The organism is Alteromonas gilva, assembly GCF_028595265.1.
Taxonomy (GTDB): domain Bacteria; phylum Pseudomonadota; class Gammaproteobacteria; order Enterobacterales; family Alteromonadaceae; genus Alteromonas; species Alteromonas gilva.
In genome coordinates, this window is sequence record NZ_JAQQXP010000003.1 from 1 (window position 1) to 57,671 (window position 57,671).

The window sequence follows — 57,671 nt, forward strand, 5'->3', positions numbered from 1 at the left end:
TTTGTCTGGCGGCCATAGCGATACGGCACCACCTGATCCCATTCCGAACTCAGTAGTGAAACGTATTAGCGGCGATGGTAGTGTGGGGTCTCCCCATGTGAGAGTAGCACACCGCCAGGCTCCAATTAAGAAGAAGGCCCACTCAAATGAGTGGGCCTTTTTTGTTTCTGCCCGAAAATAGCAATAACGCCAACATGCCTGGTATATCAGGCGACGATCGTCGCCCGTATGGATACCTACGCTAATGGCGTTGCTCTGAACCAACCTGTGACGGCATATCGCGGCATCAGCGCAAAAGGTGTGACATAAGTCACACTGTGAACATGTGTCACATCAAAAAGACTTAACGCGTTAAAGCCGGGCGCCCAGGCATCTCTTGGGGTGCCATCCTGCTGATAAAACTGCAGTAAGCCGCCCCAGTCAGGATGCCAGTTTTTAGTAAAATTCAACACATAAGCAACCCGTCTTTGTTCACTTTCATGAGTGTCTATATGGCGGGTAAGAAACTGTCCTGGCGTAAACCGCGTTGCCTGGGCGCTGGCGGCAATAATATCCTGATGTCCACTTAACTTACGCACCCAGGATAGTACTGTGTCGCTGTTAAGCCACTGGTGCAAAGCCCGTAAATTGGTAATTGACTCCTGCTCACTAGATAACTGATATCTGCCATAAATAAAGCCAACGCCTCTGGAGGCATTCTGCATTGTTTCCCGATGTATCTTTTGTCTCTCCGGCCCACTGAGACTCCGCCACTGGCTATCTGTCAATTGACATGGCACGTTGTCTTTCACTAATGCAATATCATAAGATGTCTGCTCTGATAAACTGGTATAGATATCTGCAGCATGCTCTGGTTGTAGAATGCGGCCGGCGCGAACGCGCTTATCATTGGCATATTCATTCGTTAATTGATCAAGGCTGATATTCTGATTAAAACTTAACTGCACTTGCGTTCCTATCACAGAGTTAATTATTTAGCGTGTCAGTAAATTATTGCTGTTATAGCGGTAAATCTGACTGAACCGGATTAGTTATAATCCTACCATGCCCGATGCGACTGATTTATACAAAATAGACCAATAGTCAGTATACCCATTAAGCAGGTTAAGCATTATCGGTGATACTGCCAGTAAGAGGTTCGTGCGCCAGGCTAACCCTTACATCCGGTGCATAGCGATTATCACCAACACAAACCGGGCCTAAAACAATCCTAATTGCTGATTAACCAGTGTCTCGAAATGTTTGCCTATGGCAGGCAGAATACTGTCTGCGATAGGGCGGATCTGTTTATCGATGTAATGGTCGTAGTCGAGTGGATGACTGCGATATTCCGGTACCTGTGGTCCGATAGTCGTCATCACATAGTGAATGCTGGTACGCTTCTGATATTGCAGTGGTTTGCCATACTTGCGGTTTTGTTCATCGGCGTGGCGCGCAGCTTTAACGTGGGGCGGCGCTGTTTTAGTGTACTCCCGTAATGGTTTGCGTATTTGTTTGGTGTAGATTAACTGATGATCGAATTGTCCTGATTTTATACCGGTGATGATCTGGGTGACATAGTCGTTGACCGGCGTATCGCTGAAAATTTTCTCATATAACGCTTGCTGAAAATCCTTGGCGAGGGTGGTCCAGTCTGAGCGCACATTTTCTAATCCTTTAAATACAATCTCTGTGCTATCACCTTGTCGTATCAAGCCAGCATAACGTTTTTTGCTGCCGGCTTCCGAACCACGAATAGTTGGCATAAAGAAACGCTCATAATGGGTTTCAAATTCAATCTCGAGATCGCATTGTACACCGTAATCTTTTTGCGTTTTATGCTGCCAGCGCTGATTGATATCCTGCTCCAACTGACGGCCAATGCGCTGGATCGCGTCAGCGTCGATATCCTGATCAATGTGGACAAACGTTGAGTCGGTGTCGCCGTAGATAACGTCGTAACCCGCCTGAGTTATCCAGTCGGCGGTGATTTGCATAATTTCATGACCGCGCATGGTGATTGAGCTTGCCAGGCGGGTATCGTAAAACGGACACCCACCGCTACCCAGCACACCGTAAAATGAGTTCATCAAAATTTTAATGGCCTGCGAGCGTGGTTTATCCTGCTGCTGTTTTGCTTCATCACGCTGCTGCCACAGACTGGTAATTATGTCGGGTAAAAAGTGCTTATCGCGGCTAAACAAGGCGCCCTTAAAACCGGGGATAGCATGTGTTGGTTGTTTTAAACCTTCTACCAGACCCAGTGGATCAATCTTAAAGGTACGAATAATAGACGGATACAGGCTTTTAAAGTCCAGCACCAGGACATTGCGATAAAGACCCGGTTTTGAACTCATCACATAGCCTCCCGGGCTGGCCAGGCCGCCATCGTTCGGCCTGTTTGGGGAGATATACCCGGCGCGATGCAGCCTGGGAAGATAGAGATTAATAAACGATGCAACCGAACCGCCTGGGCGACCAAGTCTCAAACCGGTCAGCTCACTGCGCAGCATAAGAAAATCGGTAAGTCTTACCTTATCGGCAATATCATTGACTAACACGCAATCCTGGTAGTTGTATGCCGCCAGTGCGCGCTTGTCGTGGTGAAACAAGTGCTTTATTGCGCTCAGTTTGTCAGGTTCGTCAATAAGCTTATTTTTACCGAGGAGGTGGTTAGCGACATTATCCAGGGCAAAAGAATCAAATTGAAAAGTCATGCTCTTGAGCCCTTCAATACCGTCTATTACGGCTCTCCCTGGTACTTCAACTATCGCCCGGTTGTCGTCAAACACCCTGATCTCCACGGCAGCATGCTGACGCCCGAGACTGAGCTTAATACCACATCGTTTGGCGGCATCTGCCAGCACGGGTAGATCAAACTGTTTAACATTCCAGCCCAGCAGAATGTCGGGGTCGTGATGCTGAACTAACTGCATAAACGCCGCTAACAGGGCCTTTTCGTTGTCACACCATGTAATACTAAATGGCTGTGCGGCATCCTCGTCAGCTAACGCTCCTGGCGTTGAGTTGCTGTTGTCGCCAATCATTAATACGTTATTGAGTACGGGTGAGGCAATCCCAATTGAAAACAACTCGCCCTTTTCATTACACTCAATATCAAAAGAAAACGTCAGTAACCGGGTACGAAAATCAGCTGGCTTGAGGCGCGCGTTGTTAATGGTTTGACCATCCGCGCCGGGCTGCCCCCTGTAAGTGACACCACTGGTAATAAAGCGCTCCATAAAAAAGCGTTCAGTGGTTTTTATATCCGCTTCGTAAAGTGTAATAGCGTGCTCGGCGCACAATCTTCTAAGTCTGTACAGGAGTTTATCCTGCTGTAACTTGACCACGCTGACCGCTTCGTGGGTAAAAGTGGTAAGCGACAAGGGAGTAACTGACGCTGTAATCCCCTGCTCTTTGCACAGACGTTTCAGTGCAGCGGTCTCTTGCTGGCTAACAAAACAGATGGCTGGCTCTGGTGGCGTAAGCAGGCGTTTGGGGCCGTCTGCACCAGCTAACCATATCTCTATTTGCTGGGCTGAACCTCGGGGAATCATCCTGGCGGTTAACACCATGCCGTGTCCGGCTACAGTCTTTGTCATGATTTCACGGCAACCATTTATTTAATACAGGGTGGCGGCGACAACGTAGGAGTAATGGTATAGTGCACGCTCAATTGAATCGTAAAGTAGGTCGAATGATAACGCCAAGTAGCCACCCGATACCAGCGCCGGGCGAACTTTGTGAAGTCGCCAGTGGTATCTATTGGCTGCGGATGCCGCTGCCTTTTGCGCTGGATCATATTAATCTTTATGTACTTGAAGATGAAAAGGGGCTGTATCTGCTCGACACCGGAGTGCAGAGCTCCCGCAGTAAAGCGGTATGGCTGCATTGTCTGGCTGCACTGCATAAACCGGTGGTAGGTGTCATAGTGACCCACATGCATCCTGATCATTGTGGCTTAGCGGGGTGGTTATGCACAGAGTTCAAGGTGCCGCTGTGGATGAGTGCCCTGGAATATTACGCCGCCAATACCACCTTTGCGCCCAACCCGGATGCTGATACTTCGGTAGAAATGGACTACTTTATTCAGGCCGGTCTCACACCTGAACATGCACAGCAATATGTCAGTGACCGTTCTGAGTATACTCAGGCTGTGGCCCCTTTGCCGCTGGCTTATCACCGGCTTATACAGGATGATACCTTATCGATCGGTGGACGCGACTGGCAGGTACTCACGTTTGGTGGACACTCGCCCGAACATGTTTGTTTATACTGCGCCGCCGACCAGCTCCTGATTGGCGGAGATCAAGTCTTACCGTATATTTCACCCAATATAGGCGTTTACAGCCGCGAGCCCGACGCCAACCCTTTGGTTGACTATTTTGCCAGTCTGGATACGCTGGCTAAGCTTCCTGATGAGACCCTGGTATTACCCTCCCACAATGTGCCCTATAAGGGGCTGGGCTTTCGTTGTCAGGCGTTACATGAGCATCATAACGCCATGCTCAACCAGTTGACCGAATTTTGTCAGGCGCCACGAACGTTGCTCCAGTGCATGCCCGAGTTGTATGCCCGTGAACTCAGCGGTCAACTGTTGTTTTTTGCCCTGGCTGAAGGGCTCGCTCACCTGAATTATTTATACTACAACGGCTCTATGGCGCGGCAAAAAGATGCGGACGGTTGCTATCGTTATCACACCATCGGCCAACAGGACACGCCGGGCGGCGCTGAATAGTCAGCATTTATGACTGCTCTGCCTGCATGCGTTCAATAGTAGTCAACAGTAACTTGTCGTTCAGCGACTTCGCTTGTTGCCAGTTAATTTTTGCCCACCGCAGTGCCTGTGCCGGACGCTGCGCTATCTGCCAGTAGTACTGGGCCATTTCTGCAGCGTGAGTGGTTTCTTCATGTTGCTCACGGGTGTCAACGCGTTGGGTCATTTTGGCTACCCAGCGCTCGGCATCGCCGGCTTGCAGCTCCGCAAGAGCCAGGTAAAGCAACATGCTGTCGTTTGGAACAGGGTTGAACGCAACATAAGGCGCCAGTTCATTTAAAATATCCTGTCCTTCCCCTACTGCCAGCTTGGCCTTCGACCAGGCAACCCAGCTACTCACCGGCCAGTCACTGAAAGGTTGTGCTTCAAGATGACTGATGGCCTGGCGAGGTTGATCATTGTATAGCGCCATATCGGCCAATACCTCATTCACCCATACTTTTACGGCGCTTGAGTCAGCTGCGAATTGCCCGGTTATTTTGAGCAGTTGGTTATAGTAACGGGGCGAGGGAGCCAGCTGCATTTTTGCTTCCAGCACGCAGGTGCCGATGACCACCGAAGACACCTTACCAAATAATTTTAAGCACTGTTTGACGGCAAGCTCAGGCTGGCCCTGATTTAAGGCTACATTGGCTTTGAGCAACAATGCATTGGCTGAAATCGGCGATTGGCTTAGTAATATATCTAACTGTTGGTTGGCACCATCAAAGTCATGTTCATGTTGTAATAAGCGGGCATAAGCCAGGCGTTCGCGGGGCGTCATAGTGCCATTTACTGCCACCTCAACCAGCGTGCTCATGATGGGTGGTAACACCCGTTCATCAAATTCCGGACGCGTGCTTTCGTTTATCCAGTATTCTATTTTTTCAATTGACATGTTGGTCACAGTGACGCGTTCATTATTGAAATGGCCGCTGTGAGCTTGCGCTGGTTTGATCAGTATAAGCACCGCGCCAATAAAGGTTATTAATGCTGCGGTGAGTAATCCGGTCAGTGTCAGTTTAATTTGGAAGGTACGTTTCATTGTCGTCACTCCTAAGGGTCTGTTGATGTTTGGTGTACAAATTTGGGTCTAAATGAAAGCGTTTTAATCGCGAAACAGTCCTGCCGACCTAGTGGTTCTAAGTCAAAGGGCTGTGACAAAGAGTAAAATGCTTTCATGACGACCCCTTCGGGCAGCGCCCGGTAACCGGCTAGTGTGGGCCACTTATACTGCGTTGACTGTTTTTGATTTAGACTCACTAGACCTGCAAACAGTTATCTGGTCTAAATGGCCCACACTTGCCAGCTATGGACCGCTGCCAAAATGCACAGCAAACGTCAATAGACCCTAGCAGCCGTCCCTGGCTTGTTGTTTTAGTCTACGAGTAAGTCATCGAATTCAGCAGGATTGGTCGCATCCTGAACATAAATCCGGCCGTTCAGCTTGATAGGTTCAGCAGTGGGAGCCTGACTAAAGGCGTCACGAATAGCCGCGGTTACCGAAACCTCCAGCGCCTCAATAGTAATGCTTACACTGCCGGTGACCGCATGCGCCTGCCCGTCAGAGACCGTAAAGGTAAAGCTATCGGTTCCCGTGATCTCGTCGAAAGGCGTATAAGTGAAATCGCCATTGGCACTCACTGTTACTGCGCCTAACTCCGGCTCGGCAGAAAGGGCGAAGGTCAGACCATCACCGTCTGCATCCGTGGCAGAGAGACTTTCTACGATCGGCGTTTCGGTTTGTGTGGTGAGCATCAAATCAGAAGCCACCGGCGCCCTGTTGATGTCTTGGTAGTCGTCTTTGCTATCACTGTCCAAACAGCCGGCTAACACCAGACTGGATGCACATAATGTGAGTATTTTACGCATAATATATCTCCTTACTCAGAGCCTGGCAGAGGCGTGGCAAGATAAGGGAAGCTGGTGTTGATCATCGACGCATCAAGCGGCGCGCCGTCGGTAAACGGAACATTGCCGACACTGGCATCGCTTTGTTCACACAGTCCCAGATTGGTTTCCACGCCATTCACCGGAATGGGATAGCACAAGCGACCCATCACAACACGCAGGGCGATGTCGACCACGTCATCGCCGGGGCGGCGACCGTTGGGAAAGCCGGCTAAATCGTCACCAGCAACGCCAGCCCAGGACTGCTCTGCGGCAGGCGTGGCGGCAATCGCCGTATTTAAGCGCAGCATTTCTGATGGTGTAACGGTAGCAAGTTGGTTAACACCTTCGAAACCGGTTAGAAAAGCGGTAACTAAATCCATGCGGGGAAAGTTAGTGGGTGCCAGGGTTTCAATGTTGGCTCCCAGTGTTGAATTCACTGCATCGCGGAACAAAATGTTAAGTAATTCCGGTAAGGCCGGGTGGGTCACGTAGTCAGCAAACTGACCATCTTGCGATGGGTGCGACGTTGAGAACTTGTCTTTATCGCCAATACCGATGACCAGTTCATTGACCAGCGGGTTACCTAAACGAGACACCTGTGTCATGGCGCCAGCCTGTACGTCGGGTTTAGCAAAGGTGGCATTGGGGTTTAAAATACGGGCCTGTGGCAGACTCGCAGTTGTCCATGCGCCGATGGTGCCATTGCCATCGCCGGTAATACAGTTGGCGGGGACTTCCAGGGCAATACTGGTGACATTTTTATCTGCCAGGTCGTCGTTGCTGGTGTCCTGGGTAATACCGCCCGGGAAACCGGCACCATCACCTGCACCCGGCGCGCTATCGCCCTCTACCGGCACATAATTAACCAGGTCAAATGTCTTACCCAAATTAACCACGAAGGGGTCTTTACGTTGGCCAACAAACACACGGGCCGGCATATCACAACCGGGCAGCATCACGTCATACACAAACTGATCGGCATAACGTTGGTATTCTGCTTCGCTGGTAAAGGTTTTATTGCCGATGTAATCAAGCGGCTTGGCAAAATCTGACCCTCCCATGGCGGTTAACTCAGTGCGCGCTCCGCTACGCATACTGCCCTCGACGAGCATCACTGAGTAGCTTTCCGAAAAGTTAACAGCGCTGCGGTCTTCTGCACTCACCGGGCCAATGTTTTTTAATGGCACTTTAACGGAGCGCTTATCGCCATCGGGGCCAATACTTAAGGCTACTCCCTGATTGTCGGCGGCCAGCATTGCGTTAAAGTTAAGCGCAAAGCTGATGTCTTCCATGGCATCACCGTCATTGTCGATATGAATGGCATATTCGGCATCGGGGTCCATGGCAAAGTAGTTAGGACCGCCGTAGGCATCCTGTAGCGGGATATAGTTTGCAATCAGGGTGACATAACCTTCGCGGCCACTTTCGTAACTGTTAAAGGCGTAAAAGTCGGTACTGTCCAGAGCCGGTGCGCGAGCGATATTTGGGGCTTCGCGGTGGCTGGATGCATACACGGCAGGTGCTGCCAGAGCAGCACTAATGACGGTTGAGAGTATTAATCGTTGCATAATGTTACCTGTTTGTCGTTGAGTTGTTACTAAACCAAACGCGCAGGGTAGTCAGGTGGATGCAACAAAATTTAAAAAAATAAATAAAAGTTGTTTTTGAATTGAATTAACTCAAATGAAGTGGCCCTAAAAAGCAGGTAGGGCCTGCAATGGCAGGCCCGTGTCGGGTTTAAATTAAGGACGCTATGTTACGTCACTAAACGGCACTGATGGGGGCAATGTAGAGTATTTCGGTGGGGGAACCGTCAGGTGAGCCGCCGTTAGGTTCAAGGCTTACCGCCAATGCCGCAATATCGCTTAGGTTAAACCAGCCCGGTCGGTTAAGCGCAAGTTGTCCACCTTCCGGTAGCAAACCTAATGAAATCGGCGCGCTGCCATCGGCGGGCACCATCCACAGCTCAAAGTCTTTGTCAGTGCGGGCAGTTAAGTTCGCGGTTGAGCGCACCGCCAGTGACGACTGACTGATCTCAATGAGCCACAATGGTCTGGCTTCGTCATCGGCAACCACGGCTATGTCGGTGACCGGTGTCACTTCAGGCGCAGTGCCTGGCATCATCACGACAGCAATCACTATTGCCGCTGCAGTTGCCAGGCCCGCAATGGCTTGCCATAGCACCGGGCGCGGCGTTGGTGATGTACCAATAGGCACCACATTATCCTGCTGTTCAGCGCTCAAACCCAGTTTTTGTTCAATGGCTTGCCATACTCGCACCGGCGGTTCAACCGGCGGTATTTGTTGCCCCAGGCCGTTTAAATACTGCTCCCATAACCAGGTTGTTTCGGTAATAAGCTGGCTTTGCATCATCAGTTGTTGATAGCGTCGGCGGGCGCCACCGCGTAATGTGCCCAGCACATATTCGGCCGCCAGTGCATTGCGTAAACTTTCTTTTCTGTAATTCATACCGATAAGCACCTTTGCAGGCTCTGCAGGCCGCGTCTGATCCAGCTTTTAATGGTGCCCAAAGGAGACGCCAGGTGCGTAACCACTTCCTGATGGGAGAGGCCATTAAAGTAGGCAAGATGGATGGCCTGACGCTGATGGTTGTCGAGCTCCTCCATGCACTCACCAAGCTTTGGGTGATCAAGCTCTGCCCCTGGCGTGTTGTCGTAACCACCGAGGTGGTCAGGATTGTCTTCACTCAACGAAGACTCTTTCCGGACTTTGTTATGGCGCAGTAAATCCAGCGCCCGATAGCGGGCGATACTAATAAGCCAGGTTAATACGGTGCCTTTACCAAGCTGGTAACTGCCCGCGTTGTGCCATACCCTGATATAGGCTTCCTGGGTTGCCTCCTCGGCCAGTGCCTGGTTTTGCAGCATTTTTAACACCACGGCGTAAACCTGCGAACTGGTTATCTTATACAGTTGCGCAAAGTCTTTTTTGCTGCCCTGGGCGGTAGCACACAATAGCGGTAATAACGTTTCCTGTTCCATCATATCCTCAGTCAATTAGTCATAACTGTCGTTATAACGATTCAGTTTGTGCATTGGATGCAGTGCTGGTTGTTTTTTGTTGTGTATCGTTGTCTTGCAGTTGTGGAAGGTACACTTCCATGACGGTCCCCTTGCCCGGCCGGCTGTTAACCCGTAACTTCCCTTTGTGACGTTCGATCACGCTGTACACCACCGACAGACCAAGTCCTTGCCCTTTACCCTCCGCACGCGTGGAGAAGAAAGGCTCAAAAATTCGTGGTAAGTCAGACTCGTTAATACCACAGCCCGTATCGACAATCTTGATCACGATAGCGCTGTCGGCGTGTTTAATGTCGATGAGCACCAGTCCTGTGTCCGTGATTGATTGCGCGGCGTTTATCACCAGGTTTGTCAGTGCTTGTTTGATACTGGCCGACTCACAATACCAGCGCAGGTTATCTGGCGTGCAGGTGGCTTTAAACCGGGCATGCTTAAACTGGGTGGAAACGAGTTTTATCAGCTGCTCTACGGTTTCATTTAAGTTCAGGTGGCCCCAGGCATGTTGTGGTTCCTGAGCAAAAGTGCGTAAGGTCGAGACGATGTCTTTGACCCGTTCAAGGCCGTCTTTTGACTCCTGAATGAGAGGCTCAATGTCTTCCTCAACTAACTCAAGATGACGGGCGGCAAAAAGTGCTGTGACATCGTCCAGGCAGTCCGGTGCCTTTGCGGCAATAAGCTGTTCACAATCATGGCAGGCCTCCAGCAGGTTGCGTCCGTACTGCTCCAGCGTATTGAGGTTAGCCGTAATAAAACCCATCGGATTATTGATTTCGTGGGCAATACCGGCAGCGAGCTGGCCCGTCGAGGCGAGCTTTTCAGCCTGGATCAGTTGTGACTGCGCCCGGTCGAGCTTGCGAATAAGTTTGCGCTGCGCTTCGTGTTCAGCTTTGAGTTCGTCGGCCAGTGCTGCCTGCGCTTTAAAGTAGCTCGCCTGGGCAGTGACATCCTGAATTAAAATGCAGCCAAAAAGCTCCCCGGATGCCTGATCTTTGTGCGGCACAATCTCCATATTCTGCACCATTTGTGTTTCTTCATCGGTGATGGGGCGACTGCTCTTAAACGGGAATATATGCGGGCGTTGTTCCCAATAACTAAAGCTGGGGTGTTTTAGCACAAATACCGATTTTAAGCGTCGTTTTAAGAACCGGATCTGTTCAGGAAAAACCTCAGCCAGGGGTTTGCCGATGGCTGCATCAGCCGTGTCTGGCGGCATACGGTCAATAAAAAACGCGTTTAAGTAGGTGATTTCGTAGGCCTGGTTGACTAAACAAATACCCACCGGAAGCTTGTCTAACAATGGGTTGTTCATCACTGTTAACCTAATAGTTTGTCGATGGTTGCTGTAAGCCGGGACAGCGAACTATCGTCAAGACAAAACACCACTCGCATGTTGAATGAGGTGTCGTGAATATCAAACTGCACCTCCATAATCAGACTGTGCTGCCAGCTAAATTTCGAAAAATCATTTAATTGTGGTTCGAATAACGTTGGCATTTGTAGGTTGGTTGTTAGTGCAAGTTGCTCTGACAAACCCGCTAAACACGCGCCGGCAAGAATATTTGAGAGCTCCAGAATCGTTTCTTTTACTTCGGCTTCTGACAGTGGTTGCTCATATTCGAGTAGTTCAGCGACTTCGGCCAGTCCGTGTTCGGTAAGCACCGACATGACTTCGCCATGGATATCGCCAAGGAAAGACTGCCGGGTATAATGAGCTTGTTGGTTGTGCCTGACCAAATCGTACAGTCCGGACGGCGTAACGGCGGTAATGTTAGGTATGGAAATGCCAATTTTTGTTTCGATCAAATGAGCGAGGCTGTTGGCGGCCTGGCCCATCGAAATATTCATCAGTTCTTGTAATGCATCCTGTTGATCTTCTGACAGGGTCATTATTGAACTCATAGGTAACCCAGTTCAAATAAAGTCATCGCTAATTCTTCCTGATCAAGCGGTTTACGTAAAAACCGCTTTGCCCCTAAGGACATCACAATGCGTTGTTTTTCAGGCTGGAAGTCGGCGCTGATAACAATGACGTCCGGGGCCGTCGGTTGCTCTGATAAATACTCCAATACCCCAACACCGTCTATTTCGGGCATGGTTAAGTCCAACAGGAGCAACTGAATGCCAGCATCGCCGAGTAACGCGATGGCTTCTTTACCGTTGCTTGCTTCTAAGACTGTCACGTCGAGCTCTGGTGGGATTGCTCGCACCACACTGCGTCTGGAGAGCTTTGAATCATCGGCTACCAGTACTGTTAAACTCATATATAACTCCGACTTCCGTATTAGTTTAAGTATTTGCTATTTTTGCGATCCTGCAAGTTTGCGGGGGCATTTCTTTAGTGCATAAAATGAATCTAAGCCGTTGTATGCATAGCAGAACATTTCGCATCAGCGACTATGTTATGGGTTAAGCGCAAGAAATTAACCAGAAATGACCACGCGTGGCTTATGCCCGGCAATACATAGGTATAGTTTTGAAGTGAAAAATAATAAAACAAAGGCTGATGAACATGACGATGCCGCAGACACTGTTACCTTGCCTGCGGCAGCGGATACCGCGCGGTGGCTTTAGCGATAGGCCCGAATAAACGCGGCCAGCTTATTGCCATTGATGAGTTTAAAGTTTTGTGGCGCTGAGGGCAGCACGTTGCGACCATCCTGAACCACCATCAAGCCGGCCGGATAGGTATCGCCCATTGGCATTGAGGTGACCTCCAGCCCATCGGTTTCTGATACACCATCAATAGCCGCTTGCCGGTTCAGGCCAATCTTAAACGTACCCAGCAGACGATTGTGGTTATCCAGTGCGTACACCGCGAAACGATTATTGCCCTGACTGGAAGCTACCAGATAACGCTGATTGTCGAGTTCATAAATACCCATTCCTTCAATGTCGGGCGCAACGTCACCGCCAACTTGCGCAATTAACTGCGGTGCCACACCTGGCGCGGTTAAGTCTTTGCGCCAGATACCACGGGCCTCTTCGCCCATATAAATCTCGTTTTTATTGTCATCAACAACGCAGCCCTCGGGCTGACTGGGCAAACTAAATTCATCCACCAGTTCAGCGCTTGGTGTGTTGCGATCAAAGCTCAGAACATAACGCTGGTAGCGCCCGTCCGTGTCATTAATGAACACATTGAGCTGCTTATCGATGATGCCGGTGCATAACCCATAGACATCGTTCAGTGTCGTAGGTAACTCTGCGATATGGCTGAGTTTGCCCGAATTCGCAATACTAAATACCGACAGCGTTTGTGATGAACGGTTACTCGCCACGGCAATATCCTGTTTGCCCTGCGCAGTACTAAGTTGATAGCGCACATCTACATTGTTGACCCGCCCCACGGGCAGTGACTGCTGCAGCTGACCATCCAGAGAATACACATTCAGGCCGAACTTTTTATCGGTGCCTAAAACTAAACTGGCTTCAGGTGCATCATGGTTTACCCAAATTGCCGGGTCGTCGGCGGCATCGCCGTAGCGGTTGACCGGCGTGGTTTGCACATCGGCGGTGATGGTGTCAATGCGGGGCAATGCTGCCGTGGGCTGCGGCGACGGTGTGTTCTCTGAACCAGATGCCAGCCGGGCAGTTAAAAGTTGTCCTGCGGCCTCGTCAAATACACCCAGGTAAATATAAGCGTTATTCGCTGCAACTCTGACTGATTTGAGTTCGGCTTGCTTTGCCATCGGCCAGTCTGTGTGAGCATACTGATTCAGGTCAGTGGTTCGTTGGCGGATTACCGGCTCATCGGTGGCAACGGTAAAGTAATGGCCAGCACTGAGTGCCGCGACAGACTCAATTTCTGGCGCGCTGGCATAGTAATCCAGTGTGCGGGTATTTTCGCCTTCGGGATCTGCGCTGTAGTGCCATATTCCCACTTCTTCCTCAGCGATCAATAAGGTTTGATTAGCGTCGATAACAGCACACGACGAGATGTTCGGGCCCACCATAAACTGGCGTACGGGTAACAATTGCCAGCGATTTTCTGTGTCGCTGACAAGATATTGTGACATCAACCCTCTGGCGTCAGAACTAAACACATACAGCGCGTCCTGTTGTTGGCTCAGACATACCGATTCACGATCAGCAATGTCGGAGGGCACACTCAATACCGTGTTGAACTCGCCAGTGTGGGGGGTGAGTGTCACCACATGAAGCGCCGAGGTATTGTTATCGATAGCGGCAATCATACTAAGCCCGCTGGCATGGCTAAGTACCCGCATGTCGGCCTGAGCAATATGACCTGGCAGCTGGCTTATCGCATTTCCCCCGGCATTCAGCCAATGCAGGCCGGTGCTTTCACTGGTGATAAGCCAACCCTGTAGTGCATTGTTAACTACCAGCGGCTGAATGCTCTCACCTGCTGTGCTAATCGGAGTTAACTGCGTAGTGTCTGCAGGCGCGGAGACGGGCGCACTCGCGGAGCAGGCCAGCATATTCAGACCGGCGATCAGTATTAGCGTGACTTTCATTGGATTCATGCTCACGGCTCCTGTGTTGTGGCGATGATGTACTGATATAACACCTCGCCTTGTTCATTAATAAACTCAAGGGCTATCTGCCGGGTATTGACCCGCACCAGTGCAAAGCCTGCTGAAGACTGAGCAAAGCGGGTAAACTCCCTTATTGCAGTAGCACGAACTTCGGAACCACCGCCTGATACAAAGTGCTCTACAGTGCGCGCTGCGGGCTGGTTGTGTTGTAAGTCATGTTCGTGGCCGGCAATGTATGCGTCAACATGATATTGCTCCAGGATGGGTTCGATCACACTGCGCACCGCGGCGTTTTTGCCAAAGCGTTTTCCGCTCGAGTAAAGAGGATGGTGACCAATGACAATGGTCCAGTCGGCGTCCTGATTGGTCTCAAGCGTACGTTTAAACCAGGTTAATTGCGCGTTTGCATCCTGCGCCTGGGTTTCACGGTACTTTTCTTCGTGCTGGTAGTCAGGGTTTAGCGGGCTGGTGTCGATAAACACCAGGTGCAAACTGGCACCGTCCGGGATGGTAATTCGCTTATCAAAATACTGCGCCGGCATATTCCAGCGCCGGCTGATGTTGCTGTAGTCAATTTGTGCCTGCCAGTTACCGCGGTAGTCATGGTTGCCCAGTACCACATACCAATCCAAAAACAGATGGGGGCCGTGGTATACCGACTCGAAGGAACTCTGCCAGTAAGGATCGTTTACCGAGGCAACGCCATTATCGTAAAAATTATCACCGGTTGAGATGATGGCTTCAGCGTCGAACTGATAAGCCGCAATGTCCATCCATTTGGCCACGTCACGCTGGGCGAAGTGGCCGTTCCGGCCCCAGTCACCGACGACCAGAAACGTCCAGTCATTATCATTGGTGGGGAGTTCAGACGCTATGCTGTGTTTAGCATAATATGCATCGTCGTAAGTTTCTGTATTGGCGTTTACGGTACTGGAAATAAGTAGCGCTAACGCCAGAATAAATTTCATGTTCATTATAAGCCTTAAATTGGCGGGCAGTTTTGCCGCCCGCCGGATAGTGCGTCTTGGTCTGATTGCCTGGCGTTACAGCTGCCAGTTAAAGCCGATCTCAAAGGTGCGTCCGTACTCTTCGTACTGGGCATTTTGATTGCGCCGGTCAAAGTAGTGGTAGTAGGGCTCATCGTTAATATTGATGGCGTTGAAGTACACGGTGAAATCATTGCTGATGTAGTATTTGCCCATAAAGTCGAACTGCTGGTGGGCGTCTTCCATACGCAGCATGTCACCGTCGATCTCCTCCAGGTTCTTGCTCTTGTAGGTCATAGCCAGGCGCAGACTCCAGGCGTTATCTTCGTAACCTACTGCAAGATTACCCACCGTATCGGATTGATTGGGTAAGCTGGTTTGGTATTCCTCACCGTCTAGCAGGGTGGTGGCTTCTGAGTCGGAGAAAGTACCATTGGCTGACAATAACAGGCCGTTTTCGAAGGTTTTAACCCACGACAGCTCAAGCCCTGTGAGGTCGGCAGTTTCGCCGTTTAAAGGTTGAATAACTTCATCAAAACCTTCCCAGCCTGCGGTGCCGGCTACATCAGCGTAAATCACAAAATTATCGATTTGCTTATAAAATAAGCCCGCGGAAATGACCCCAACCTGGCCCGGGTAATACTCTACGGATAAGTCGAAGTTATCCGACTCGTAAGAGAGTAACTCAGGATTACCCACCTCGGCTTCACGCTCGGTGACAAATTGACCGTCGTCTTCTTCGGTTTTACTTTCAATAATCTGAAATGCAGCCGATTGCTCAAAGCCGGGGCGTGAAAGGGTTTGTGTATAGGCAGCGCGCACAATGAGCTTATCGGAGACATTGTATTTCACGTTCACACTGGGCAACAGGTAGTCATAACTGCGTTGTGACGACCAGGCGGTATTGACCACCTCTTCGATGTCGTTTTGTTCATCTTCGACTAGTTCCACACGCATGCCGCTGGTATCAAAATCGGTTTTTTCATAGCGGACACCCGCCACAATGTGCAGTTTGTCGATGTCGAAGGTGCCCATTAAGTAGGCAGCAAAGATATCTTCATTGGTTTGGTAAGATGCTCCATTTGACTCTAACTCAGAATCGAGTTCAGCCAGTTCCAGTGCTGCAGCGTTTTGGTTGTAATAGTCACGCATGCCCGCACGGTGTAACCCCGGCCCAAAATTACCAATGCCGTAATCGACCTCATTGGTTGCAAACTGGCTCGGGTCGAGATCATCAAAGTCGCCGTCATAGATAAAAATATTGCTGTCGACTGATTTAGTACGACTCCGATACTTAACCCCGGTTTTCAGCTCGCTCAAATAGGGCGACTCAGCAAAAGACTTACTGAGGTTGGCCTTAATGCTATTTTCCGTATCTTCAGCGTAGTTGTCTTCAAAGCTGATTTCGTCAACTTCGTAATTGCTAAAATCATTAACTGAGTCAGCGTAAGTAACGGTAGGAATACGGCGCTGCATATCACCTACTATGCTGCTATCTTCGGCAACGAAGGTGTAATACAGGGCGTCGGGCTCGCTTTCGTCGGATTTCGCATAGCCGACCTGATAATCGAGCAGCCACTCGCCGCGCATGTGTTCAGCGCCGGCCGCCAAGGTGAGAATAGACTGTTCCTCAAAGCGATCCTTGGACTCGCGTTCAACTTCTGAGTCTTCACCATCGAGCACAAAAATATTGGCCTGACGGTACTCGTCGTCAGAAAACGCGCTGTAAAGGGTGCGTAAATAATACTGGTTATTAAAATCCGGGCGGTAATCAAGGTTAACGGCGGCACCAAGGCGTTCCCGGGTGATAGTGTATTGCCGTTGCTCAATTTCATCATCCGCGTTTGACTCAATATTATCAGAGCCAAAACTGCGCTCAAAGTACGACAATGCCGCGGCAATACCAAAGCTGTCATTCCAGGTGTTGGTGTAGGTACCCGAAAGCTTGGGGCTTAGCTCATCGCGCAGTTGGTTGTGACTTAACTGACCGCTCAGAGTGGCCGTTTGGCCCTTGCGGTCGAAGGCGCTGACACTTTTTACTTCTATTGAGCCGCCGATGGCATCGGCGTCCATGTCAGAGGTAACCGACTTAGATACTTCGAGCGTCTGAATCAGCTCTGAGGGAATAACATCCAGCGCTACGGAGCGCACACCGCCCTCGGGAGACGGCACATTTAAGCCGTTAATGGTAACGTTGTTGAGGTTCGGATCGATGCCGCGAATACCCACAAAGCGGCCTTCACCCTGGTCGCGCTCAATAGATAAACCAGGCAGGCGCTGCAAAGACTCGGCGGCGTTTTGATCGGGAAACTGACCAATTGCGTCGGCCGATACAATCGACTTGATATTGTCCGCCATTCGCTGCTGGTTGATGGCACTGGCCTGACCGCTTCGCTGCCCGCGCACCATGACCTCTTCAAGGGATTCGCTGGCGGCTTCGATAGTGATCACCGGTGTCAGGTTTTCGCCTGCCGACAAGCTGACCTGACGGGTAACCGGCGCAGCGCCAATATAGGTGACGACCAGCGTAAATTCACCCTCTGGAAGGTTAACAAAGCGGAACGTTCCGTCACGGCGGGAAAAGGTAACTTTATCCAGTTCAGTAATTTCGATTTTTGCGCCGGCAAAAACACGATTCCCGGCATCGTTGGTGAGCTGGCCTATTAACCCGGCGGAGTTTTCTGCGGCCGCCGCAACAGCAGTTACTGAGCAGCAGGCGGTACCGACAGCAAGTGCGAGACTGGTAAGGTGGTTTTTCATAGTGTTCTCTTAAGTAAAGTGAGTGTGCAACATGGCGGCTAAGGTAGAAAGCTAAAATGACAAATCGATGACGGTACAACGCGGCAGTGGCTAAATAATCAGCAAAAATGGCTCGTTTATATGCTTGAGAGAACTCGGTGAGCTAAAAAGACCCCCGGCTAAGTTATTGTTAAAAGGGAATAAAAGTTGAATGATCAGACGCTGCAAAGGGTAGCTATCATCACAATGTCATATTGCTGAGCCAGAATGACCTCTGTATACCCGTGCACGGATGATTACAGTGTTCGGGATGATTTACCCGCCAGGGGTTTTAGGAAATCGACATGAATTTTAGTTTATTAACCCGCCATCAGGGGTTGCTGGCCTTTGTGCTTAGCATTATTGGTAGTGCAATAGCACTGAGCGTTATTAATGGTGAACTCAAGCCGGTTGCTGACATTGAATGGCTGGATGTGGTAGGCGAGGGCAGCATTGGACTGTTAACACTGTGCTGGATACTGGTTGTCATGATCAGTCGTCCGCCCGGCAAGGTGACCGGCATGCTGGTGGCAGGGATAAGCCTGTTTAACTTCTCAACACTACTGGATGTGTTTGATGAATTTACCTATTACCCACCCAGCGCTGACTGGGTCAGTGTGGTAGAGCCCATCCCCGCTGCAATAGGCATGGTGGTCATGAGCTATGCGCTGTATTTATGGCATCAGGAACAGCTGGCGTTAAATCGTCAACTGCAGCGTCGCGAAATGTGGTACCGCGCGCATGATCAGATTGATGCCATTACACAACTGTACTGCGCGAATTACTGGCGTGCCCGTGCCACAGAACTGCAGGAGCAAAACGTGCAGACCAGTATTGTTGTTCTGGATATTAATGATTTTGCGCAATTTAATGTGCGCTATGGTCATGCCGAAGGCGACCGCTTTTTACGAGAAATATCGCAGCTGATTTTAATGAATTTACGCACTGTCGATTTAGCTTGTCGCTACGCGGGCGATCGTTTTGTGATTTTAATGCCGGAGATTAGCCAACGCGACGCAGCAGAGTTTGCCGCGCAGCTTGAGTGCAGCATTCGCAATGTGGCATTTAAAAGCGGCGGCCAGACAACGGCTATTTTTCATTCTGTGCGCAGTGTTTGCGGTGTGCTTGATCAGCAGTTATCCCTGACTGAGTTAATGACAGCGCTCAATCGCCAACTGGATCAAACTTCGCAGCAGCAGAGTGCTGCCTGATGCCGCACACGCAGTTGCTGACTCGTACCGACAAAGCCCTGCCAGCCCGGCAACTGGCTAATGCTTTGGTGCAGGTCGCTGTAGCCCGCGGCGCCGATGAGCAAAAGCTGCTCCGCGGTACGGGTATATTTAGTGAAGACTTACTTACGTCAAGAGCTATAAGTGCAGAGCAGTTTATGAAACTTGTCGGGAACGCGCAGAAGCAATACTCCGGTGATGATCTGGCGTTTCAGTTTGGTCATTATCTGGTGTCGGCTTTTGTTAATGATGCGCTTCCGTACTTTACCCATACTGCACATTTTGCCGAGTGTGTGCGGGCAATACCGGTATTTCAAACCCGCATTTGCCCGTTCTTATCTGCCCACCGGTACGATTACAACGACGAAGTATTTTTAGTGTTACAGGATGCAATGGGATGCGCAAAGCAATTTGTTTTTATGGCGGAGGCTTTTTGCGCCGCATTAATGGTATTAGCGCGTCATTGCACCGGTAAGCGTTTGCCTTTTTCCTTTGATTTTCCTTACCGGCGACCTCGCCATATACAGGAATATGAAGAAGGACTGGGTTTCAGACTGCGCTTTGAGCAGCCCTTTTTTACCGTGCGTATCAACCGCCAGGCTTTGCTTACCCCCTGCCTGCAAGCCAACCAGGCCTTTAAGCAATTTGCCCTGCGCCGTTATTTAGAGCAGCGGCAATTTCGCCGCACACTGTTAGATACGGTGCGCTTTCGGTTGCGCTATCAGGCGGTCGCCACCTTACCAGCAATGGCGAAACAACTGGGGTTAAGTCCGGCAACGCTAAAACGTAAGCTGGCAGAGCATGACACCACTTTTAGCCTTTTGCATGACGATGTTCGTCGTCAGCAGGCCATTTTTTATTTACAGGTGCAAAAGTTGAATAACGAGCAGAGTGCACTGAAGATGGCGTTTAGTGATATCACCAACTTTCGTCGTGCGGTAAAGCGGTGGACCGGCTCGACACCAAGTCAGTTGCGCGAAGTATAAAAAAGCCATCAAACAATGATGGCTTGTGGAGACGATCAGTGAGCCGACAGGCTGTTATTGATAGTCAGGTATCACCTCGAGTCTGGCTACCCCGGAGTTGATTGCGGCTTCGGCGACAGCCCGTGCGATGCGCGCGCAGAGACGCGGATCCATTGGCTTTGGTATAATGTAATCTTTGCCAAAGCTGAGGCTCTCTGCATTGCTGGCGGCCAGCACCGACTCAGGCACAGGCTCTTTGGATACCGCGCGCAGGGCCTCGACGGCGGCCACTTTCATCTCATCATTAATTGCCGTGGCGCGAACATCCAGTGCACCGCGGAAAATAAACGGAAAACACAGTACGTTATTGACCTGATTGGGATAATCCGAACGACCGGTGGCCATAATAAGATCGGAGCGGGTAGCCAGTGCCACTTCGGGTTTGATTTCAGGATCCGGGTTAGAGCAGGCAAAGACAATTGGATTTGGCGCCATCAGCGAGAGGGCTTCGGGCGGCAGTAAGTCCGGGCCTGATACGCCAACAAAAATGTCAGCGCCGTCCATTACATCTTCCAGCGTGCGTTTGTCGGTATTATTGGCAAATAGCATTTTGTGCGGTGTTAAGTCGTCGCGCCGGGTATGAATGACGCCCTTACGGTCGAGCATGTAAATGCGCTCTCGCTGTGCTCCGCACTTGATCAGCAGTTCCATGCAGGCAACGGCCGCCGCGCCGGCGCCCATACACACTATTTTGGCATCGCCAATGTCCTTACCCTGAATTTCCAGTGCATTAAGCATACCTGCTGCGGTGACAATGGCGGTGCCGTGCTGATCATCATGAAAGACCGGTATTTTGCACCGTTTAATGAGTTCCTGTTCAATCTCAAAACACTCCGGTGCTTTGATATCCTCTAAATTAATGCCGCCAAAAGTATCGGCGATATTCGCAACGGTGTTAATAAACTCTTCAGTGGTACGGTGTTTCACTTCAATGTCGATGGAGTCAAGACCGGCAAAGCGCTTAAACAATAATGCTTTGCCTTCCATAACCGGTTTAGAGGCCAGCGGGCCTAAATTGCCCAGGCCAAGAATGGCTGTGCCGTTACTGATCACGGCAACCATGTTGCCTTTACCCGTGTAGGTGTAGGCGGCGTTGGGATCTTCGGCGATTTCTCTGCACGGTTCGGCAACACCAGGGCTATAAGCTAACGCAAGGTCGGTTACTGTCTCGGCAGGTTTGGAGAGTTCCACCCGAATTTTCCCGGGTGTTGGTTTGGCGTGATAATCGAGGGCACGTTGGCGAAAATCTGACATTTGTGTCTATCCTGTTATTCTATTTTGGTAAACCCGTATTAAGGTTATCGCGTCAGCCGTTAGGGGGGTATTAAACAAGCCCTATGTTGTTGTTATTATAGACTAACTGTATCAAAGAGGATGTCGTTTAACATGGCAGCCATAACATTGCATGAATGTCACCGGTTTGCCTGCTAGCACCCTTTTACTCATGATATATCACTAACATAACGCGATCGATGCCCGAACGCTACGGTGCAGAACAAATAATTCAAATTTTTGCTATTTATGGAAGTGCTAAAGGGTATTCGTTTGAATGATTATTGCGGACATAAAAAAAGCGCCGCAATGGCGCTTTTTCTTCAAGGCTTTTTCGTAAAGACGGGGGCTTACTTTTTGCCCAGTGCGCCAAAACGTTTCTTGAAGCGATCAACACGACCACCAGTATCAACATTACGTTGCTTACCAGTGTAGAAAGGGTGACATTCTGAACATACGTCCAGGTTGATGTCTTTGCCCAGTGTTGAACGAACTTTGATTGCGTTACCGCAAGAACAGTTAGCAGTAATTTCTTCGTATTTAGGGTGGATATCTTGTTTCATGGTTTACCTCAAAATAAGGCCGTATCGCTATCCAGCCCGAAGCTGAACACCATACGTTACTAATTTCACTACAAGCGATAAACCGCTTGCGTTTTTAAGAGCGGCGCATAGTAAAGGATGCCGAATAATCAATCAAGTATTTTCGTACATATTTGGCGTGCAGCAAGGCATTTGTGCTTTGTGTGAAGGCTTGTTTGGAAATTAACTGCGCCACGGTTTATGATGCCAGATTATTCGTTGTAACGTCGGGCTGTTGGGATGTAGTACAGTGCACTCCACTCAGTGCCTGCCGTTATTGAAACACCAAATTGTATCAGCCTGTTATACCATGCCCATAATTGATGTAGCCGTTCCAGTGCCTTTACGCCAGACGTTTAGCTATTCCAGCGAGCAGTTGGTGGCGGTGGGTGCGCGCGTAAAAGTGCCGTTTGGACGCCGTCAATTGGTGGGAGTGGTGGTTGCCAGTCGTGCAGAGCCAGAACACAGCTCAGAAAATGACACGCCGGTTAAACTCAAGGCCATCGCCGAAGTACTTGATAATTCGCCGCTGTTTAATACAACACTGATCGCGCTTGCCCAATGGTTGTCAGGGTATTATCACCATCCAATTGGTGAGGTGTGGGCGACCCTTATGCCGTCTAAACTGCGTAAAGGCGCGCTACTGAGTGACGCTCAACCGGGGTGGATGCTTAGCGAAGAGGGACATGACCCCAAGGCGATTGCCGGATTGCGAGGCAAAAAACAGCAACAATGCCTGGAACTGCTTAACCAGGGCCCGCTGGCCAGCGATGAAGTGAAAGCGCAATTTTCCGCAGCGGTGATAAAAGCACTAGAAGACAAAGGGCTAATTGAGGCCACCCTTATTACCCATCCTCCCGCAGGGGATTGGCAGCATTTTACTTTACAGCAAACACCGCCGACTGCGTCAACCGAACAAGGCGTGGCAATTGCGGCAATTAATCAGCAGCCAGGACAGTTTGTCCCCTATTTACTCGACGGGGTAACCGGTAGTGGTAAAACCGAAGTGTATTTGCAGGTGATTGAACCGGTATTACGCCAAGGCAGGCAGGTACTTATTTTGGTGCCGGAGATTGGTTTAACGCCGCAAACCGTAGGCCGCTTTGAACGTCGCTTCGGTATTGCCGTTGGCGTGCTGCATTCGCAAATGACCGACACCGCCCGTTTACAGGTATGGCAGCAGGCCCGTCGCGGTGATATTGGTATTATTATCGGCACTCGCTCAGCCATTTTTACGCCACTTAAATCGCCCGGCATGATCATTGTGGATGAAGAGCATGATGAATCATTTAAGCAGCAGGATGGCCTGCGCTATCATGCCCGCGACTTAGCGGTAAAACGTGCCCACAATGAACAGGTACCTCTTATACTTGGCAGCGCAACACCGTCGCTGGAAAGTTTAAACAATGCGCTAAATAAGCGTTATACCCATCTGACTCTGCAACATCGCGCAGGGGGAGCCAGTCATACTCAGCTCAAGGTGCTCGATTCTCGCGACCAGCCGTTACATGCCGGCATTGCCCAGGGACTGATTAGCATTATGCGTAGTCACCTGCAGCAGGGCAATCAGGTATTAGTGTTCTTAAATCGCCGCGGCTTTGCGCCGGCGGTGCTGTGCCACCACTGTGGTCAAAGTGTCGATTGTGCAAGCTGCGAGCGGCCATTTACTTATCATAAGTCGCAGGGGCGTTTGCAGTGTCACCATTGCGGAGCCAGCCGGCGCATGCCAACCCAATGTGGCAGTTGCCATAGCGCCGACCTGCAAACCAGTGGCATTGGTACCGAACAGTTAGAGCAGGGGCTGGGCAAGCTGTTTCCGGATATTGCGCAGGTGCGAATCGACAGCGACGCGGTGAAAGGCAAAGATAAACTGATCAATCGTCTCGATGAAATCAACGCGCGTAAGTATCAATTGTTGGTGGGAACGCAGATCCTGTCTAAAGGACACCACTTTCCCCATGTCACGCTGGTGGTGGTACTTGATTGTGACGGCGCTTTATTTTCGGCTGATTTTCGCGCCGCTGAAAAGCTGGCGCAACTGATTACCCAGTTAGCCGGCCGGGCCGGGCGCGCAAATAAACCCGGTGAAATGTGGCTGCAAACTGATAACCCGGGTCACCCATTGTTGCAGGATTTGATAAACAACGGGTTTAGTCATTTTGCCCGTCAGGCGCTGCAAGAGCGCAAGCTGGCGCAATTGCCGCCACTGAGTAGTCAGGCTGTGTTTCGCGGTGAAGCGAACGATGCGTCGCAGGTGATAAACTTTCTGCAACAGGTAAAGCAATGTTACGGCGTCAGTGCTGACGTTGCCCACGGCAGCTTTATAGGGCCCCTGCCGTGTTTGATTGAAAAGCGCCAGGGGCGGTTTCGGTTTATGTTGATTATGCAGTGTCAGCAGCGCGCCGCGCTCCACAGTTGGTTAAAGCATCATTTAAAAGACGTCGAGTCGTTGCCGCTGGCCGCCAAAGTGCGCTGGAGTCTGGATATCGACCCGGTTGATTTTAGTTAGCGCTCTGGTTTAAGCAATATTCAGGTTGAACAATAAATAGACCACTGTGCAGAATACGCAAATAACCCCAAGATTAAAGGCAGCATTTTTTTAGCAGAGAGGTTACACTGCCTGCATCGTTTACTGTCATTCACTCAGGGAAATCGAAACAGCATTATGTCACAACGCGATTACGTTTCTCGTGGGCGTGCGCCACAAAAGAAAAATACTAAAAAAGCAACGAAGAAAACTACCACTAAACGAGGTCGTCAGCAGCAAGAACCCGCCACAACTGTCCCCTGGTTAACCGTTGTTATCGTCGTAGCATTATTGCTTGGCTTTGCGTATTTTTTGTGGTCGATAAAAGATAACGCCGATCCGGACACGGCTCAGCCGCTAACGGTTGAACCTGCGCCAGCAAAAGATGAGCTGCCCGAATTACCCGAAGAAGAATGGGAATACATCAAAACGCTGCCTGGCTATGAGGTAGAAGTTGATGTGGCCGAACAGGTTAAATCAGATAAGCGTTATTTAATGCAATGTGCGTCGTTTAAAACCCGGGCACAGGCGGATGAGATGCGGGCAAAAATTGCTTTTCAGGGGCTTGAAGCGCAAATCCGCCGCAGTGATGGCGATAATGGCGAATGGTTCAGGGTTATTTTAGGTCCCTTCGATGCCAAGCGCGACGCTGAACGGGCCAAACACAGCTTAAGAAAAGTCAACATTAGTACCTGCCAAATCTGGTATTGGAATCTGTAGCCAGGGCCTGAGCAAAGCGCTATCACTGCATTCATAAAGCCGGTTATTACCGGCTTTATTGTTAGGTGACGCAACATTCGCCGCTAACGAAATCCGCTTTATACGGGCTTGAAAAAATCCGAACCTCCCCCACTTCTTTATTCATCGATATTTATCCGTGTACACCCGTGATGCGGTGTGCATGCTAAACCACTAAAGTGGAGTATTTGTGACTACAATAGTATCAGTCAGACGAGATAATCAGGTTGTAATGGCCGGTGATGGTCAGGTGTCTCTGGGTAATACCGTGATGAAAGGCAATGCCCGTAAAGTTCGCCGGCTTTATCAAAATAAAGTGCTTGCCGGTTTTGCCGGTGGCACCGCCGATGCCTTTACCTTATTTGAACGCTTTGAAGCAAAGCTGGAATTGCACCAGGGGCATTTAACCAAAGCGGCAGTTGAGTTAGCTAAAGACTGGCGAACCGACAGGATGTTACGTCGGCTTGAGGCATTACTGGCCGTGGCGGATGAAAGTGCATCACTAATTATTACCGGTAATGGTGATGTTGTGCAGCCTGAACAGGATCTTATCGCGATAGGCTCCGGCGGTAACTTTGCCCAGGCTGCAGCCACCGCATTACTCGGTAACACGCAGCTTACGGCTAACGAAATTGCCACAAAAAGCTTAACGATTGCGGCCGATATTTGTGTGTTTACCAATCATAGTCAAACGGTTGAAGTGCTCGATTACTAGTAAGTTAAGCTCTCAACGCAGTAGCATGGTTCAAGCAGGTGCGGTGTAACCAGTGCCTGCCATACTGGCTCCCGTCAGTTTTAAATAAGGGTTTATTATGTCTGAAATGACACCAAGAGAAATTGTTCATGAGCTCGACCGTCATATTATAGGTCAGCAAAGTGCCAAACGTGCCGTCGCCATTGCGCTTAGAAATCGCTGGCGCAGAATGCAGTTAAAGCCAGAACTGCGTCAGGAAGTGACGCCTAAAAATATATTGATGATCGGTCCCACCGGCGTCGGTAAAACCGAAATTGCCCGGCGCCTGGCTAAATTAGCTAACGCGCCATTTATTAAGGTAGAGGCGACCAAATTTACGGAAGTCGGTTACGTTGGTAAGGAAGTTGAAACCATTATTCGTGATCTGGCTGACATCGCCGTAAAAATGACCAAAGAGCAGGAAATGGAGAAGGTGCGCTACCGGGCTGAAGAAGCCGCCGAAGAGCGTATACTGGATATACTCATTCCGCCGCCAGAGAATAGCTGGGGGGAAAAAGAGCGGACAGAGGATCGCGGCACCCGGCAGTCGTTTCGTAAGAAATTACGCGAAGGCACGCTGGACGATAAGGAAATTGAAATTGATGTCTCGCAACAACAAATTGGCGTAGAGATCATGGCTCCTCCGGGGATGGAGGAAATGACCAATCAGCTACAGGGTATGTTCGAGAATCTGTCTTCAGGCTCGCAGAAGAAAAAAAAGAAAATGCGCATTCGCGATGCCATGAAAGTGCTGATCGAAGAAGAAGCATCACGGTTAGTGAATAAAGAAGATCTCAAAGAAAAAGCCCTTGAGGCGGTAGAGCAAAACGGCATTGTGTTTGTCGATGAAATCGACAAAATCTGCAAACGTGAAGGCTCAGGATCTGCCGATGTGTCGCGCGAAGGCGTGCAGCGCGATCTGCTGCCGCTGGTAGAAGGTTCAACGGTATCTACTAAACACGGCATGATCAAAACCGACCATATTTTGTTTATTGCCTCGGGCGCGTTTCAGATGAGCAAGCCCTCTGATCTTATTCCTGAACTGCAGGGACGTTTACCCATCAGGGTTGAACTGTCGGCACTTAAAGTAGAAGACTTTAAGCGGATCCTTACTGAGCCAAATGCATCATTGACCGAGCAATATGTTGAGCTAATGAAAACCGAAGGGGTTACCGTAGAATTTGCTGAAGCAGGCATTCAGCGAATTGCCGAAGCGGCCTGGCAGGTCAACGAGAAAACCGAAAACATTGGTGCCCGTCGCCTGCACACAGTATTAGAGCGTTTGATGGAAGATATTTCCTACGATGCCTCGGAAAAGCAGGGTGAGACCTACGTTATCGATGCCGACTACGTCAACCAGCACTTAGAATCGCTGGTGGATAATGAAGACTTAAGCCGCTTTATTCTGTAGTCAGGGTAATAGACGTAAAACAGTCAAAACAGGTCGTAAGCCAGCACAAAATCAGCGCGCTTACGGCCTCCGTCACCGTGCTTTTTAGTCAGGGCTAATCATATTCCGCAACGGCACGCCAGTTGAATAAATAACTCGCCTCAAACCAATTTTCCTTCCTCAAATAGCTAAAAACGCAATTGATTTATTTGATCCTGATATTGTAAACATAGCCTTAGGTAAAACTGTTCCGAAGAAGCTCTTTTAGAGTTTGGTAGCATTTGCAAATCGCGGTGGTGAATTGAATTCACCTTTTACTTAAACCTGGATTTTTATATGAAGTATGTACTTGCGGGGCTGTCAATGTTGCTGGCCAGCCATGTTAATGCCAAACAAGAATGGCAATATCTGCTCGATGATGAGTTAAGCCATTGGGACACCTACATTAGCTTTAAACACAACGAGGCGTACGATGGCAGTCCGCCACTTAACAGTGACGGCACCCTGATACAACCCGTGGGGCTCAATACCGGTAACGATGCGCTGCAGGTGTTTACCATGATGCGGGGGCAAAATAACGAGCCCGTGTTGCGTGTGAGCGGCGAATACTACGGTGGCGTGTCTACCAGGCAGGAATATGAAAATTATCATTTTACGCTGCAATTTAAGTGGGGCGATAAGAAGTGGCAACCGCGCTTAAACAAACTCAAAGACAGCGGTATTTTATATCATGCTATTGGTGAGCACGGTCAGGATTACTATCGCTCATGGATGATTTCCCAGGAGTTTCAGATCATGCAGGGCCACATTGGTGATTACTGGAATCAGATGACGACCGCCATAGATGTACGTGCTTTTATGCCTGAATATATCATGAACCCGGTGGCCGACGAGACGCAGCCCTTTATACCTGTTGGCGAGGGCGAATCAATCAAAGGGTTGGTGCTGCGTAAAGAAAATCACGAGAAGCCGCACGGACAATGGAACACCCTGGATCTCATTACTTTTGGTGATAAAAGTGTGCATATCGTAAATGGTGAAGTGGTGATGGTACTGCTCAACTCACGCAACGTTGTGGATGGCAAGCCTGTGCCGCTGACAAAAGGTAAAATCCAATTACAAAGTGAAGCGGCAGAACTGTTTTACAAAGGCATAGCCATAAAGTCTTTAGCGGCGATGCCGGCTCAGTACGCCCACTTTTTTGATCAGTAAGCGGTATAAGACGAGCGCTTGAAGATCCGGTCGGGACGGTCAGTCGGGTACACAAAAACAATAAGCAGGCCGGTAGCAAGTGATTGTTACCGGCCTGTCTGGTTGTTATGCGGCGATACGTTGTTGCGCATTATAACGATGGGATCTGACTGTACAGTGTTCTAAAGTAACGGGCCATAAGGGCCGCCCGGTTACGAATGGCCAGCTTGCGGTAAATGTTAGCGCAGTGGAACTTTACCGTTCGTTCACTGATAAACAACTGTGATGCAATGGTTTTGTTCGGCAGGCCTTCAATGATTTTGTGAGCGACCTGTAATTCACGCTTTGATAACTGCTCTAAATGTTCCGGGTTGAGTAACTCTTGATCAAACATAGTGATTTCCTTGTTGTGCTGTTGGGGTGGGTAAATCAGGCGTAAAGTTGATGGCCACTTCTGTCAGACAGCCGCCTGCTAAGTGATACCGTTGATGGGCCATTTGAATGGTTTCACGTCGGTGCGCAATCACTATGCGGGTCATGGACAAACGTGAAAGGTTTTGATTTATGAGATGTTCGCAGCGCGCGTCCAGGTGGCTACTGGACTCATCGAGCAATAACAGTGCGGGTTGCTGATACAGCGCACGGGCTAAATAAAGACGTTGACGCTGACCACCACTCAGGTTAGCTGCCCCCTCACTGATCAAGGTGTAATATTGCATGGGCAGTTGGTTTATGGTGTCGTGTAAGCAGGCAAGTTTGCAGCATTCAATCAGTCGCGGCATATCAATATGCTGACTAAAGCCACTTACATTGTCGATAACAGAGCCTGACAGGCACATATCATCCTGCATCACTGCGCTGATTTGCTGGTTGCTATTGCGGCCGTTGAGCGGCTGATCATCAATCAGGATCTGTCCCTGAGTTGGCACCATCAGACCCGCCAGGCATTTGGCCAGCGTTGATTTTCCGTTGCCACTGGCGCCGGTGATAACCACCATGGCGCCGGGTTCAATATGCAGGTTAATATGCTGAAAGAGTGGGGGCTGACCGGGGTATGCAAAGGCCACATTTTTAAGCGATACCCGGTGCGCTTTGATTCGCAAGTCTGGTGCCGTTGCCTGTTGTGACGGCAGGGACTCGATCGCCACAGGACAATGCACAATATCGGCCAGTCTATCCAGATGCACGCGCAGTAACCGCCACTGAATGAGCTGCTCTACCAGGCCGCTGGTTGCACCATTAAAACGGTTTTTATAACTGACAAAGGCGTACAGCATTCCAATCGTAAATTGTTGTTCCATCACCAGATGTGCCGCCATGTAGATCACAATCAGGTTTTCAAGGCCGAACAGGATCAGGTGCACGATACTAAAGCTCATTTCCCAGCGACGTAGTTGAATATCGCGGTTGAGAGTGTCGGTCAGCAGGTGCTGCCAGCCGTGCAGCCGAAATGACTCCAGTTTCAGCATACGAATGGATTGAATACCCCTGATGGTTTCTATGAAATGGCTGTTCTCTTTGGCCGCCGTGGCTATTTTTTCTTGTTGTAAGCGTTGTATTGGCGCGAGCAGACAGAGACGAAGCAGCAAGAATATGACAGAGAAAATCACCACTACGCACATTAGCTTAACACTGTAGAGCGCCATGAGTGCCAGCGTGCAAAGCAGAATAAGGCTATCAAGAATAAGCCCTACAATTCCCTGGCTTATAAATCGTCTGATTTCCTGCAGGCTGCCAAACCGCGCCACCAGATCGCCGATATGCCGTTGTAGAAAGTAATTAAAAGGTAGCCGGATTAGGTGCGTGAAAACGTTGACCGAGAGCTGCTGCGCGAGGTGACTCGACATATAAATCCCGGCGGCTTGTCGGCTCAGATTAGTGATTGCTTCGATCACCACTAATAGCAGGAACCCCAGGAATAACACATTGAGCAATGGTTTGTCGTTATTGATAATCACCGTATCAATCACCAATTGCAGATAATACGGGGAGGCCAGCGCAAAGAGTTGTAACAGTAAAGAAAGCGTAAAAATTACTATCAATGAGCGTTTAATGCCCACAATATGCTGCCAAAGTTGGCGTATTTTCAGTGGCTGGGTAAGGTTTTTAGGTTCAAATTGATTACCGGGCTGCAGTTCGAGGGCAATGCCGGTAAAACACTTATCTGCTTCGAGCCAGCTGAGTTTACGCTGACCTATTGCCGGGTCATGCAGCTCAATGTTTTTGCTGCCAACTTTGGTCAGCACCACAAAATGTTGCATATTCCAGTGCAAAATACAGGGTAACTGTAAGTCTTTTAAATGTTCCAGTTCGACCTTTACGGCACGGCTGTTAAGTTTGAGAGAGTGCGCAAAGTCGATCAGTTGCTTTAGGTTGGCACCTTGCTGGCTAAATGACTGGCAACTGCGTAGCTGGGCGAGGTCGACGTTTAAACCATGGTAACCCGCTATCATAGCAATGCACGCCAGGCCGCATTCACTGTTTTCTGCCTGCAAAATTAACGGGGTGCGGCGGCGCCAGCCAAGCTGCAAAGGGGATTTAACGGCACTGATATGACTCATAGCAGCCCCCCGTTTAACTGATAAAGCGGCTCGAACAACCATTGCATTAAATTACGTTCACGAATATTAATATCGGCCGCGAAGGTCATGCCGGCCCGTAAGGCAATGGGCTCATTGAGGTGCTCGATGTTGAACGATGACAGACTGGCAGAAGCAAGGTATACCGGTTGCTTTACCGTTACCGGGGTTTGTGCCACTTCTTGTGGCAGCAGCAGGTGCGGTGACACTTTGTCGATAACGGCATCGTACGTGCCAAACTGGGTATAGGGGAAAGCATCATAGCGCAAACTAATAGGCTGGCCGGCTGAGACTTGTCCGGCCGCTGAGATAGGAATAAGCAGGCGTGCAATCACGTCACCCTGTTCGGGCATCAGGGTCAGCAGTGGCAGATTAGCCTGGGTTGACTGGCCTGACTTGGCATGCAACTGACCAACCTTGCCATCATTAGGAGCGGTGACCACGATATCTTGTACGCTATATTGCTGGTGCAGGCTTTGCTGTATCTCGCTGATGCTGTTTTCAATGGCTAACTGTTGCAGCTGGTGCGATGTGGTGAGTGTTTGCAGCTCATAACGGGTATCGTCAATAGCCCGAATGATAGCCAGCCACTCTCTGTTCAGTAATTTATGCTGATAGCTTTCATCTAACCGTTGGGCGTCGAGATTTTGCAGTTGGTGTTTACTGTAAAAGCCGTCTTTGGTCAGCTTGGTCAATGCCTGCTTTTGGCTGTCAAGTAGCTGCATTTTTTGGTTGAGCAGCGTTCGCATCGACGCAATATTCTGCCTGTCTTCCAGTAATCGTTGGTGGTTGGTTTGCAATTGTTGGCGCTTGTTTTCAAATCCGTTTTGACTGAGCGTGTACTGGGTTTGTAAGCGTTCAATACGGCTTTTTAGTTCACCAAGAAGCACCGCATTCACGCTTTGATTGTTTTTGAAAGTGGCATCGCGGGTGAGTTTTATAAGCGGCGTGCCTTTGCTTACCCGTTGATTAGCGTTAACCAGAATTTCACTGACAATCGCGCCCGGCGATGGTGAATACACATGGGTAATGCCGCGCTGTGGCTCGAGCCAGCCTGTTACGGTTTGTGTATCAACATACTGGCTCGACAGCAGCCAGTAGAGTGACGCCGCTAACCACATCAGCAAGGCTGCCGTTATTCCCAGCGCAGAGAGCGTGGGCCGCACTAACACGGTGCCTTCAATATTCTGCTGTTGTGATATGAGCGCCTGAGGGCGAAAAAGACTTTGACTATCCATAGCAACTGTCGCGTGTATTGGTAATGGATACACCTTACGACAAGGGGGTGATCGCCAGAGTACCTGACGGGTCGGGAGCATGGATTAGGGGGACTATGCAGGCAATTGGCCTAATATTCTCAGTGGTGTCTCAATTTTATTGTTGGCAGCGGCAAGTCGGTGTGGCCACCTTACAGAGGAGGAAGTACGCCGGACGGTCATTCAACTTTCTTAATCACCGCTGTTAATATACTGTGATGGCACTAAACTAATAATCTAGTGAAGCCCACGTTTGCCAAGGAAGTATTATGTTTATACCCAGTATGCTGCTACGCCAGTTATACACCCACGGTAGCCTGACTCAAACCGAAGACGGTTTGCAGTTTATGCTTAAAAATCGCTTAAAAGATGCCACCCTCAGACAGGTTGAGAGTATTGCTATTAATGGCGAGTCCATAGCACCTGAACATATCACGCTGCAGGTAGGCCCCGAGCAAATCATGTCGCTGACAGAACTCAATGAGGCCGGTGAAGTCCCCTTCGCGTTAAAAGATGTTATTACTGTTTACCTCAACAAAACACTGTCGGTAAGTGCCGAGAAACATACCATCGAACTGGTCTTTAAGGCTTCACCGTTTGGCAAGCTTAAATTCAGCGTGGAGGATACCGTCTCAGCGCCACGAGTATCCGACGGCAGTATTCCAAGGGATCCCCACGATGATTACGCACCGGGCATTATCGCGAAAAGACAAACTTATTTTGAAAAATTCTCCGGGGCTAAAATACATCATGTGGGGCAGTACTCTATTGATCCGAACACGTTGCGCGGCAATATTGAACACTTTATCGGCGTGGCGCAGGTACCTGTAGGCGTGGCAGGCCCGGTCACCATTGATGGTGAACATGCCAAAGGTGATTTTATCATTCCGCTGGCTACCACCGAAGGCACGCTGGTGGCGTCTTACAACCGCGGTATGAAACTGCTTAATATGAGTGGCGGAATTAAGTCGACTGTGGTCGATGATGCCATGCAGCGCGCGCCGGTATTTGTATTTTCCGATGCCCGCGGCGCCCGTGATTTTGTTGCCTGGGTAAATGCCAATATTGATGAGATCCGTGCCGAGGCCGAAGCGACCTCGTCTGTTGCCAAGCTGACTTACATTGATAGTGTGTTATCCAACAAGTTTGCCTTTTTGCGCTTTAACTACCGAACCGGCGATGCGGCGGGGCAAAACATGGTGGGGCGGGCCACCTTTGCCGCCTGTGGCTGGATCCTTGAAAAATATACCGGTATCGAAAATTTTTATTTGGAATCAAATTTTGCGACCGACAAGAAGGCCTCGCAAATTAATACCCTACGCACCCGTGGTAAAAGAGTAACGGCTTAGGCAACCATTAAGCGAGAGCATTTATTATCGGTGATGCGGGTGGATCCTAAGCAAATTGACTATCACGGCCGGGTGGCGGGCATTGGCTCATTTTTATCCGGGGTGAATAATAACGGGCTGCATTCGCCTAATGGCATCACCGCCATGTTTATTGCCACCGGCCAGGACGTTGCCAATGTGTCTGAATCGTCGGCGGGGATCATGTACTCCGAGCTTACTGACGAGGGCGATCTGTACATATCCTTAACCATTCCATCACTGATTGTTGCCACCTACGGCGGCGGCACCGGGATTGGCACACAGCGCGAGTGTTTGGAGTTGCTGGGTTGTTATGGCCGCGATCGGGTGTATAAATTTGCCGAAATTGTGGCGGCGGTGGCGCTGGCCGGCGAGATTTCACTGGCGTCGGCAATTTCCAGCTCTGACTGGGTATCATCCCACGAGCAATACGGGCGCAATCGCTAACGACCTAAGCAAGTGGTCGGCTGGGGTTATATTTAAGCGCCTTCCAACTGCAACAAGGTGGCGGTAAATACGCTTTTACCCGAGAGTAATTAAGCCGCGATTCATTGAGATAAATGTAAAAAGCCGGAACAGGTGTTCCGGCTTTGTCATCTTAGTTATGGCCATTTTAAAATGGCCAGTAGCTCATGGCTTAATGATTGGTATGCGACCAGTGATACTGGCGCGCTTTGGCATCAACTTCGGCGGCAGTTTGCGACGGCATAAAGGCTTTATTGTTACCCTCAAAGAAAAACGCTGCACGCTTTTGCTTGCTGCCCATTTCGTTCATAGTGGCCACATCATAAACGCGTCCATTAATCACGGTATAGGTCACATATTCACTGCGGCGAATGTTATTGAGTACATCACCATCGGTAATCATCAAATCGGCCAGTTTACCCGGCTCAATGCTACCCAGATCCTTACCCATGCCCAAATGTTTGGCACCATCAATGGTAGCCCCGCGCAGGGCTTCCCACGGCGTAAAGCCACCCTGGTTCATTAACCACAGTTCCCAGTGCGCGGCTAAGCCTTCGCGCTGGCCATGGGCGCCAATGTGCACGCTCACGCCTTCATCACGCAAGGTTTTGGCGTATTCTGCCACGTTAAAGTGATTGTATTGATCATCCGGTGCGGTAGGGCGGCGAATAGCGCGGGCATCCAGAATGGTAGATGGCACATAGCGCAGCAAACGTTCGTTTTTCCATACTTCGGTACGGTCGTACCAGTACTCTTCGCCCATCAGGCCACCGTAAGACACTACAAACGTTGGCGTGTAACCAAATTCGGTGGCCTTCCACAGCTGGGTAAGGTCGCTATAACCCTGCGCGATGGGTAAAGAGTGCTCAAGGCCAGTATGACCATCTACCAGCATAGTCAGGTTCTGCTGGAACTTACCGCCGCCTTCAGGCACCACCATCATTTGCTGATTCTTAGCTGCCCACAGCACTTGCTGGCGTTGGTCGCGTCGCGGTTGGTTATAACTTTTTACCGAGATTGCACCGGCGTCTTTTAAGCGCTGTACATGAAAGTAGGCGTCATCGTAATTGTTGATAACAGCCTTATAACCTAACCCTTCGGCGCCATACAAAATGGTTCCTGTTGAATAGGTGCGCGGCGCGACGCGCTGACCGGTGCGTTGCAGTTCTGAGGCGGCAAAAATCTCAGTGGTGTCGTTAGACGGGTCGTGAATGGTGGTCACCCCAAACGATAAATTCGAGTATTGTGTCCAGTTTTGCTGCGGAATAATCTCACTTCTGCCCTGACCGCCGTGGGCGTGGGTATCGATGAGTCCGGGTAATACGGTTTTGCCTGAGGTGTCGATAAGCATGGCATCGGCGGGAATATCCACCTCGCCGCGTTTGCCTACTGCGGCAATGCGGTTATCTGAAATTAACACCACACCGTCTTCAATGATTTCTTGCGTAGCATCCGCATCACGCATGGTCACCACCGTGCCACCTACCAGCGCTTTATAACCGCGGGGCTTGTCAGTATCAGCGCTAAAGCTCAAATCCAGTCCTTCGGCGAGGGGGGCGGGGAGTTCGTCTTCGGCTTTTGAACCGGCGAATGCAAAGGCATCGGCCAGTTCCCGTTCAAAATAGTAAGGACCATGGAACCAGCCAACACTGTCACTTTGTGGTGACCAGGTGAGATATTCACCGGCGCGATCAGAAAGTTGTGTAACCGGCATGCTGGTCATGTCTGGTCCGATGGTCACCTTCTTGCCGTTATCCACAAACGGGGTGACATAAGTATTAAACTGATGCACAAAGGCAACCCACTGACGGTCCGGCGACAAGCGGTATTCCGCTACTTTGTCGGCACCATAGAGGTGTACCCGGTGATCGTCGCCATTAAGGTTAACGCTGGCCAGCTGCGTAGCACCGTAGGGCGAATCGTAGTTGCGTTCGGTAAAGTACACGCGGTCAGTATCGCCGGCGAAATGTGGCTGACTGCCAGCGCTGCTGACTTTAACCGGTGTTTTTTGGCTCAGGTTCATAACATACAAACCCGGCTCACTGGAGTATTTGGGGTTGAGTAAGTAGCCACCAGTAAACTTGCGGTAGGTTACCCATTCACCATCGGGAGAAAACGCTGGCTCAACATAGTGTCCGGGCTGAGTGGTAATAACCTTACCTTTGCCGCCGCGCGCCGACACAATGCGAACTGAGCCTAGTGCGTCGTCGTGCCAGGTGGTGTAAATAATGCTTTTACCATCGCTTGAATAACGAGGGGAGTATTCGTCGTGTTCGTTCTGGCGGGTCAGACGCTGCATTTTGCCGCTTTTGAGATCTTTTACGTACAGTTTACCCAGCGCCTGGAATAACACCGATTTACCGTCGGGCGATTTCTGCGACCAGCGGATCATTTTTACATCAAAGGTATCGGGTGCAACGTCTACATCAAAGCGCAGTGCATCAGCATATTTCACGGTGGCTTCAACTGCTACCGGTATGCTCGCGACCGACTTATCGTCGATGTTTAAACGATGGAATTTACCGCCCGCCCAATACACAATGGATTTGCTGTCGGGTGTCCAGTCGTAGTAAGCGTAATAGCCTTCCACACCAAAGCCTTCCTGCATGTCGCGCTCCATGTCGCGCGTTAGCAGGGTTTCTTCACCGGTGGTTAAATCTTTAATAAATAAGCCGGTGTCGTATTTTACCCGGCGCAAAAACGCAATGTACTTGCCATCTGGTGAAGGGGTAGGCACAACGGCACCGCCGGTGCCACTGATCAACCGGTGCTCTTCGCCGGTCTTTCGGTCGAAACGAGTGACAGCAAAAATGCCTTCGAGTGGATCGCGGTTGTAGCTAAAACGATGGCCACTTACCGTGTTTTGCGTGTAATAAATATATTGCCCATCGTGAGAAAAAACCGGATCGGTAATGTTGTTTTGTTCACGCTGTCCGCTCACGCGTTCTTTAATCGGTACGCCGCTGCCGCCGGAATGATGATAAAGCCAGATCTCTCCGGCCGGAATACTCCGGGTCGACGTAATGCCTTTGGTGACCACCAAGTATTCACCGTCCGGACTCCACTTCGGTGAGTGGATGGTGTTGTTCTTTTCTTTAGTAATTTGCCGCAGGTTGCTGCCATCCGCATCCATTACCCACACGTTCGATACGCCACCGCGATCTGAGATGAACGCGATTTTGCTGCCATCGGGTGCAATGGCCGGGTGAATATTCCAGGCAAAATCCTGGGTCAGAGCCGTCGCATTACCACCATCTAAGTCAGCCTTATAAATATCTCCCAGCATGTCGAATAAGAAGTAGTCGCCGCTTGGCGCCACATCGAGGCTGGACCAGGTTGTTTCGGTTGTATTGATATTGATTTCGTTGAGGCTAAATGGCGGCGCGGTCACCTCCCATGGCGTTTCTGTCTGATCTGCAACCTCGTCTGTGGTTTCTTCCTGAGGCGCACTAATAACCGGTGCCGTCAATACACTGAGCGAAGCAAATACTGCTGCGCTGAGTCGCCAGTACCTGTTTTTCTTGTTATCCATGAATGTCGTTAAGTTCATTGTTATTCTCATACATATTGTTGTTGTATTTAGCTGTTTGAGCGTCAGTTTCGCCGACGCTCAATGCTCTTACAAGCAGTATAAAGAAACAAAAACTCAATGTGTGGTGATTCGTCGGATTAGTTATACCGCCAGTGGCGTTCGACGACGATTATTCGGGATCGGGGAACATCTCGCGGATGGCACTGAACTGGTCGAAGTTACCGAGCAACAGGTCAACTAAAGCGGGGTCGAATCGGGTGCCACGATGTTGCTCAAAGTACTGATAAATTTCGGCATCTGACCACGCTGCTTTGTAACAGCGTTTACTGCCCAGCGCATCGAAGACGTCAGCGACTGCCGATATTCTGCCCGCAATTGAAATAGCCTCGCCGGTAAGCCCTCTGGGATAACCTGAGCCGTCCCAGCATTCGTGATGTTCATGAGCAATAGTGGCGCCCACCCTTAATATAGGATTGCTACTTTTATACAGCATGTCATAGCCCGCCCGGGCATGAGTGCGCATGATGGCCATCTCTTCTTCAGTATGGCGACCAGGCTTATTTAAAATGTGATCCGGGATAGCCACCTTTCCCACATCGTGCAGTGGCGAAGCCAGTTTAATCATTTCTGCTTCGTTTTCGTTCAGACCATAAAGCTCGGCTAACATTGCACTGATATGTGCAACCCGCTTTACATGTGAACCCGTCTCTTTAGAACGCATTTCCACCGCTTCGCCAATAATGTATGACAGCTCTTTTTGCGACTCGCGAATAACTTCGCGTAGTTGAATGTTCTCATGGGCCACGGCGATGCTGTTGGCAAAAAACGACAAAAGGTGATGCTGATCGGGTTCGAGAGGATCGTCTTTTGCCACATACAGTACGTTTTCCATTCCTCTTTTAGTGGTGAAATAGCTAACAAAATAGTCTTCACCCTGAATGCTCCGATGCTGATTAAGGGCATCTTCGATATGCATCCGGACGCGGGCTGGCATCGCAGTTGTGCTTTGACGCAAGTTAGTGGCAAGAATATTGTATTGCGGCCCGCTTTTATTATCCCGACTCACCGCACAGCAAATAATCCCCGAGGTTTCAATGCCCAGCACAATTGAAATTTGATTAAGAATGGCCGAGGCAAACTGCGGTAAGGTATCGCACTCAATAAACTCGGTCGTGGCACTAATCACTTTCTCAAGGCCAAGGCGATGCCGCTCTATGAGTTTGATGTCGCGATAAGCGCGCAGTGCCGCATACATGCTGGTTTTCAGACGCAGGGCGGTAAGTTCGGTTTTATTTTTGTAATCATTAATGTCGTAGTCGCGGATGACCCGTTCTTCTGGTGCCTCGCCGGGTTGCCCGGTGCGCAAAATCAAACGAATAACATTATTATTGAGGCTGGTTCGTACCCAGTGCACTAACTCCAGGCCGGCTTGCGTGGTTTCCATAACGACATCAACAATAGCCACGGCAATATTGCCGGCAGTGTCGGCTGTTAAAATTTCGCGGGCTTCGCGTGCACTGGCGGCAGAGATTAGTTCTACAGGCCGATCTTCAAAGGTAAAGTCGGCCAACACCAAACGGGTCACGGTGTGAATTTCGGGTTCATCGTCTACTACCAGTATTTTCCAGGCCGCAAGCGTACTGGTTTGCGCTGCGCAGTCATCTTCATCAAAAAACAGTAAATCATCACCAAGCATTACGGCTACCTCAATACGACTTAGTTACACTATAGTACGCCTGAGTCAAAGCTGCCTGTGCAATTATTGAGCACGATTGGGTATAGGCTCTTACGCTGATCAGCGCAAAACCACCGTGATGTACTTTAAAGTTTTTGGTGCTGCGCTTATCCAGACCTGCCCATGAAGCGGTAATGTGGATAGGCGCAGCGCTATAGTAAAGGGGCTAGCGTTTCAATACGACACGGTAATGGGGTTTACTGTTACGGAGCCTGTCTATCGCTTCGTTTATTTGCGCAAAACTGAAGTATTCTGTGACGGGCTCAATCTTGTGTAAAGCGGCAAAATCGAGCATCTTACTGATGGTGGCAGGGCTGCCTACCGGAGTGCCGGACACCGAGCGCTGGCCCAATATTAATGGAAATACATTTACATCAAGCGGTTCAAGTGTGGCCCCCACAAAATGTAAACGGCCTTTAGGCGCGAGTGTGGCCACGTAGGCATTCCAGTCCAGCTTCACGTTGACGGTAGACAGAATAAAGTCAAAATATCCTGAAGCCGCTTCTAATTCTTCGGTATTACTACTGTTGAGTACTTTGTGTGCTCCCAGCTTTTCCAGTTCGGCAGTTTCTGCCGTATTACGTGTAAAGGCCGTGACCTCACATCCCCAGGCATTTAAAAATTGCAAGGCAATATGCCCCAAACCACCAATACCAATAACACCGACTTTAGACGTAGGTTTAATGTCGAACTGTACCAAGGGATTAAATACCGTGATCCCGCCACATAACATCGGTCCCGCAGAGTCAGGGTTTATACCCTCCGGCAGGAGCACCACAGCGCTGGCCTGTGCGCGAACTTTTTCAGCAAACCCTCCGTGGCGGCCTCCGATAGTCATTTCGGCGCTGGAGCACAAATTATGATCGCCCGACTGACAAGTGTGGCAGGTATTACAATACGCTGAATGCCAGCCTAGCCCGACACGTTGGCCTACTTTGACAGCGCTGACATTGTCACCCACCGCGCTGACTACGCCAATAACTTCGTGACCGGGCACAAAGGGGTATTCGGTAAGGCCCCAGTCATTGTCCAGCATGCTCAGATCGCTGTGGCAGATACCGCAGGATTCAACATCAATTTCTACGTCATCCTGCAACAACGGGCCTGGGTCGTATTCGAACGGTTCTAGTTTGGCACCGGGTGCTGAGGCTGCATAGGCTTTGATCATGGTGTTCTCCTTTAGACTGTATTGATTTAGCAAACATTTATTGTCAACAGCAAAAGTGTGATGCATATTAATAAGTAGAACAATACTCGATTTTGAAACTCATCGTTATGAAAAGCGAAACAATAGACTTGCGTTTGTTACACTACTTTGTTGCAACCGCCAACACGCTGAACTTTACTTCGGCCGCAGCAAAGCTGGGGATCCCCAAGTCAAAGCTAAGCAAAAGCATTGCCAGACTTGAAAGCGAACTGAACCTGAGCTTATTTGAACGCTCATCCAGGGTGGTAAGGCTAACGGAAGCAGGGCGATTGCTTTATCGTCGTGCCGAAGTGTTGATTGAAGAGTCCAGTCATCTGCTGGACGATTTGCGGACCATGAGCAATAGTACAGCGGGCCGGTTGAGACTTGCAGCTTCACCCGCTTTGGGGCGCTTTTTGTCTGAGGAGTTGTTTCCCCGGTTTTTGCAGCAATGGCCGGATATTTCCATTTCTTTAAAATTGTCCTATGAGTATGAGAACTTATTTCAGGAAGGGTTAGATCTCGCGTTCAGGATGGGTAAAAATCGCGATGACAGTTTAATCGAAAGGCAAATTGGTGCGGGAAATCGGGTGCTGGTGGCGTCGCCTGAGTATCTGCTGTCATGTGCGCCCATCCATCAGCCTTCAGATTTACTCAAACATAAGAGTATTCAAATTTTTGAGGGCGACAGACCCACCTGGGTGCTACAACGTGGCGAACAAACTGAGCAGGTGAACCTGAACGTTGCGTTTCAGTGCGCCGATTTTGTGAGCCTGGTGAATATGATTAAAGGTGGCAATGGTATTGGTCATCTTCCGTGGTTTGTTGTGCGCGACAACATTGCCAGCGGCGAACTCATACAAATTTTACCGCAGTGGCAAAGCCCGCCACTGCCGATTTCTGTGGTTTATCGACAAGGTTACAACAAGCCCGCCCGGTTGGCCGAATTACTCAAGTGGATAGATCAAAATACGCATCTGTTTCAACTTTGCGCTCCTGGTTGATGACCCTTTTCTGTGAATATAATGTGGCTACCAATTCGAAGAGCTGATGTTTAATTGTTCAATCAGATAATTTGTCAAGCGCAGACTCAATATCACCCAAAGCAGAGAGCGCGGCATTCTCGATTACTGTTTTAGAGTCTGAAAATATGCTGCTTTCTTCCTTACTGCTCGTTGCAACTGTAAGCCCTGTATCGGCGTCAATCAGGCGATAAAAAACGACAGCACTGACCGAATCAACACCTATATTGCTTTTGTAGGATTCTGTTTCTGAAACCGACAGCTCAGTAATGAGTATTCCATTTGCACCCAGGTTACTAGCAATAGACTTCATCTCACTAATGTCAAAGCCCGCATTCCCATTGCTGTAGTTGTCTTCTACATATTTAGGCGAAAAAACAACCATGTTTTCACTGGAGATAAGGTTATGTTCGAGAATATTAGTCAATTCGGCACTGTGGGCGCCTGTAGCCGGAAATACCACGATACTATTCCATTTGATATTTTCGTAGCGTTCATTAAACGCCAGGTTTGAGCACGATATTACCAATAAGCATGCTGAGATAATAATTGCGTTTCGTAACAGAGTCATTCGCTATCCTTTAAAATTCAGTTAGGTACGAAATTGCCAAATCAATGACATGGGTACCAACAGTAACACTCCATATTTCATAAATACTACCTTCACATCCTCTGATGCAAGGAGGTACTGTGAATAGAATAATCAACCGTTGTAAATTTTGTAAAGCAGAGTCGATAGTATATCACTGTAGTATATTGAACTGCTAATAATTTGCCGATCCCGCTCAGTTGTAGGACCGAGCCAAAAAAAGGCAAATTAATATTGGTGTTATTTTTGGGGGAAAGGTCAGCTCATCGCAATTTTTACGGCAGCTGTGAGCGATTTGCGGACATCAGATGGTCGGATTGTAATCGTCAGCTAAAACTATATTTTTCACACAGCCTTTACGGATTGCGGTTGCTTGCGAACCTGATTTTTGATGGATTTAAGTTACAAAAGACAGATCACGTAGATGCCATTCGTTTAACCCAAGTAGCACGACTTAACTACCCCTCTGCACAGTAGCGCTTAGCATACAAAGATGCCATGGTGTTGGCTTTGTTAAACGAATAAACAACAAAGAATTAGGTTGTCCTTTCTGTTTTCACGGCAAAGTGTACCAAGTTTCGCCGAAGTAACGCACTGTTCCACTTCAGGTTTGTGAAACCACACGTATCTGTTGGCGCGTTTGCAAAAAAACGGTATGGTCTGGGTTTTCTCAGTGAGAGTCATAACCTTGAACAGATATCTTCGTTTAGCCGTTTTGCTGGTATCGGTTCAGTGCGTTGCCTGTACCTCTGAGCCTGAGCCCGTTAACGATATCGGGCGATGGCAAATCACTGACTCATTCATTCTGTCTGCAGCGCTGTCGAAGCAGGGCGAGTATACCGCGCTATTGTTCTCGCATGGGCGGCTCGCTGTTTGGGATAACAATACGCAAAAGCGGCTTGTTGACTGGCATGCGCCGTATGTCTTGCCTGATACCTCAATGATGTATATGGATGAGTCTGCGCGATATCTCTTTTCGGCGACGCGTACAGTCGTTCAGGTTTGGGATACCATGAGTGCCGAGCCCGCAGGCTCTTTGGTTCTGTCTGTTCAACTAGGCGACGGCAGCATTACCTCGCTCATCAACACGATGCTGATGTTGTGAAGTTAATCGTGTCGCCAGACGGTGAGCTATACAGTGCGGGTAATGATGGCCTGGTTGTCAGGTGGGACAAGCAAGATAAAGCGTCAGAACAAACGCTCACCGTACCGCATCGTGTTACCAGCCTTGAAGTGGGGCAGGATCATAAAGTCTTTGTTTCTGACGCGCTGGAAACGCAAGTTCTCTGGCAAAGTCAGCACAACGCAATTATCAGTGAGCTGGCGTATTGGGAGCGATTTCAATGGTTCCGCGCAGCGCGCTTTGCCCCTGTTAATCCGTGGTTGATTACATCATCGCCAAAGACTGAGATGATTATCTGGCAGCTCCCGGAAGGTAACCCCATTGCGCAGTGGTGGGCTGAAGCTCAGGGCTTTGGCTCAACCGTTTTGGATATGCGTTATACCAATCCGGCAACGTTGCTCACTGTTACATCTGACGGTGTTTTGCAGGATTGGGATATAGCAGACATTGTGGAACAGAGCGGTTCGCATTAAGGCTATTGGGTAAAGCAGTCAGGCGACACGGGTTCGCCTGCACTTTTGCAATGCTGTATTAGCTTGGGAGCGCAAAGCTCACACCTTCTCTGACGCCACTTACCATTCCCGAGAGTGAGCTGGTAGCACTGGCTCAGGAGCGTGGCAAGCAAGTGAAAGCCTACTTGGTTAATCAAGCCCACATAGAAGCCAGTCGCCTGTTTTACTTAATAGTCGGGAGCATCTGCAGTCTCAGTCGGGTGGAGTTGTCGTTGCAGGCGGATTAGATTTAGCCTGATATTCTCAAAAATCGAGCGAGACTAATTACGAACGTCTCTTGGCGCGAATTAAACCTGCTACTCATTTTTTGTATCTTTATACCATTCATCAAACCACCTTTTGAATGCGACTCCAACAATCAAAAGGAAAATAATAATTAATATTGTTTCACCAAATGTTCCTAGAACTAATACATCTCCTATCCATGCTAAGCTAACAAGTATAAATAATATAAAAATATACGTACTCCAAAATAACGTTCTTTTTTTATTAAGTCTTTTCATGGTTTTTCCAGTTTATCGACAATATCGATAGATTCGATATTGTCGGTATATGCATTTTTTTAGGCTTTAGTTAAATAAGTCATAAATAGCACTACCTAGCTCTTTGCCTAGATCATCGGCTCCCAAAGCTGTTGCTGCGGCGAAAGAAGCACCACCTACTGATGCCAATGCAGATCCTACGGCAAATGCTGTCATACCTACGCTTATACCAGTAATTGTGACGCCTGCAATCACGAGCTCATCTACACCACCACTTACTTCTTGTAACTCATTTACGTTTAATTCACGCATAATCTTCTTTCCTTAGATATTGGTTTTTAAACCAGGATGTTGTTTGCTAGCTGTTGACTAGCGGTTAATAATAGTGGACACAATCACCCATCATATGTTGGCTAGTTTCACTATTAATTCGGGCTTCGTTATTAAGTTCTGATTAGTTAACTCTTCTTTTAAGCCTATTAATAGGCTCTAGTAACCATTCGATTAATGTGCGCTGTTGTACCAGCTTGCTCAATACGTGTATTAGCTTCTAGAATTGCTCTGTGAGCGTCTTGCGAGGTGAGGTTTATTGGTAAGTAAGTCATGTTATCTGCTCCTCTGGATGATGGAGTAATTATGATTCACGAATAGCTGAATAACACCTGTATCTATGGACGTTTGTAGTTGGATTAGTCTTAAATATTTCGTCTTACTGTAGTTGACGAGATAGTTAATTCAGAGGTTTACAGAAGTAATATTTTCGAGGTCTGAATTATGAAACGTAGATATTCCTTCATGTTTAATTTGGCCACTATTAGGTACAGAAAGGGGGAAGCACAGAGAAAGAATGTGATTGAATGACATCAGTAATGTACTACCCCTGTTCAGCAATTGAATTGCATAAGAGTAGTACATTTTCCAGAAAGTACTCAGCTACACTTTTACATTCCAGAACGCGATCTACATAGTAACAAACTCTTCGGCGCTGGTGGGGTGGATAGCAATACAGGCATCAAAGTCTGCTTTTGTAGCACCCATTTTAATTGCTACGCCAAAGCCTTGTAAAATCTCATCCATCGCGTAACCGATACCATGTAAGCCCACGACCTTTTCGTCGTCGCCGGCGCAGATAAGTTTCATACAGGTAAGCTGGCGGTGGTGCGTGACGGCTGTATACATGGCGGCAAAGCTGGAACGATAAATAGTCAGATTGTCCTTACCGTATTTGGCTTCCGCTTCGCTTTCAGTCATACCGATGGTGCCGATCGGCGGGTGACTGAATATGACCGTGGGGATCATCGCATGATCAAGATGGGCATTGTCCTGACCGTTAAAGAGGCGTTCGCTTAACATGCGGCCGGCTTTCACGGCTACCGGCGTTAATTCTGGCTGGCCGGTAATATCGCCAACGGCATACAGTCCGTCCACATTGGTATTTTGAAATTTATCGACCACAATCTGGCCGTTATTGCGCATCTCTATGCCGGTATTTTCCAGCCCGATCCCAGCGGTGTTAGGCTGGCGGCCTGTGGCCCAGATAAGGCAGTCTACGATGAGGGTATTCCCGTCGGTCATACTCAATTCAAGATCGCCATTATCAAGCTTGGTGACTTTTTCAATTTCGGTTTTTTCGTGAATATCGATGCCTTCTTCGAGCATCAGGGTTTTTAGGGTTTCCTGTAGCATGTCATCAAAGCCACGCAGCGGTAACTCCTGGCGGATTATTGAGTGAGTTTCGCTCCCCAGGGCGTTAAGAACGCCAGCCAGCTCAACACCAATGTAGCCACCACCCACGACCGCTACGCGACGAGGTTGTTCAGCGAGTTCAAAAAAGCCGTCTGAATCTATACCATGCTCGGCACCGGGAATTGCTGGCCGAAAGGGTTTACCGCCGGTAGCGATTAGGATGTGCGCAGCGGTATATTGCTCGCCGTCAACTTCAACGGTATGCGCGTCGATAAATTTCGCAAAGCCCTTAACCAGGGTAACCTGGTTATTGCCCAATACGCGATCGTATGAGGCGTGAATGCGCGAGATGTAGGCCTGACGACTGGCGACCAGTTTAGACCAGTCAAACTTGTTTACAGTGACATCAAAACCATAGTCAGGGCCATATTTATGTATAGCTTCTGCAACCTGGGCACCATACCACATTGCCTTTTTGGGAACGCAGCCCACATTGACACAGGTGCCACCGACTGCCTTGCCTTCAATAAGCAGTACTTTTTTGCCGTGTTTTGCGGCACGGTTGGCCGAAGCGATACCGCCACTGCCACCACCTACACAAATATAGTCAAACTGTTGCATTACAAAATTCTCTCATTTTTAGTTATTTGCATTGTGACACGAATTAACTCACATCGACAATTCCCGCCAATCCGGCTGTCCGTTACAACGTTAACAATGACCGGAAATGGGTTGAAGATCTTTCCTTATCGCTGTTTGCCTTAAGTGGAGACGCCCGGACAAGCTGAACTTAATGCTGGCTCTGAATATTTTACATCAGTTTGCAGGATTTACTGTTTATGGTGACTGTTTATCGGTAAATACACTTTTGCTTGCAGCGCTGCAGCCTACGTTTTAAAAGGCCTGAAGGGTATATTTCCTATCCGGTATAGGGCTTGCTTCAGTTATACGACACGATGTTTATTAAATAATAAGTATCATTTTTAAATGAGCAGGAGGAAAAATGAGTAACGTAAAAATTGCAGAATTTACCGCTCCGGGTATGAAAGACAACCAGGCGATAGAGACCATTGCTATATTGGATGATCGCATGGTGGCGCTGATTGATCTTCAGCTCACTCTTAAACACATTCACTGGAACGTCGTCGGTCCAAACTTTATTGGCGTGCACGAAATGCTGGACCCACAGGTCGAGGCGGTACGTGAAATGACCGACACGATAGCTGAGCGCATTGCCACCCTCGGGGGCGTGCCAGTCGGTACACCTCAGTCACTGGTCGATCGTCGCCGCTGGCAGGATTACAGTGTTGGCAAAGGGCTCGTTACCGACCACTTAAGCGCGCTCAACAAAGTTTACGACGGGGTGAATGAAGACCACCGTAAGGCACTCACTAAGCTGGCAGAAACTGACCCAGTGTCTGAAGATATGGTGATCGGACAGCTAGCCCAGTTAGAGCAGTTCCAATGGTTTGTCAGAGCCCATATTGAGTCGTCGACCGGCGAACTCAAGCAATAATTGCGGGCTTAACTACCTAAAAAACCGTGGCAATCGCCACGGTTTTTTTATGCCCAACAAAATAATCATTGGCGCAGCCGGATAAGTTTATATATTGTGTAGCATATTATAGCAAAACATATATGGTGGATGGTTTTGGGAATCGTTAAAATATCGGACAAGCTGCACAAAGAAGTGCGCAAGAACAGTATGGTCATGGAACGTTCTATTAATTCCCAGGCTGAGTTCTGGATGAAGATAGGGCGGCTCGCGGAGCAGAACCCGACTCTGACATACGAGCAAATCCTGGCCACAGAAATGCGCGAACAAAATATCGCGTCGGTGCGACTGGTGCATGAATAATATCAACATTAAAACGCCGGCAGAGTTATCGTTAATGCGCGAGTCCGGGCGTTTATTGGCGAGGGTTTTTGAGGCGCTGAACTCCCTTGTTGTCGCCGGTATCACCACGCTCGAAATAAATCAGTTTGTTGAGCACTTTATCGTCGAGGTGCTCGCTGCCAGACCCGCCAGTAAAGGTCAGTATGGCTACCAGTACGTGCTCAATAGTTCCATCAATGAAGTGGTTTGTCACGGTGTGCCGTCGGCAACCAAGCGCTTGCGTAATGGTGATATTGTTAATCTTGATATCACCCTTGAGAAAAACGGTTTTATTGCTGACAGCAGCAAAATGTATGTGATTGGTGAGACGTCCTTACAAGCCAGGCGGTTGGTTGATGTGGCTTATCAGGCTATGTGGGAAGGGATTAACCAGGTTCGGCCGGGGGCGACAACGGGCGACATTGGCCATGCTATCCAAACCTATACTGAGCGTCACGGTTTTACTGTGGTCAGAGATTATTGCGGTCATGGCATTGGCCGTGAGATGCATGAAGAGCCGCAAATTCTTCATTTTGGCAGGGCCAAGACCGGGGTGACCTTAACCGAGGGAATGGTTTTTACTATCGAGCCGATGATTAACCAGGGATCATATAAAACAAAGCAAAAAAAGGATGGCTGGACGGTAATCACCCGCGACCGCAAATTATCTGCTCAGTGGGAGCATACCCTTGCGGTAACGGCTACCGGATACGAGGTGTTAACGCTGCGGCCAGAGGAAGCAATGGCGTAGAACGCGGCGTATGGTGAAGGGCTTATTCTGTGTTATCTTCGCCATCCTCTTCTTCATCATCAGTTTGCTTTTCAATTAAGATCTCAAAGGTTCGCTTGTGATCTCTCTCATATTGCTTGAGTTTGCCAATGGTCGCGGCGGTAAACTCATGCCCGGCAGGCAATAATAAAATGTGGTTTTCGTTGTACAGGTTATTACCAAGCACTAACCCCGGGGTTAATGCATTTGTACCAATATGGTCGTCAATAAACTGCGGTTTATCGATGTCGCTATTGCTTAAGAGTAAGTCAAGATAGGCACCATCGTAGCGGCTGTTTGTGTATTTTTTGAGTTCAGCCTTGGCTTCCAGGGGCGGCATTTTATGGCCGGTCATACGGCCACTGACTAATCGCCAGTAGTCGCGGGATATGGCATGAATACGTGCACCAGTTGGTATCTCGTTAGCGACCTTTTTAAACAGTCCGCTGCCGTTATAGTGCTCAAACTGAAACTCAATAATGTCAGCAATGGGTTGCATATGCACCGCCGGGGCCAGAATTGTTTTTGCCAGCGTGGTTTGCGACAAATAATCTTTTTGCTGTTGGTAGGTGAGTTTGGCAAAAGGGGGTCTGAACGCTTCGGGTTTTAAACCCAGCAAGCCCAGCTCACCAATCAGGCTCGCATAGGTAAATAACCGGATATCTTCCTGATTAAAGCCGGCCTGGGTTGCTAGTTTTTTAGTTAGCTCACTTACCTCAATAGCAAACTTACCGTCGACATCAGGGTTAATGGAGATAACATTAAACAGCACTTGCTCGAGGGCGTTATTGCGCAGTTCAATGCGTTGCAGTGCAGCCCTTATCTGGCGCGTGCGTTTTTGTATGGTTTTTTCCAGATTGCTGTTTATTTCCTTTAGCTTGTTGTTTTGGCGCTGCGTGAGTTTTTGTAAACGGGCATTTTCGTCTTTTAGTTTTACGCGTTCCAGGCCTTCCTCAATGGTGTTGATGAGCTCCTGGTTGTCCCAGGGCTTTTGTAAGTACCGGTGAATCCGGCCGTGATTGACCGCTTTAATCGTTGAGTCAATGTCGGCAAAGCCAGTTAATAAAACCCGGTAGGTATCTGCTGAGGTGTTGGCAACTTCTGCAAGCAGCTCAGCGCCTGTCATTCCGGGCATTTTCATGTCTGATATAATAACATGCACCGGTTTTTGAGCCATGACCTCAAGCGCCGCTTCGCCACTATCCACTAATATCAGCTCGATTTTTAATGTAAACAATGCCCGCTTGATGGCGCGCAGTATATTTTGCTCGTCGTCAACGCAAAGCACCCGGTAAAGCGGTTTATCTGCGTGTTCCGTGATTGTCATAGCCATGTTCCCCGATAAAAATAATGCGCTCTGAGTAATACCGCACTCAGTCTTCAGCTTTGCCACACAGTGGCAGGGTTACCGTAAAAACGCTGCCTTCACCTGGGGTGCTTTGCACCTCAATGTTACCGCCGTGCTCCTCAATAATGCCGTAAGAGATTGACAGCCCCAGGCCCGTGCCCTGGCCTTCCGGTTTTGTGGTGAAGAAAGGGTTAAATAATTTTTCTAAATTAGTATCAGTGATCCCACAGCCGGTATCAGCAATTGTGACTTTCGCTGCATCACCAACTAACTCTGTTTTGATTTTGATCACGCCCTGTTGACCCGTTTCCTCGATGGCCTGGCCGGCATTAATCAGAAGATTGGTGAAAACCTGGGTGATTTTGCCTAAATTAAAATACATGTTGGGCAGCTCGGCGAAGTGTGTTTCAACTTTGCAAATGTACTTAAGCTTGTTGTTAACCATGGTCAGCGTTGTCGTCAGACAATGATTCAGGTCATACCATTGCAGCTCATCAGAGTCGACGCGAGAAAATACTTTTAACCCTTTGACGATTTCGCTAACCCGTTTTAATCCTTCCCGTGACTCTTCTATGAGCGGAGCCACATCGGCGCTGATAAAGTCCATGTCATGCTGAGTGTAAAATCGCTGTAGTTCGTCTACACGCTTACGTAACATATCGTCAGATTCACTGGCATCAAGCTGTTTAGCGAGGGTCATTAACAGCTGTATAAGGGGCAGGTAATCCTCCAGCGTGTTGAGGTTACTTGAGACAAATCCCACCGGATTATTGATTTCATGGGCAACGCCGGCGGCAAGCTGGCCTACCGACGCCATCTTTTCTGCCTGAAAAAGCTGCTGCTGTGCTTCTTTTCGATCTTTATTAGACTGCTCCAGCTCAATGTTTTTATCCAGCAGTGCCTGGGTGCGTTCGGCAATCTTTTTTTCCAACGAGGCGTTCAGTGCTTTCAGTTGTGTTTCTGCCCGATCCCGTGAGTCGCTCTCAGAAGCAAGCGTGTTCACCAGCGTATTAAAGGATCTGGCCAGTTCCGCAAGTTCGTCGTTACCTTTAATAGGAATAATGATATCGCGGTAGTTTTTTTCAGGTATGGCCTGCAACATATCTTTGGCGCCTTTTCGCAGGGCTTTGAGTTGCGATGTCAGGTAAGTACCCAGACCGAATGAAAAGACCGCGACCAGCACTAATTCCAGCAAGGCCAGCGAAATAATCCAGTTGCGGATTGTCAGCACAGAGGACTGTACCGCCTTAATATTTATACCGATTTGGATTTCACCGTACTGCTGACCCGCCACGGTAATTGCCCTGTTGGTGTCATAAACTGAATCGTCAACAACTGAGACCGCAGTATCGCCCACAAACAGCTGGTTTAATACGCTATCTTCTCCGGCCTGAGCCAATACCCTGTTTTGGCTGTCTATGACTTTTGCATACACAATGTCTGGGTTTGTCATCAGCTCCTGCACTGATGTTTCGAGGGCGGCGAGATCAAGAGACAGCAGCGCGTTCTTGGTTGTGGCGACAAATAAATTGGCGGTTGTTTGCGCTCTTTTAACCACGGTGTCTTCGATTAAGGCGTTAATAAACGACAAACTGGTGATAATTAAAATCAGCAGTAACGTGGCCTCAATCAGTGATGTGCCGGCGATGGTTTTAGTCCGTAATGAAAGTCGCATAATATCAACTCAGTAATGGGGTCTGGATAACGAGTGAATACCCAGTGCCCTGACATCATCCCAGTCTTCATTGGCGGCAGCCTGTAATTGATTAAAATTGAGCTGTTCTAGCAGAGTGCGCCCTTGTTCGGTCTCATCGAGCTGCGAAAAAGCGCGGATAAGGTGTTGCCTGTGAGCGTCCGGCACGTCGCTGTGCGCGGCAATGGCATGGCCGGTATATTGCTGACTCCGCCACAACACCTTTAATTCGGCGCGTTGCTCAGCAGGCAAGTGCTCCAGCGAACGCATAATGCCGCCACCGGCGGTAAACAATCCTTTTATAACACTCAGATATACGGAGTCGTGAGAATGTACATAGCGGGGGGTGATGCTTACGCCAGCGTGATTTAATTCGGCGCGTGGGATAATACTGGCCGCAAATGCCGTTGGTGCAGGAAAAGCCAGCGTTAACCCATGAAGTTGCGATATGTCGTTGATTTGGCTATCCCGGCGAGTAACAATAATACCCTGCAGTGGTTTCTTCACATCTCTTACCAAAGGAACGTAACCGCTTTTATCGTGAAAAACAGTGTAGTGATAGGGATTCATATAAGCGATATCGTAGTGTCCCTGAGCGAGAGCTTCCTCAAAACTGGGAATATCCTTGGCGGTAACAAATTTAAGCGCGATGCCGGTTTGTGCGGAGATATGTTGCAATACCGGTGTCCACATTTGGGCCAGCTTATAGGCAGACTGCTGAGGTACCACACCAAAGGTATAAGAGTAGGTCGGTTTTTCTAAAGAGGTAGGGATGTTCTGCCCTAATGCGCTGGTAGCATAAATGAGCATAAACGTGAGCAATAGGTATTTCATATCCACCTCTGGTTACTGCGTGATAAAGGCAAAATAGCGGTACTATCTGCACCGGCCGGCAAATTGGGCAGCGCGGCACCTCTGCAGTCTGGCTGTGTTGTGCCGGTACTCAAACACGTTAAGGCATAAACAACCGTCATTATTGAACCTTCTTACACTTACCGTTTTAGTTTAGTACGCGAATACAAACTCTGCTCACTATGCATAAAACCATTTCAATCCCCGGCGCGTATTTATACTGATAATGCTAAACCCTGGGCTGCTGCGCCTGGCTTTGCCAGCTTGCGGATAATGTGGCACAGCGACGATTAGCATCAATAAGTTCTGGTGGGTAGCGGCCACATAAAAACCCGTCGCGCAGCGCTACGGGACTTGTTTTTTTGTGTATTCACCCCCATCCACTCACTATCAAAAATTGGTAACGGAACCTAACAGTAATTATGACAACAACTGCACTCGAACAGGTTGGTGGATTGCCACTATTTTCAGAGATTACACCCGATCAGGTTAAACCCGCTGTCACTAAAGCCATTGCTGACTGCAAACAGACTATTGAGGCGGTCGTCGCCAGCGGCGATTTTTCTTATGCCAATGTAGTTAATCGCATTGATGAAGCCGACGACACGCTAAGTAAAATCTGGTCGCCGGTTTCGCATATGAACTCTGTGGTCAGCAGTGATGAATTACGTGAGGCTCACGATGCCTGTTTACCATTACTGTCAGAATACGGTACCTGGGTTGGTCAGCATGAGGGACTGTTTCAGGCCTATAAGGCGCTGCGCGAAAGCCCCGAGTATGAACAACTTGATGAGGCCCAGCGCAAGGTCGTCGACAACACGCTCAGAGACTTCACCTTGTCAGGCGTAGCATTGCCCGCCGACAAAAAGCAACGCTTTGCTGAAATTCAGGCGCGTTTGTCCGAGCTGTCGTCGACCTTCAGTAATAATGTTATGGATGCCACCATGGGCTGGACCAAACACGTTACTGATGAAGCTGACTTAGCTGGATTGCCGGAATCAGCCCTGGCTGCAGCAAAGCAGGCAGCGCATCAAAAAGATCTGCAAGGCTGGTTGTTTACCCTCGATATTCCAAGCTATTTACCTGTCATGCTGTACGCCGAAAATCGTTCGTTGCGCGAGGAAATGTACCGTGCTTATGCAACCCGGGCGTCGGAGCAGGGGCCTAATGCGGGCACCTGGGATAATACCGCTATTATTAACGAAACCCTGGCGTTACGCACTGAAATTGCCACCTTGCTGGGATTTGCCAATTACGCTGAGCGTTCGCTGGCAACCAAAATGGCCGCTTCCACTGAACAGGTAGTGGGCTTTCTGCGCGACTTAGCCGCCAAAGCCAAACCACAGGCAGAGCAAGAGCTGGCCGAGGTAAAGGCTTTTGCCGCAGAGCAACACCAAATGGACAGCCTCGAAGCCTGGGATGTGCCGTACTTTAGTGAACAACTCAAGCAACAGCGCTATTCGATTTCTGACGAAATATTACGTCCGTACTTTCCTGAGCATCGGGTCATTACGGGGCTTTTCAGCGTGGTCGAAAAGCTTTATGGTCTTACCATCAGTGAGGCTGAAAATGCCAACACCTGGCACAAAGATGTGCGCCTGTACAGCATTACAGACCGCGATGGCGCCTTGCGTGGACAATTTTACTTCGATCTTTACGCCCGCTCTAAAAAGCGCGGTGGCGCATGGATGGATGAATGCCGGGTACGGCGTTTTCAGACCTCCGGCGACCTGCAAATTCCCGTGGCATATTTAACCTGCAATTTTAATGGCCCGGTGGGTGACAAGCCCGCCCTGTTTACCCATGATGAAGTGGTGACGCTGTTTCACGAATTTGGTCACGGTCTGCATCATATGCTAACGCAGATGTCTGTGCCCGGTGTGTCAGGCATCAATGGTGTGCCCTGGGATGCGGTAGAGCTACCGAGTCAGTTTCTGGAGAACTGGTGCTGGCAGGAAGAGGCCTTAGGTTTAATTTCCGGACATTACGAAACCAACGAACCGCTACCCAAAGCGTTGCTCGATAAAATGCTGGCTGCCCGCGATTACCAGGCCGCCATGCAAATGATCAGGCAACTGGAATTCAGTCTGTTCGACTTTGTTTTGCATATGGAAGATGGCGAACATGTGGATGTGCAACAGATCCTTGGTCAGGTGCGCAATGAGGTGGCGGTGATCAAGCCACCGTCCTTTAACCGTTTCCAGCATAGCTTTGGCCATATCTTTGCCGGCGGCTACGCGGCGGGTTACTACAGCTACAAATGGGCTGAGGTGCTGTCTGCCGATGCGTTCAGTCGTTTCGAAGAAGAGGGGATTTTTAATCCACAAACCGGCGCGGATTTCTTGCATAACATTCTTGAAATGGGCGGTAGTCGCGAACCTATGGATCTCTTTATTGCCTTTAGGGGGCGGGAGCCACAGGTAGATGCGTTATTACGCCATAACGGTATTGTGGTGGCGAACAGCTGATGGCGGTTGAGTCATTTGACGCTATTTACGCCCGTGCAGCAGAGCGTAAAGGCGGTAGCAAAGGTCTTGAGTATATCGTTAGTCAGCCGCTGAGTGCGGCTGACGTAGGTGTTTTACCCGACGACCGGGTGCTGTCTGAGTTTACCAAAAAGGTGTTTCAGTCTGGCTTTGTGTGGCGTGTGATTGAGCAAAAATGGCCAGAATTTGAAGCCCTGTTTTTTAATTTCGATATCGACAAAATACTGCTGATGTCGGATGAAATGCTCGAGCAGCGCGCCAGTGACAAACGCATTGTCCGCAACCTCAAAAAGGTCATGACGATACGCGATAACGCCCTGATGCTGCATGATATCCGCCTCACTCATGGGGTTAGCTTTGGCCAGTTTGCCAACCAGTTTCAGGGCGCCAGGATCATTGAGTTGTGGCATCATCTTAAACAGCACGGCGCGCGACTGGGCGGCAACACCGGCCCTTATGCACTGCGCACGCTGGGTATCGATACCTTTATTCTTAGTCGTGATGTCGAAGGTTACTTTCGCGCCTACGATTTAATTAGCGGCGGACTCACCTCCAAACGCAGTCAGACCACCATTGCCGAAACCTTTGCCCATTGGCAACAGGAAAGCGGCCGCAGCTTGCAGGAAATCAGTCAGATTGTTGCTTACAGTTGCGGTGACAACCGGGTATAGCATTACCTGTTAAATCAACCTGGCTCCAGGGCGTAGGTGAGCATACATACTATGAAGAATATTCAGGTCAGCCATATATTGTTTGATTTAGACGGCACACTCATCGACAGTGTGCCGGATTTAGCCTACTGCGTTGATATCGCCATGCGCGAGGCCGGGTTGCCCGCCCGTGGTGAGCTCGCCGTACGTAATTGGGTGGGTAATGGGATTGAAAAACTGGTTGCAAGGGCGGTGTCCAACAGTGAACACGGCAATGCGGAACAGCCGTTATTCGATGTTGCCTTTAGCGCATTCCTCGCTGCTTATACGGCGAATAATGGCAAATACAGCAAGCTTTACGATGGGGTGTTAAGTACCCTGGACTGGCTTATCGATAATGGATACCGGTTGGCGTGCGTAACTAATAAAGCATCGGCCTTTACTTTGCCGCTATTACATCAAAAAGGGCTGGCCAGGTACTTTGATGTGGTGGTAAGTGGTGATACCTGCGGGCACAAAAAGCCCCATCCCGAGCCTCTCAATTATGCCTTACGCGCACTGCAAACAAGCGCCGATAAGGCAATTATGGTAGGTGACTCCAGAGCGGATATTCATGCCGCCAGAGCGGCCGGGTGTCCGGTCTATGCGCTGACTTATGGTTACAACCATGGCGAGGACATCAGTATCTATCAGCCAGACAAAATATTACAGTCACTGGTTGAGTTGCCGGCTATTCTGGGCGCGGGGCAATAAACCCCGTGTCAGGCGGTTTACGCCGCTAATGGTGATGGTAAGCGCCAGCGCTTTTCGTTACACTTGCTGAAGATATCATTAAAACAATGACACTGGGTCATCCCGTCAGACAGCGTCGCCTCTGAAGTCGGGATAGCAGCGGTCGGTATAAGAAGAATTTAGTTATGTCAGAACAACACGCTTCCTCGCAAAACGATGACGCACCAGCAGAACAATCTACCGATTTTGGTTTTCGTCAGGTCGACAGAAATAAGAAAGCGTCAATGGTGGCCGGGGTCTTTGACTCGGTCGCGGCAAAATACGATGTAATGAATGACTTTATGTCGATGGGCATCCACCGCCTTTGGAAGCGCTATACCATTGACTGTAGTGGTATTAAAACGGGTCAGAAAGTGCTTGATCTGGCTGGTGGTACTGGCGACCTGGCGGCCAGATTTTCGCGCTTGGTTGGCCCGACCGGCGAGGTTGTGCTGGCGGATATTAACCACTCCATGCTGTCGGTAGGACGCGATAAACTTCGTGATATGGGCATTGTAGGCAATGTTGATTATGTGCAGGCAAATGCCGAGGCGCTGCCATTTCCTGACAATCATTTTGATTTGGTGACGATGGCGTTTGGCCTCAGAAACGTCACCGATAAAGACAAAGCACTGGCGTCGATTTTTCGAATTCTGAAGCCGGGCGGACGCTTACTGGTGCTGGAGTTTTCTAAACCCACCAATGAATTACTGTCTAAAACCTATGACTGGTATTCTTTTAACGTGTTGCCCACCATGGGGCAACTGGTGGCTAACGACCGTGAGAGCTACCAGTATCTCGCCGAGTCAATTCGCATGCACCCTGATCAGGATACCCTTAAATCAATGTTTGAGCAGGCAGGCTTTGAACATTGCGATTACCAGAATCTCACCGGCGGAATCGTTGCCCTGCACCGGGGTTATAAATTTTAATGCCAACCGGACCCTTGCTGACTGCTGCGGCAGAAAATGCACTTAATCGTTTGTTGGCACTCGACCCCGATGCCCGGGCAGCGCTTAATGCGTTGCAGGGCAAGCGGCTCATTGTTGAGTTAACGGATGTCGCGCAGCGCTTTGC

47 protein-coding genes, 1 rRNA gene and 2 pseudogenes (1 of these 50 running past the window's edge) are annotated in these 57,671 nt (G+C 49.3%); 22 read left to right on the plus strand and 28 right to left on the minus strand.

The features are described 5' to 3' along the window. Positions 1–4 precede the first annotated feature (4 nt). Positions 5–120, plus strand: a 5S ribosomal RNA gene (gene rrf / locus OIK42_RS16375). 116 nt (positions 121–236) lie between these two features. Here the strand turns inward: rrf and OIK42_RS16380 are convergent. Continuing rightward, complete coding sequence (locus tag OIK42_RS16380) at positions 237–947, minus strand: 2OG-Fe(II) oxygenase (protein WP_273642150.1); 711 nt, start codon at positions 945–947, stop codon at positions 237–239. A 252-nt stretch (positions 948–1,199) separates the two neighbouring features. Further along, positions 1,200–3,581 carry a DNA polymerase II gene (locus OIK42_RS16385; protein ID WP_273642151.1) on the minus strand — a complete coding sequence of 794 codons (2,382 nt, stop codon included), beginning with the start codon at positions 3,579–3,581 and terminating at the stop codon, positions 1,200–1,202. A gap of 95 nt (positions 3,582–3,676) precedes the next feature. Between OIK42_RS16385 and OIK42_RS16390 the strand changes: the two genes are divergently transcribed. Continuing rightward, positions 3,677–4,717, plus strand: coding sequence for an MBL fold metallo-hydrolase (locus OIK42_RS16390; protein WP_273642152.1), 1,041 nt, complete (start codon positions 3,677–3,679; stop codon positions 4,715–4,717). A gap of 7 nt (positions 4,718–4,724) precedes the next feature. Here the strand turns inward: OIK42_RS16390 and OIK42_RS16395 are convergent, their stop codons facing one another. The 11 genes from OIK42_RS16395 to OIK42_RS16445 all read right to left on the minus strand — a co-directional run bounded on the left by OIK42_RS16395 (position 4,725) and on the right by OIK42_RS16445 (position 17,911). Beyond that, entirely contained in the window at positions 4,725–5,780 is a 1,056-nt protein-coding gene (locus OIK42_RS16395) for a tetratricopeptide repeat protein (protein ID WP_273642153.1), read from the minus strand. A gap of 332 nt (positions 5,781–6,112) precedes the next feature. Next, the gene (locus OIK42_RS16400; protein WP_273642154.1) at positions 6,113–6,607 is read right to left on the minus strand and encodes an Ig-like domain-containing protein; all 495 of its coding nucleotides are present in this window, start codon (positions 6,605–6,607) and stop codon (positions 6,113–6,115) included. An 11-nt stretch (positions 6,608–6,618) separates the two neighbouring features. After that, on the minus strand, positions 6,619–8,196 hold the full coding sequence (locus tag OIK42_RS16405; RefSeq protein WP_273642155.1) for a DUF4331 domain-containing protein: 1,578 nt from the start codon (positions 8,194–8,196) through the stop codon (positions 6,619–6,621). Positions 8,197–8,392: 196 nt separating this feature from the next. Then, entirely contained in the window at positions 8,393–9,097 is a 705-nt protein-coding gene (locus tag OIK42_RS16410) for an anti-sigma factor (RefSeq protein WP_273642156.1), read from the minus strand. Continuing rightward, the gene (locus tag OIK42_RS16415) at positions 9,094–9,630 is read right to left on the minus strand and encodes a sigma-70 family RNA polymerase sigma factor (protein ID WP_273642655.1); all 537 of its coding nucleotides are present in this window, start codon (positions 9,628–9,630) and stop codon (positions 9,094–9,096) included. The genes OIK42_RS16410 and OIK42_RS16415 overlap by 4 nt, the downstream gene beginning before the upstream one ends. A 31-nt stretch (positions 9,631–9,661) precedes the next feature. After that, positions 9,662–10,978 (minus strand): sensor histidine kinase, encoded by a 1,317-nt coding sequence (locus OIK42_RS16420; protein ID WP_273642157.1) that lies wholly within the window; start codon positions 10,976–10,978, stop codon positions 9,662–9,664. A gap of 5 nt (positions 10,979–10,983) precedes the next feature. Further along, on the minus strand, positions 10,984–11,568 hold the full coding sequence (locus tag OIK42_RS16425) for a chemotaxis protein CheC (RefSeq protein ID WP_273642158.1): 585 nt from the start codon (positions 11,566–11,568) through the stop codon (positions 10,984–10,986). Continuing rightward, on the minus strand, positions 11,565–11,930 hold the full coding sequence (locus tag OIK42_RS16430) for a response regulator (RefSeq protein ID WP_273642160.1): 366 nt from the start codon (positions 11,928–11,930) through the stop codon (positions 11,565–11,567). Before OIK42_RS16430 ends, OIK42_RS16425 begins: the two co-directional genes overlap by 4 nt. 306 nt (positions 11,931–12,236) lie before the next feature. Continuing rightward, positions 12,237–14,153 (minus strand): phytase, encoded by a 1,917-nt coding sequence (locus tag OIK42_RS16435; RefSeq protein ID WP_273642161.1) that lies wholly within the window; start codon positions 14,151–14,153, stop codon positions 12,237–12,239. 2 nt (positions 14,154–14,155) lie between these two features. After that, on the minus strand, positions 14,156–15,133 hold the full coding sequence (locus tag OIK42_RS16440) for a purple acid phosphatase family protein (protein ID WP_374211883.1): 978 nt from the start codon (positions 15,131–15,133) through the stop codon (positions 14,156–14,158). A 75-nt stretch (positions 15,134–15,208) separates the two neighbouring features. Then, a complete protein-coding gene (locus OIK42_RS16445) occupies positions 15,209–17,911 on the minus strand; it encodes a TonB-dependent receptor (RefSeq protein WP_273642164.1) in 2,703 nt (900 codons plus the stop codon). A gap of 323 nt (positions 17,912–18,234) precedes the next feature. Here OIK42_RS16445 and OIK42_RS16450 point away from each other — a divergent pair, with 323 nt between their 5' ends. Further along, positions 18,235–19,140: a GGDEF domain-containing protein gene (locus tag OIK42_RS16450; RefSeq protein WP_273642165.1), complete on the plus strand. Its 906-nt coding sequence runs from the start codon at positions 18,235–18,237 to the stop codon at positions 19,138–19,140. Next, positions 19,140–20,144 (plus strand): helix-turn-helix domain-containing protein, encoded by a 1,005-nt coding sequence (locus tag OIK42_RS16455; RefSeq protein WP_273642166.1) that lies wholly within the window; start codon positions 19,140–19,142, stop codon positions 20,142–20,144. The genes OIK42_RS16450 and OIK42_RS16455 overlap by 1 nt, the downstream gene beginning before the upstream one ends. 54 nt (positions 20,145–20,198) lie before the next feature. Here the strand turns inward: OIK42_RS16455 and OIK42_RS16460 are convergent, their stop codons facing one another. Beyond that, positions 20,199–21,437, minus strand: coding sequence for a malic enzyme-like NAD(P)-binding protein (locus tag OIK42_RS16460; RefSeq protein ID WP_273642167.1), 1,239 nt, complete (start codon positions 21,435–21,437; stop codon positions 20,199–20,201). A 368-nt stretch (positions 21,438–21,805) separates the two neighbouring features. Then, on the minus strand, positions 21,806–22,018 hold the full coding sequence (gene rpmE, locus OIK42_RS16465; protein WP_273642169.1) for a 50S ribosomal protein L31: 213 nt from the start codon (positions 22,016–22,018) through the stop codon (positions 21,806–21,808). Positions 22,019–22,346: 328 nt separating this feature from the next. Between rpmE and priA the strand changes: the two genes are divergently transcribed. The 5 genes from priA to OIK42_RS16490 all read left to right on the plus strand — a co-directional run bounded on the left by priA (position 22,347) and on the right by OIK42_RS16490 (position 28,636). After that, positions 22,347–24,545 carry a primosomal protein N' gene (gene priA / locus OIK42_RS16470; protein ID WP_273642171.1) on the plus strand — a complete coding sequence of 733 codons (2,199 nt, stop codon included), beginning with the start codon at positions 22,347–22,349 and terminating at the stop codon, positions 24,543–24,545. Positions 24,546–24,701: 156 nt separating this feature from the next. After that, positions 24,702–25,283 carry an SPOR domain-containing protein gene (locus tag OIK42_RS16475; RefSeq protein ID WP_273642172.1) on the plus strand — a complete coding sequence of 194 codons (582 nt, stop codon included), beginning with the start codon at positions 24,702–24,704 and terminating at the stop codon, positions 25,281–25,283. Positions 25,284–25,491: 208 nt separating this feature from the next. After that, positions 25,492–26,016 (plus strand): ATP-dependent protease subunit HslV, encoded by a 525-nt coding sequence (hslV, locus tag OIK42_RS16480; RefSeq protein ID WP_273642173.1) that lies wholly within the window; start codon positions 25,492–25,494, stop codon positions 26,014–26,016. A 97-nt stretch (positions 26,017–26,113) separates the two neighbouring features. After that, positions 26,114–27,445 carry an ATP-dependent protease ATPase subunit HslU gene (hslU, locus tag OIK42_RS16485; RefSeq protein ID WP_273642174.1) on the plus strand — a complete coding sequence of 444 codons (1,332 nt, stop codon included), beginning with the start codon at positions 26,114–26,116 and terminating at the stop codon, positions 27,443–27,445. A 315-nt stretch (positions 27,446–27,760) separates the two neighbouring features. Beyond that, positions 27,761–28,636, plus strand: coding sequence for a 3-keto-disaccharide hydrolase (locus OIK42_RS16490; protein WP_273642175.1), 876 nt, complete (start codon positions 27,761–27,763; stop codon positions 28,634–28,636). Positions 28,637–28,766: 130 nt separating this feature from the next. On the opposite strand, the gene OIK42_RS16495 is transcribed toward OIK42_RS16490, so the two are convergent. From OIK42_RS16495 to OIK42_RS16505, 3 genes are read right to left on the minus strand one after another with little or no spacing between them, the layout of a single operon-like run. Further along, entirely contained in the window at positions 28,767–29,009 is a 243-nt protein-coding gene (locus OIK42_RS16495) for a helix-turn-helix domain-containing protein (RefSeq protein WP_273642176.1), read from the minus strand. Then, entirely contained in the window at positions 29,002–31,176 is a 2,175-nt protein-coding gene (locus OIK42_RS16500) for a peptidase domain-containing ABC transporter (RefSeq protein ID WP_273642177.1), read from the minus strand. The genes OIK42_RS16495 and OIK42_RS16500 overlap by 8 nt, the downstream gene beginning before the upstream one ends. Then, positions 31,173–32,432, minus strand: coding sequence for an HlyD family secretion protein (locus tag OIK42_RS16505; protein WP_273642178.1), 1,260 nt, complete (start codon positions 32,430–32,432; stop codon positions 31,173–31,175). Before OIK42_RS16505 ends, OIK42_RS16500 begins: the two co-directional genes overlap by 4 nt. Before the next feature lie 365 nt (positions 32,433–32,797). On the opposite strand from OIK42_RS16505, the pseudogene OIK42_RS20445 reads away from it, so the two are divergent. Both OIK42_RS20445 and OIK42_RS16510 read left to right on the plus strand, forming a co-directional pair. Continuing rightward, a pseudogene (locus tag OIK42_RS20445) lies at positions 32,798–33,025 on the plus strand (hypothetical protein); the annotation flags it as partial. A 42-nt stretch (positions 33,026–33,067) separates the two neighbouring features. Next, a pseudogene (locus OIK42_RS16510) lies at positions 33,068–34,264 on the plus strand (hydroxymethylglutaryl-CoA reductase). Between the two features lie 190 nt (positions 34,265–34,454). On the opposite strand, the gene OIK42_RS16515 reads toward OIK42_RS16510, so the two are convergent. The 3 genes from OIK42_RS16515 to ahr all read right to left on the minus strand — a co-directional run bounded on the left by OIK42_RS16515 (position 34,455) and on the right by ahr (position 40,717). Beyond that, complete coding sequence (locus OIK42_RS16515) at positions 34,455–37,832, minus strand: amidohydrolase family protein (protein WP_273642179.1); 3,378 nt, start codon at positions 37,830–37,832, stop codon at positions 34,455–34,457. 151 nt (positions 37,833–37,983) lie between these two features. Beyond that, entirely contained in the window at positions 37,984–39,510 is a 1,527-nt protein-coding gene (locus OIK42_RS16520; RefSeq protein WP_273642180.1) for a DUF3369 domain-containing protein, read from the minus strand. Positions 39,511–39,715: 205 nt separating this feature from the next. Beyond that, positions 39,716–40,717 carry an NADPH-dependent aldehyde reductase Ahr gene (gene ahr, locus OIK42_RS16525; protein WP_273642181.1) on the minus strand — a complete coding sequence of 334 codons (1,002 nt, stop codon included), beginning with the start codon at positions 40,715–40,717 and terminating at the stop codon, positions 39,716–39,718. A gap of 107 nt (positions 40,718–40,824) precedes the next feature. Here ahr and OIK42_RS16530 point away from each other — a divergent pair, with 107 nt between their 5' ends. After that, positions 40,825–41,739 carry a LysR family transcriptional regulator gene (locus tag OIK42_RS16530; protein ID WP_273642182.1) on the plus strand — a complete coding sequence of 305 codons (915 nt, stop codon included), beginning with the start codon at positions 40,825–40,827 and terminating at the stop codon, positions 41,737–41,739. A 58-nt stretch (positions 41,740–41,797) separates the two neighbouring features. On the opposite strand, the gene OIK42_RS16535 is transcribed toward OIK42_RS16530, so the two are convergent. After that, positions 41,798–42,328, minus strand: a complete 531-nt coding sequence (locus OIK42_RS16535; RefSeq protein WP_273642183.1) for a hypothetical protein — start codon at positions 42,326–42,328, stop codon at positions 41,798–41,800. A gap of 706 nt (positions 42,329–43,034) precedes the next feature. On the opposite strand from OIK42_RS16535, the gene OIK42_RS16540 reads away from it, so the two are divergent. Both OIK42_RS16540 and OIK42_RS16545 read left to right on the plus strand, forming a co-directional pair. Further along, positions 43,035–43,451 carry a hypothetical protein gene (locus tag OIK42_RS16540; protein WP_273642184.1) on the plus strand — a complete coding sequence of 139 codons (417 nt, stop codon included), beginning with the start codon at positions 43,035–43,037 and terminating at the stop codon, positions 43,449–43,451. Beyond that, complete coding sequence (locus tag OIK42_RS16545; RefSeq protein WP_273642185.1) at positions 43,448–43,942, plus strand: WD40 repeat domain-containing protein; 495 nt, start codon at positions 43,448–43,450, stop codon at positions 43,940–43,942. The genes OIK42_RS16540 and OIK42_RS16545 overlap by 4 nt, the downstream gene beginning before the upstream one ends. A 335-nt stretch (positions 43,943–44,277) precedes the next feature. Here OIK42_RS16545 and OIK42_RS16550 read toward each other — a convergent pair whose 3' ends face one another. The 3 genes from OIK42_RS16550 to gorA all read right to left on the minus strand — a co-directional run bounded on the left by OIK42_RS16550 (position 44,278) and on the right by gorA (position 46,770). Continuing rightward, positions 44,278–44,484 carry a hypothetical protein gene (locus tag OIK42_RS16550; protein WP_273642186.1) on the minus strand — a complete coding sequence of 69 codons (207 nt, stop codon included), beginning with the start codon at positions 44,482–44,484 and terminating at the stop codon, positions 44,278–44,280. 66 nt (positions 44,485–44,550) lie between these two features. Beyond that, positions 44,551–44,775, minus strand: a complete 225-nt coding sequence (locus OIK42_RS16555) for a bacteriocin (RefSeq protein ID WP_273642187.1) — start codon at positions 44,773–44,775, stop codon at positions 44,551–44,553. Positions 44,776–45,423: 648 nt separating this feature from the next. After that, a complete protein-coding gene (gorA, locus tag OIK42_RS16560; RefSeq protein ID WP_273642188.1) occupies positions 45,424–46,770 on the minus strand; it encodes a glutathione-disulfide reductase in 1,347 nt (448 codons plus the stop codon). A gap of 382 nt (positions 46,771–47,152) precedes the next feature. Here gorA and dps point away from each other — a divergent pair, with 382 nt between their 5' ends. From dps to map, 3 genes are all read left to right on the plus strand, one after another. After that, positions 47,153–47,665, plus strand: coding sequence for a DNA starvation/stationary phase protection protein Dps (gene dps / locus OIK42_RS16565; RefSeq protein WP_273642190.1), 513 nt, complete (start codon positions 47,153–47,155; stop codon positions 47,663–47,665). 135 nt (positions 47,666–47,800) lie between these two features. Next, the gene (locus OIK42_RS16570; protein WP_273642191.1) at positions 47,801–48,007 is read left to right on the plus strand and encodes a ParD-like family protein; all 207 of its coding nucleotides are present in this window, start codon (positions 47,801–47,803) and stop codon (positions 48,005–48,007) included. Continuing rightward, complete coding sequence (gene map / locus OIK42_RS16575) at positions 48,000–48,776, plus strand: type I methionyl aminopeptidase (protein WP_273642193.1); 777 nt, start codon at positions 48,000–48,002, stop codon at positions 48,774–48,776. The genes OIK42_RS16570 and map overlap by 8 nt, the downstream gene beginning before the upstream one ends. A gap of 22 nt (positions 48,777–48,798) precedes the next feature. Here the strand turns inward: map and nosR are convergent, their stop codons facing one another. Genes nosR through OIK42_RS16590 form a run of 3 tightly spaced genes read right to left on the minus strand, consistent with a single transcriptional unit; the run spans position 48,799 to position 52,669 of the window. Continuing rightward, positions 48,799–50,121: a response regulator c-di-GMP phosphodiesterase, NosR family gene (gene nosR / locus OIK42_RS16580; RefSeq protein WP_273642194.1), complete on the minus strand. Its 1,323-nt coding sequence runs from the start codon at positions 50,119–50,121 to the stop codon at positions 48,799–48,801. A 46-nt stretch (positions 50,122–50,167) separates the two neighbouring features. Then, the gene (locus OIK42_RS16585; protein WP_273642195.1) at positions 50,168–51,817 is read right to left on the minus strand and encodes a sensor histidine kinase; all 1,650 of its coding nucleotides are present in this window, start codon (positions 51,815–51,817) and stop codon (positions 50,168–50,170) included. Positions 51,818–51,826: 9 nt separating this feature from the next. Continuing rightward, complete coding sequence (locus tag OIK42_RS16590) at positions 51,827–52,669, minus strand: phosphate/phosphite/phosphonate ABC transporter substrate-binding protein (protein WP_273642196.1); 843 nt, start codon at positions 52,667–52,669, stop codon at positions 51,827–51,829. Between the two features lie 440 nt (positions 52,670–53,109). Between OIK42_RS16590 and prlC the strand changes: the two genes are divergently transcribed. The 5 genes from prlC to OIK42_RS16615 form a co-directional block, all read left to right on the plus strand. Continuing rightward, positions 53,110–55,155 (plus strand): oligopeptidase A, encoded by a 2,046-nt coding sequence (gene prlC, locus OIK42_RS16595; RefSeq protein ID WP_273642198.1) that lies wholly within the window; start codon positions 53,110–53,112, stop codon positions 55,153–55,155. Beyond that, positions 55,155–55,844: a DNA-3-methyladenine glycosylase I gene (locus OIK42_RS16600; protein WP_273642199.1), complete on the plus strand. Its 690-nt coding sequence runs from the start codon at positions 55,155–55,157 to the stop codon at positions 55,842–55,844. Before prlC ends, OIK42_RS16600 begins: the two co-directional genes overlap by 1 nt. Before the next feature lie 51 nt (positions 55,845–55,895). Further along, positions 55,896–56,576 carry a phosphoglycolate phosphatase gene (locus OIK42_RS16605; RefSeq protein ID WP_273642200.1) on the plus strand — a complete coding sequence of 227 codons (681 nt, stop codon included), beginning with the start codon at positions 55,896–55,898 and terminating at the stop codon, positions 56,574–56,576. A 164-nt stretch (positions 56,577–56,740) separates the two neighbouring features. Beyond that, on the plus strand, positions 56,741–57,526 hold the full coding sequence (gene ubiE, locus OIK42_RS16610) for a bifunctional demethylmenaquinone methyltransferase/2-methoxy-6-polyprenyl-1,4-benzoquinol methylase UbiE (protein ID WP_273642201.1): 786 nt from the start codon (positions 56,741–56,743) through the stop codon (positions 57,524–57,526). Further along, a protein-coding gene (locus OIK42_RS16615; protein WP_273642202.1) for a ubiquinone biosynthesis accessory factor UbiJ crosses the window boundary here: on the plus strand, positions 57,526–57,671 show its start. The gene runs 478 nt beyond the window's last position; the window shows 146 of its 624 coding nt (coding positions 1–146); it begins with the start codon at positions 57,526–57,528; the stop codon falls past the right edge of the window. The genes ubiE and OIK42_RS16615 overlap by 1 nt, the downstream gene beginning before the upstream one ends.

Bases quoted from the DNA above. Each gene is read 5' to 3' on its own strand.
- hslU (WP_273642174.1), top strand. From the start codon at position 26,114: ATGTCTGAAATGACACCAAGAGAAATTGTTCATGAGCTCGACCGTCAT.
- OIK42_RS16385 (WP_273642151.1), bottom strand. From the start codon at position 3,581: ATGACAAAGACTGTAGCCGGACACGGCATGGTGTTAACCGCCAGGATG.
- OIK42_RS16455 (WP_273642166.1), top strand. From the start codon at position 19,140: ATGCCGCACACGCAGTTGCTGACTCGTACCGACAAAGCCCTGCCAGCC.
- prlC (WP_273642198.1), top strand. From the start codon at position 53,110: ATGACAACAACTGCACTCGAACAGGTTGGTGGATTGCCACTATTTTCA.
- OIK42_RS16495 (WP_273642176.1), bottom strand. From the start codon at position 29,009: ATGTTTGATCAAGAGTTACTCAACCCGGAACATTTAGAGCAGTTATCA.
- OIK42_RS16550 (WP_273642186.1), bottom strand. From the start codon at position 44,484: ATGAAAAGACTTAATAAAAAAAGAACGTTATTTTGGAGTACGTATATT.
- OIK42_RS16420 (WP_273642157.1), bottom strand. From the start codon at position 10,978: ATGAACAACCCATTGTTAGACAAGCTTCCGGTGGGTATTTGTTTAGTC.
- OIK42_RS16500 (WP_273642177.1), bottom strand. From the start codon at position 31,176: ATGAGTCATATCAGTGCCGTTAAATCCCCTTTGCAGCTTGGCTGGCGC.
- OIK42_RS16475 (WP_273642172.1), top strand. From the start codon at position 24,702: ATGTCACAACGCGATTACGTTTCTCGTGGGCGTGCGCCACAAAAGAAA.
- OIK42_RS16430 (WP_273642160.1), bottom strand. From the start codon at position 11,930: ATGAGTTTAACAGTACTGGTAGCCGATGATTCAAAGCTCTCCAGACGC.
- OIK42_RS16460 (WP_273642167.1), bottom strand. From the start codon at position 21,437: ATGTCAGATTTTCGCCAACGTGCCCTCGATTATCACGCCAAACCAACA.
- dps (WP_273642190.1), top strand. From the start codon at position 47,153: ATGAGTAACGTAAAAATTGCAGAATTTACCGCTCCGGGTATGAAAGAC.
- OIK42_RS16440 (WP_374211883.1), bottom strand. From the start codon at position 15,133: ATGAAATTTATTCTGGCGTTAGCGCTACTTATTTCCAGTACCGTAAAC.
- OIK42_RS16600 (WP_273642199.1), top strand. From the start codon at position 55,155: ATGGCGGTTGAGTCATTTGACGCTATTTACGCCCGTGCAGCAGAGCGT.
- OIK42_RS16415 (WP_273642655.1), bottom strand. From the start codon at position 9,630: ATGGAACAGGAAACGTTATTACCGCTATTGTGTGCTACCGCCCAGGGC.
- OIK42_RS16520 (WP_273642180.1), bottom strand. From the start codon at position 39,510: ATGCTTGGTGATGATTTACTGTTTTTTGATGAAGATGACTGCGCAGCG.
- OIK42_RS16445 (WP_273642164.1), bottom strand. From the start codon at position 17,911: ATGAAAAACCACCTTACCAGTCTCGCACTTGCTGTCGGTACCGCCTGC.
- OIK42_RS16505 (WP_273642178.1), bottom strand. From the start codon at position 32,432: ATGGATAGTCAAAGTCTTTTTCGCCCTCAGGCGCTCATATCACAACAG.
- OIK42_RS16585 (WP_273642195.1), bottom strand. From the start codon at position 51,817: ATGCGACTTTCATTACGGACTAAAACCATCGCCGGCACATCACTGATT.
- OIK42_RS16425 (WP_273642158.1), bottom strand. From the start codon at position 11,568: ATGAGTTCAATAATGACCCTGTCAGAAGATCAACAGGATGCATTACAA.
- ahr (WP_273642181.1), bottom strand. From the start codon at position 40,717: ATGATCAAAGCCTATGCAGCCTCAGCACCCGGTGCCAAACTAGAACCG.
- OIK42_RS16515 (WP_273642179.1), bottom strand. From the start codon at position 37,832: ATGAACTTAACGACATTCATGGATAACAAGAAAAACAGGTACTGGCGA.
- OIK42_RS16400 (WP_273642154.1), bottom strand. From the start codon at position 6,607: ATGCGTAAAATACTCACATTATGTGCATCCAGTCTGGTGTTAGCCGGC.
- priA (WP_273642171.1), top strand. From the start codon at position 22,347: ATGCCCATAATTGATGTAGCCGTTCCAGTGCCTTTACGCCAGACGTTT.
- map (WP_273642193.1), top strand. From the start codon at position 48,000: ATGAATAATATCAACATTAAAACGCCGGCAGAGTTATCGTTAATGCGC.
- OIK42_RS16390 (WP_273642152.1), top strand. From the start codon at position 3,677: ATGATAACGCCAAGTAGCCACCCGATACCAGCGCCGGGCGAACTTTGT.
- OIK42_RS16450 (WP_273642165.1), top strand. From the start codon at position 18,235: ATGAATTTTAGTTTATTAACCCGCCATCAGGGGTTGCTGGCCTTTGTG.
- ubiE (WP_273642201.1), top strand. From the start codon at position 56,741: ATGTCAGAACAACACGCTTCCTCGCAAAACGATGACGCACCAGCAGAA.
- OIK42_RS16405 (WP_273642155.1), bottom strand. From the start codon at position 8,196: ATGCAACGATTAATACTCTCAACCGTCATTAGTGCTGCTCTGGCAGCA.
- OIK42_RS16605 (WP_273642200.1), top strand. From the start codon at position 55,896: ATGAAGAATATTCAGGTCAGCCATATATTGTTTGATTTAGACGGCACA.
- OIK42_RS16410 (WP_273642156.1), bottom strand. From the start codon at position 9,097: ATGAATTACAGAAAAGAAAGTTTACGCAATGCACTGGCGGCCGAATAT.
- OIK42_RS16490 (WP_273642175.1), top strand. From the start codon at position 27,761: ATGAAGTATGTACTTGCGGGGCTGTCAATGTTGCTGGCCAGCCATGTT.
- OIK42_RS16590 (WP_273642196.1), bottom strand. From the start codon at position 52,669: ATGAAATACCTATTGCTCACGTTTATGCTCATTTATGCTACCAGCGCA.
- OIK42_RS16435 (WP_273642161.1), bottom strand. From the start codon at position 14,153: ATGAATCCAATGAAAGTCACGCTAATACTGATCGCCGGTCTGAATATG.
- OIK42_RS16395 (WP_273642153.1), bottom strand. From the start codon at position 5,780: ATGAAACGTACCTTCCAAATTAAACTGACACTGACCGGATTACTCACC.
- OIK42_RS16535 (WP_273642183.1), bottom strand. From the start codon at position 42,328: ATGACTCTGTTACGAAACGCAATTATTATCTCAGCATGCTTATTGGTA.
- gorA (WP_273642188.1), bottom strand. From the start codon at position 46,770: ATGCAACAGTTTGACTATATTTGTGTAGGTGGTGGCAGTGGCGGTATC.
- rpmE (WP_273642169.1), bottom strand. From the start codon at position 22,018: ATGAAACAAGATATCCACCCTAAATACGAAGAAATTACTGCTAACTGT.
- nosR (WP_273642194.1), bottom strand. From the start codon at position 50,121: ATGACAATCACGGAACACGCAGATAAACCGCTTTACCGGGTGCTTTGC.
- OIK42_RS16555 (WP_273642187.1), bottom strand. From the start codon at position 44,775: ATGCGTGAATTAAACGTAAATGAGTTACAAGAAGTAAGTGGTGGTGTA.
- OIK42_RS16530 (WP_273642182.1), top strand. From the start codon at position 40,825: ATGAAAAGCGAAACAATAGACTTGCGTTTGTTACACTACTTTGTTGCA.